Source organism: Nonomuraea sp. NPDC049607, from assembly GCF_040675375.1.
Lineage (GTDB): Bacteria > Actinomycetota > Actinomycetes > Streptosporangiales > Streptosporangiaceae > Nonomuraea.
This window is the reverse complement of sequence record NZ_JBFAOV010000041.1, coordinates 1-55,593: the sequence shown is the minus strand read 5'-3', so window position 1 is coordinate 55,593 and position 55,593 is coordinate 1. Positions and strand designations below refer to the sequence as shown.

Below are 55,593 nucleotides of genomic sequence, written 5' to 3'. Positions count from 1 at the left end.
CGGACGCCGCCGCTGCCACGGGTGCGGGCCCGCCGTCGGCCGGTACTCCACGCCGATCGCGTCGAGCCGCCCGAGGTGCTCCTCCAGCCGCCCGGTGAACCCGTCGCCGGCCGAGCCGGCCCAGGCCACCTCCGCCAGCGCGCACGACCGCGGCCAGAGCCGGTAGTCGACGGTCCTCGGGTCGGGCACCCGCTCGGTCCAGAGCTGGGCCTGCACGCCCATGACCCGCGCCCGCTCCTCGTCCGTCCAGTCGGCGGGGGCCGGGGCGAACGCGGCCACGTCGGCCACCGTGGTGGCGTCGCCGATGGCCATCGGCTCGTCGGCCGAGGCCGCCTCGGCGTAGTCGAAGTAGAGCGGGAACACCGGAGTGGCGACCACGTCGTGACCCGCCGCGGCGGCGCGCCGCCCGACGCCCATGCCGCGCCACGGCATGACCACGGTGTCCTGGCGCAGCCCGCCGCTGACGAACGCCTCGTCCCACACCACCGCGCGCGAGCCGCGCTCGGCCAGGGCGTCGGCCAGCGCGCGCAGGAACCACGACTGAAGGTCGATCACCGTGGACAGGCCCAGCGAGTCGCGGTAGGCCGTGATCTCCGCCGACTGCGCCCAGTGGTCGAGGACGACCTCGTCCCCGCCGATGTGGAAGAAGGGCACCTCGCCCAGCGCGCCGATGATCTCGTCGAAGATCGTGGTCAGGAACTCGACGGTCGGCGGCAGCGGCGACAGGATCGCCGGCGAGATGCCCCACCGGTCGAGCACGTCGTAGCGCTCGCCGGTGGCGCCGAGCGACGGGTAGGCGGCCAGGATCGCCGAGGCGTGCCCCGGCACGTCGATCTCGGGCACCACCGTGACGAACCTGGACCGCGCGTACGCGCCGATCTCGGCCAGGTCGTCCAGCGAGTAGTAGCCGCCGTGCGGGACGTCGTCGTACGCCTCCGGCTCCCGGTAGTAGTTGCTGGCCGTGCGCGGCCGGTGCGAGGAGACCTCGTGCAGCAGCGGGTACGCCCTGCTCTCCACCCGCCAGCCCTGGTCGTCGACCAGGTGGAGGTGCAGCCGGTTCAGCTTGTGCACGGCCATCAGGTCGATCAGCCGGAGCACCTCCCGCTTGGGGGAGAAATGCCGGGCCACGTCGAGGTGCAGCCCCCGCCAGGCGAACCGCGGCGCGTCCTCGACCCGCACCCCGGGCACGGGCCACGACGCGCCCACGGCGAACCGGTAGGAGGCGTCCGGCAGCAACTGGTGCAACGTCTGCGCGGCGTAGAACGCGCCCGCCGCCCCGCCCGCGACGATCTCGACCCCGCGCGACCCGGTGGTCAGCCGGTAGGCCTCCTCGCCGAGCGCGGGATCCTGACGTACCTCGATGTCGCCCGAGTCTCCCGGACGGAGGTCGAGGAGGGGGAGCGCGCGACGTACCGCGTCCGCGAAGGGACCGGCGACGGTCGCGCCCGAGGTCAGTTCGAAGGATCCGGAAAGATCATTGAGCAGCTCTGGGCGAGGAATCATGCTTCGAGATAGTGCTGCATCCCGTTCGCGAGTGCCAAGGCGATCCGCTGCCTGAACTTCGGATCCTGGAACTTGGCCGCGTCGCCCGCGTTGCGCATGTTGCCGCACTCGACGAAGATCTTCGGCACCGTCGAGAGGTTGAGTCCGCCGAGGTCGTTGCGGAAGCTGAGCGCCTTGCTGCCGACGTAGGTGGAGTACGGCAGGCCCGTGCCCCTGGCGAAGGCGTCGCGCACGTCCACCCCCAGCCTGGTGGAGGGCGCCACGACCTTGTCCACCGGCCCGTTGATCTTCTTCGGGATGATCACGTGGAACCCGTGGCCCGCGGCGGCGGCGCCGTCGGCGTGCACCGAGATCGCGGCGTCGGCCTTGGCCTTGTTGCCGATCGCGGCCCGCTGGGTGATGCACGGCCCGACGCCGTCGTTGTCGGACCTGGTCAGCTTGACGGTCGCGCCGCGGCCCCTGAGGATCTTGGCCATGCGGTTGGAGACGTCCCAGGCGAAGGCGGCCTCGGTGTAGTGGTTGTTGGTCTCGGTGCCGGTCGTGTCGCAGGGCTTCCACTGCGTCAGCACATTGACCTTGCGGTTGATGGCCTTCGGGTCGCGGAAGTTGCCGCCGTTGTGCCCCGGGTCGATGACGACGACCTTGCCGTTGAGCGGCTTGGCGTCGGGTGGTGCCTGCTGCGCGGGCGTCCCCTGGATGGGCCCGTCCTGGGCGGGTGGCTGGGCCGGCGCCTCGGCGGAGGAGGCGGCCTGACCTGCCGCGACGCCACCGGGCTCGGTGCCGCCGCACGCGGAGGCGATCAGGCCGCAGACGGCGAGGACGGTGGCTGGTAGAGCACGCATGAGCTCCAACTTACGTGAAGCCCCGCGTTCAGGCCCGTATCAACAGGAATCCTGCGAGTCGGCCTGCCGCCCCACCGAAGCGTCCGATCGGGACCGCTGGGGCGGTCCGCCTGGCGGTTTCGCCGTCCGCTTCACCACACGTGCTCGCCGACCTCCTGCCGTTCGAGCAGGGCGGCCAGCTCCCGCGCGTCCTCGGCGTCGAGGCCGAGGACGACGCGGGGGCGGCCCCACGGATGGTCGAGGGAGTGCGCCACGTAGCTGGCGACGGACTCGGCGCCGACGTCGGCGCCCCGCCCCCTGCCGGCGCGCCAGTGCCCCCAGGCGCGTTCGAGCTCGGCCGCCGCGCGCTGGGCGCAGGACACCAGTTCTGGATCACGCATGACTGTCCCCCGGATCAGATCGTGACCGAACCAGATTCGGCCACAATTAGCATGACCCTGACGAGTAAACCGCCGTGCGGCGACGCTGCCGTACGGCTTGACCCAGGCTTTGGGCGGCCTTGCTGACGAGAGACCTGCGCATGGGCCCGCCGTGCCATTGCGGCGCCCGGCGAAGGCCCGCAACGGCAGCGCAACCGGCAGATATCCCTCAGGCAGGTCCCGTGCTGCGGCGCACGATCAGCTCGGGTTGGATCTCGCGCAGCCGGGCGCCCTTGGCCGGCTCGCCTATCCTGTCGCTCAGCAGCGCGGCCGCCGACCTGCCCATGGCGCGGCGCGGCTGGTCGACCGAGGTGAGCGAGATGTGCCGCGAGGCCGACAGGTGGGTGTTGTCGTAGCCGATGACGGACAGGTCGTCCGGCACCCGCAGCCCCAGCTCGGCCGCGGCGGCCAGCACCCCGAGCGCCACCACGTCGTTGGCCGCGAACACGGCCGTCGGCCGCGGGTCGCGGGTCAGCAGGGCGATCGCCGCCTCCCGGCCGCCCTCCTCGGTCGCGTCCGCCGCCTCGACCATGATGTACGGCGCCAGCGAATGCCTGCGCATCGCCACGAGGTAGCCCTCGCAGCGCGAGGACCGAGGGCCCTCGATGTGCGCGATCCGCTTGTGCCCGAGGTTCACCAGGTGGTCGATGGCCAGACGGGCGCCGAGCTGGTCGTCGTCGACCACGATGTCGACGCCGTCGAGCTCGATGTCACGTTCCCCTACGACGACGGTCGGGGTGTAGGCGGTGGCCTCGATCAGCGTCTCGCTGGTCGGCGCGATGCCTAAGAGCACCAGCCCGTCGACCCGGAGCTCCAGGAAGGCCTCCACGGCCTCGTCCTCGAACGCCGGGTCCCACTGGCTGTTCCCGATCAGCATGCGCAGCCCGTCGCCGTGCAGGCTCTCCTGCAGGCCGTCGAGGAACTCGGCGTAGAACGGGTTGTGCAGGTCGGCGACGAGCGCCCCGACCAGATGGGTACGTCCTTCCACCAGGCTGCGCGCGACCGCGTTCGGCCGGTAGCCGAGCTCGCGCGCCGCCTGGAGCACTGCCTGCCGCCGATGCTCGCTCACGTGCGGGGATCCGCGCAGCACGAGTGAGACCAGCGACTTCGAGACGCCGGCTCGCTCGGCGACGTTGCGGATGGTGGGTCGTGGCCGAGGCAATGGCTCTACCTCGCGGAGCTCGGCGATGGTTGAAGTGTTGACGGGCGGTCCTGACATGTGTCTCCCCCGCGATGCGGATATGGGCACCTGTCTCACCAAACGATCGAGTAAGCCGCAGGGTACGGCTTCGGGTTAGGGAAGCCTGATATTGACCCATTCGCCACACGTCCGCTATTGGGCACGTCGTCGGATACTGTGCAGGTGTGACACCCGGGAAGTCGGCCGAGACGGCACGGCCCGCACGCCGAAGGCTGAGTGTGGACCGCCGTCGCGAAGAGCTCATGGCGGCTGCGCTGGAGCTGTTCAGCACCCGTGACGCGGAGGCCGTCTCGATCGACGACGTCGCCTCGGCGGCAGGCGCCTCACGAGCGCTCGTCTACCACTACTTCGGTGGCAAGCAGGAGCTCTACGTGGCCGCGCTGAGGAGCGCGGCGGAGCAGCTGGAGTCGCGGCTGCGCCCGGCCGAGGGCGGCAGGCCGCTCGACGAGCTGGCCGCGGGCCTCGGGCGTTACTTCGACTTCGTCGAGGAGCACGCCGCCGGCTTCGCCGCGCTGCTGCGCGGTGGGCCCGCCAACCGGGCGGGCGAAGTGGGGGAGATCGTCGACGGCGTGCGCCGGAGGCTGTTCCGCCTCATCCAGAAGCAGATGCGCGTCGAGGAGCCGAGCCCGGTGCTGCGCACCACGCTGCGCTCGTGGATCGCCTCCGTGGAGACGGCCGGTCTCGACTGGCTGGAGCATCGCGACGTCGAGCGGCCGATCCTGGAGAAGATGCTCGTCGATCACATGGTGGCCCTGCTGGGCGTCGCCGCCGCCTACGACGGCGGGGTCGGCGAGCTGCTCGACGTGCTGACCGGCGAGCAACTGGCGTAGCGGGGGAAGAGTGGCGCCGGGCGGGCGACGCCAACTTCCCCGTGCGACGTCACGTCGGTGGACCGGGCATGCGTACCTGGTCCACCCTCAACCCCCCTGAGGTTCGTGACGACCCTTGCGACTACTCGGAACGCTGCTGCGGAATGCCCGCCAGCAGTGCGCGAACCTCGGTCTCCCGGTAACGCCGATGACCACCGAGGGTGCGAATCGACGTCAACTTGCCCGCCTTGGCCCACCGCGTAACGGTCTTGGGGTCGACCCTGAACATGGTCGCGACCTCAGCGGGCGTGAGCAGCGGCTCGGCCTCGGGTGTACGAGCTGACATTTGTGCGGCCTCTCCTCCGTGTGGACCGGCTTAGCGATCCTGTGACTGCCTTTGCGCGTGTCACGGATGTCCCCCTATGGCGCAGAGCGTGCGGCTTTTCTGAGCCATATGCGGCATCACCCGATGTGACCATACCGCCACGCAGAGCGATTGGCGAGCCCTTCTTTGACCCAACTGCCCGCCCCCATGGCGATGTCACGCTCGGTGATTCTAGCGACACGGTTCGTGGTATCGCAGTGAAAACGGCAAACTACTCAGTTCGCAGAAGAGAGCAGCCGCGAGACGTGACCTACTCATGCAGGTCAGACGGTTGTTTTGGGGCTCAGTTGGCTGATTCCAGCTGTTGCATTGACTTCCACCGAAGGATGACGCGCTGGTACATGGCATAGGCAAGTTCTTCTTGACCCGTGTCCAGACCGGTCAAAGCGGCCGAAAGCTCAGCAACCGACTGGTCGGCCTGAAGCGCGTCGTCGTTCATCAGACGGACCAGGCCGCCGTAGTCGAGCTCGACCAGCGAGTGCGGGTGGAACTCCTCCAGCCAGCGCGCGATGTCCTCCACGTCGAGGTTGGACGACGTGTCGCCGAGGTGCCGGCGCATCACGTTGAGGGCGCGGGCGGCCCGCCTCCTGGCCTGTGCCATGGAGGTGACGTAGATGAGGTTACGGCCCGTAGCGGTCGTCACGTCCTGTCCCGGGGTGGAGGAGCCGAGCACCAGCCAGCGCTCGTTCCCATCAAACGGTACGAACCACGATGGCGGCACATGCCACGCCGTGGTGCGAATGTGCGTACGCAAGGCGGACGAACCGGCCCGGCGCTTGAACCGGTCGAAGTCGTCGGCCGTCTGCTCGGCGATGGCCTTGGGCACGAGGCGGTCCATCAGCTTCACAGGAGTGGCGCCACGAAGCCGTGAGAAGGCCAGCCAGGACCGCAACCGGGTCTGCCAGGGACATACGTACAAACGGTCCTCAACGCGCCGCAGATAGGCATTGGGGCTCTCCTGGGCGGGAACGGGCTCAGGGGGCATGCCGAGCAGGCGCATGACCGACTCGCCGTGCTCCGCGTTGAGCGCGTTCGCCCGGCGCGGACGGTCACGTGAGTCGGCGTAGTCGGCCCACAGCTTGCGCTCGGACTCGGCGAACGCGGTCAGTGGCTCATAGACGCGGAGGTAGGCGGCATAGGGCAGCACGGAGGCATCGTGTCACGAAGAGCACCTGCGTGCACCGTTGAGGCTTACTAGTCTGAGAGTGATCCCCGCCGCGAAGGTGCGGCGGGCCGGACAGGGAGTCACTACCGTGACCGACGTCTTCGGCACGTCCCACAAGGACGTCCACGAGCAGGTCGTCTTCTGCGCAGACGAGCAGAGCGGCCTGCGTGCCATCATCGCCGTCCACAACACGGCCCTCGGCCCCGCGCTCGGGGGCACCAGGTTCTATCCGTACGAGAGCGAGCAGGCGGCCCTGGCCGACGTGCTCAACCTGGCCAGGGGCATGTCCTACAAGAACGCCTTGGCCGGTCTCGACCTCGGTGGCGGCAAGGCCGTCATCATCGGCGACCCGGCCAGGCAGAAGAGCGAGGCGCTGCTGCGCGCCTACGGCAGATTCGTCGAGTCGCTCGGCGGGCGCTACATCACCGCCTGCGACGTCGGCACCTTCAGCGAGGACATGGACATCGTCGCCCGGGAGTCCCGCCACGTCACCGGCCGCACCCTGGCCCACGGCGGCGCCGGCGACTCCTCCGTCCTCACCTCGTTCGGCGTCTTCCAGGGCATGCGCGCCTCGGCCGAACGGGTCTTCGGCACGCCGTCGCTGCACGGCAGGCGGGTCGGCGTCGAAGGGGTCGGGAAGGTGGGCCACCGCCTGGTCGAGCTCCTGCGAGAGGACGGGGCCGAGGTCGTGATCTGCGACGTCGACCCGCGGGCCGTCGAGCGGGTGCGCCAGCGGTACCCCGAGGTCGAGGTGGTCGCCGACGCCCAGGCGCTGACGACGTCCGACATCGACGTCTTCGCGCCCTGCGCGCTGGGCGGCGCGCTCGACGACGCCACGGTGGCCGGACTGCGGGCGAAGATCGTCTGCGGCGCGGCCAACAACCAGCTCGCCCACCCCGGGGTCGAGAAGCAGCTGGCCGACCGCGGGATCCTGTACGCGCCCGACTACGTGGTCAACTCCGGCGGCGTCATCCAGGTCGCCGACGAGATCGAGGGCTTCAGCATGGATCGTGCCAGGGCGAAGGCGACCCAGATCTACGACACGACCCTGAAGATCTTCGGGATCGCGGCGGACGAGGGCGTTCCTCCGGCTGTGGCAGCGGATAGGCTAGCCGAGCGCAGAATGTCGGAAGTCGGGCGTATTAGGGCTATTTGGCTGGGCCACTGACGCCCCACGCCCATACGACGTACCGAGCTGGGCACAAAACAGGTACGGTAATAGGCGAACGATAGGCTGACGTCCAAAGTCAGGCGGCGTCAGTGTGTGGTGCGTTAGCGACGAGGGGTCGGGGACGATCCCACACGAGGGGGTCGAGCCAATGGGGCGCGGCCGAGCAAAGGCCAAGCAGGTCAAGGTTGCTCGCCAGCTGAAGTACAACAGCGGTGGCACGGATCTTGACCGACTTCGCGACGAACTCGGGGTCGGCGACTCCAGCAATGACGACGCCGACGACCTCAACGATGAGCTGGCGGATCGCTATGCCGATTACGCCGATGACTACGGCTCCGGGGACGACGGGGACGACCGTCCTTCCGGTCGCCGATAGCCGTTCTTCAGAGTGACGTGGCCGAGGGTCCGGCGTGCTGCCGGATCCTCGTTCATGATCGTCGGGCCTCACGGGCAACCGTGAGGCTTTCATCACGCTTGCGTGTGGTCGAGAGGGCCCGCGATCTTGGCGATCCTCTCTTCCGGCGCTGAGTGGTTTCTGGCGCTGAGTGCCCGGTGTCGAGCGTGTCCGGCGGGTTCCGCGGGTAGGCGTGCGTACCCGGCTCCGGGGAGAAGGCGTCGTCCCGCTTGATCAGCGTGGGTGGCCGGTGGTGGCGCAGTCATGCCCGCCGGTCGGCATGGAGTCTGAGTGTCGGGTTCTCCCATCGCATTTCTAACGCGTCATGGGGCTGGATGTACCATTAGGAACCATGGAGTTCCTGATCGGTGAGCCGCTCGCGCTGGACCTGGTGAACACCCGTGCCCAGGACTTCGACGTTCTCGACACGCCCGAGGGGTTCGCGAACTGGATCGATCGTCAGGCGGGCCGGCTCGCGGCGGTCGAGGGGCCGTTCGCGGCGGAGGAGCTGGGGGCGGTCCGGGAACTACGGGCACACGTGGAGGCGGCGGTCGACGCCGTACGCCGGGGTGAGGGGCCGTCCGGCGAGGCGGTCGGGGCGATCAACGACGCGATGCGCGCCGCGCCCGCGTACGGGCATCTGGACGTGACGGACGCCGGGCCGGCCAAGGGCACGCGCAGGGACGGCGACCGGCTCGCCCGCCTGCTCGCGCAGCTCGCCGAGGCCGCGGCCGACCTGCTCACCGATCCGGCGGCGAGCCGGATCCGGGCCTGCGAGGGCCCCCGGTGCCGCATGATCTTCCTGCCCGCCCACCCCCGGCGCCGCTGGTGCTCACCCGAGCTGTGCGGCAACCGGGTGCGCGTCGCCCGCCACTACCAGCGCCACAAGCCGGCCTGACCGGGAACCGGACTTGGGGACCGAACCAGGTCCGGCCCCCATGGGGTCAGCGGTAGCGGGCCTGGCCCGAGCCCTGGACGATCTCGCCCAGCACCCACGCGTCGAGCCCACGCTCGCCGAGCAGGCGGATCGCCTCGTCGACCGAGCCGGGGGGCACGACGGCCGCCATGCCCACGCCGAGGTTGAACGTGCGGTCCATGTCCTTCTGGGCGATCCGCCCGTGCCCGGCCAGCACGCCGAAGATCGCGGGCGGGGTCCAGGACGAGCGGTCGAGCAGCGCGTCGAGGTGGCCGGGAAGCGACCGCGACAGGTTGGCCTCCAGGCCGCCGCCCGTGATGTGGGAGAAGGCGTGCACCTCGGACCTGCGGGCCAGGTCGAGGCAGTCGAGCGAGTAGACGCGGGTCGGCTCCAGCAGTTCCTCGCCCAGCGGGCGGCCCAGCTCGGGCAGCACCGCGTCGAGCGAGAGCGACGTCTCGCGCAGCACGTGCCGTACCAGCGAGTAGCCGTTGGAGTGGATGCCGGAGGAGGCGAGCCCGAGGACCACGTCGCCCTCGCGGACCCGGTCGGGGCCCAGCATGGCGTCGGCCTCGACCACGCCGGTGCCGGCTCCGGCCAGGTCGTACTCGTCGGGGCCCATGGCGCCGGGGTGTTCGGCGGTCTCGCCGCCGACCAGCGCCGCGCCGGCCAGACGGCAACCCTCGGCCACGCCGCCGACGATCTCGGCGACGCGCTCGGGCACGACCTTGCCGACGGCGATGTAGTCGGTCATGAACAGCGGCTCGGCCCCGCAGACCACCAGGTCGTCGAGGACCATGCCGACCAGGTCGATGCCGATCGTGTCGTGCTTGCCGTAGCGCTGGGCGATCATGACCTTCGTGCCCACGCCGTCGGTGGAGGAGGCCAGCAGCGGACGCCGGTAACGCAGCAGCGCCGAGGCGTCGAAGAGCCCGGCGAAGCCGCTGGCGTCGTCGACCACCTCCGGCCGGCGGGCCCGCGCCACCTTGTCCTTCATCAGGGTGACGGCGCGCTCGCCCGCCTCGATGTCGACGCCGGCGGCCTCGTATGTGCTCACGCTTTGCTCTCCAACACGAACTTGCCCACGTTGTCCTGGTCGATCGGGATCGGGTACGAGCCGTCGAAGCAGGCCCGGCAGAGCCGCTCGGCGGGGATGGTGGTGGCCTTGGTCAGGCCCTCCAGGGAGATGTACCCCAGCGAGTCGGCGCCCAGCGAGGCCCGGATCTCCTCGACCGACAGCGAACCGGCGATCAGCTCCGCCCTGGTCGCGAAGTCGATGCCGTAGAAGCAGGGCCAGCTCACGGGCGGCGAGGAGATGCGGACGTGCACCTCGCGCGCCCCCGCCTCGCGCAGCATCTTCACGATGGCGCGCTGGGTGTTGCCGCGCACGATCGAGTCGTCGACGACCACCAGGCGCTTGCCCTCGACGACCTCGCGCAGCGGGTTGAGCTTGAGCCGGATGCCGAGCTGGCGGATGGTCTGCGAGGGCTGGATGAACGTGCGGCCCACGTAGGAGTTCTTCACCAGGCCCTGGCCGTAGGGGATGCCGCTCTCCTCGGCGTAGCCGACGGCGGCGGGGGTGCCGGACTCGGGCGTGGGGATGACCAGGTCGGCCTCGACAGGGTGCTCGCGGGCCAGCACGCGGCCGACCTCGACCCGGGTGACCTGCACGCCGCGGCCCGCGATCGTGGTGTCGGGGCGGGCGAGGTAGACGTACTCGAACAGGCAGCCCTTGGGGTCGGGCAGGGCGAAGCGGCGCGACCTGACGCCGTCCTCGTCGATGGTGAGCAGCTCGCCCGGCTCGATCTCGCGGACGAACGTGGCGCCCACGATGTCGAGGGCCGCCGTCTCCGAGGCCACCACCCAGCCGCGCTCCAGGCGGCCCAGGACCAGCGGGCGGATGCCCTGCGGGTCGCGGGCCGCGTAGAGGGTCTTCTCGTCCATGAACACGAGCGAGTACGCGCCCTTGACCTGCGGCAGCAGCTCGGCCGCCGAGTCCTCGATGGAACGCGTGCGGTCCTGCGCGAGCAGCGAGGTCAGGACCTCGGTGTCGGTGGTCGCCCTCGTGGAGCCGGGAGCCAGGCGCTCGGCCAGCTCCGGCGTGTTGATCAGGTTGCCGTTGTGCGCGAGCGCGAGCCCGCCGACCTCGGTGGAGCTGAGGGTCGGCTGGGCGTTCTCCCACACGCTGGAACCGGTGGTGGAGTAACGGCAGTGACCGATGGCCAGGTGGCCGCGGAGGGTGCCGAGCACCGACTCGTCGAAGACCTGGGCCACCAGGCCCATGTCCTTGTAGACGAGGATGCGGCTGCCTTCACTGACCGCGATGCCCGCGGACTCCTGGCCGCGGTGCTGCAACGCGTACAGCCCGTAGTAGGTGAGTTTGGAAACTTCCTCGCCTGGTGCCCATACGCCGAAGACGCCACAGGCGTCTTTGGGAGCGCGGTCGTGGGGGTCCAGGTCATGGCCGAGCCGGCCGTCGCCCTTCAGCACATGCCTCAGTTTAGGTTGCGGGCTTCCGTGCTCGCGCACCCGGGTGCTCCATCAGCCGGCGTGGGACGATCTGCCGGCGTTGGAACCGTCGCGGACGAACTCTCCGGTGACGTTGCGGTTGGCCGCCGATCCGAGGAAGTGGATCAGTGCCGCCATGTCGTCGGCGGTCGAGAGCCTGCGGCTCGGCGTACGGGCGGCGATGCGGTCGAGGGCCTCCTGGGTGACCGGGCGTTCGGCCTCGGTGATCGTGAGCCCGGCCACGGCCACGTTGACCAGGATGCCGTCGCCGCCGGCCTCCCAGGCCAGGGCTCGGGCCATGCCGTGCAGGGCCATCTTGGCGGTGCCGTACGGGCCCGGACCCGGCCGGCCCTCCTCGGCGGCGCCCGAGGAGACGAAGACGATCCGGCCGAAGCCGTTCCTTCTCATCCCGGGCAGTACGGCCTGGACCAGCAGGGCGTTGCCGACGACGTTCGCGTGCAGGGCGGCCGTCCATTCGGCGGCGGGGACGTCCTCGAAGTCCATGCTGTTGGGCATGATCGTGCCCCAGCGGACGGCGTTGAGCACGAGGGCGTCCACCGGGCCCGCCTGGGCGGCGGCGGGCGCGATGGTGGCGTGGTCCTCCAGGTCCAGGTGGACGGCCGTCGCCTCGCCGCCCACCTCCTCGATGCGCTTGACGACCTCGGCGGCGCGGCCGGGGCCGGTGTTGTAGGTGATGGTGACCCGCGCGCCGGCCCTGGCGTAGGCGAGCGCGGTGGCGGCGCCGATGCCGGAGGAGCCGCCGGTGATGAACGCGTGCATAGGGATGCCTCTTTCTGATTAGCCGACTAATTAGCCAGCTAAGTCGCATTGATCCCTTCCGGCAAGGGGGTTTCGCTCTTGGTGAAGCGGGCTACTGGGGGATCGCGCGTACGAGGCGGGCCAGGAGGTGGCGTTCGGCGTCGTTCAGGCCCTGCTGGAGTTCCTCGTCGGTCCTGGCCCAGATCTCCTCGACCGGCTCGCGCAGCGCCTTGCCCGCCTCCGTCAGGTGGACGCGGCCCACCCGGGGGCGGTCGGGGTCGGGGGAGCGGTAGACGAGGCCCACGCGTTCGAGGCGCTGGAGGGTCTTGGTGACGGTCGGCGGCTCCACGCCCAGACGGGCGATCAGCTCGCTCTGGGTGAGGCCGTCCTGCCGCCACAGCTGGTTGAGCAGGAGCTCCTGGCCCACGTGCAGGCCCAGTGGCGCCAGGGCGGCGGCCATCCGGTTGCGATGGGTCTTCATGACCATGATCAGGGCGTACGTCAGGGTCTCGTCCAGCATGCACTCATCTTGCCCGCCGCCTGCCGCTTTGGCGCATGGTGACCCAAGGATGGCACCCGTCTTACCGTGTCGTGCGCTTTAGCCGATGCCCTCCGCGAAAGGGTGAAGTATCCGGCATGCAGACCCGTCGGGAGACGCAGACGTGACCACACCTGGGGACCCCAACGAGCCCCGCGAGGGGCAGGACCCGCAGCACCGCGAAGGCCACCCCCAAGAGGGCCGGCCCGAACACGCTCCGCCGCAGCACACACCCGAATGGTGGCGAGAGGGGACGGCCGAGGAGGCGGAGACCGCCGCCGACCCCGACCATGTCCCTGGATACGAGCCGGCGCCTGGACAGGCGGGCGATCCTCGGGGCGGGCCCCCCGGCGAAGGAGCCGGCCACGGAGCCGGCCCCGGAGAGGGGAGCCGGCCCGGCGGCGGGCGGCATGAGGGCGAAGGGGCCGGGGAGCAGGCCGTTGGCGGCCGGTGGGCGGACGAGTGGCCGTTCGAGGACGAACGGCAGGGCGAGCAGCGACAGGGCGAGCAGCGACAGGGTGGGGAACGGCAGGGCGAGGAGCCGCAGGGCGAGGAGCCGATCGCGCCCGCGCCGCCCGTGGTGCCGCCGCCCGACGTGCCGCCGACGCACGAGCCCAGGCCCACGGGACAGCCCCACCATCCCGACCTGCCCACCTCGCCCGAGACGCCGGCGCCGGCCGTCGGCGACACGGGGGAGGCGCGTTGGGGCAGGGGGGACGCGGAGGAGACGCAGGTCTATCCGATGCCCGGCGCGACCCCGGCCTACCCGGGCTGGGGCACGCAGCCCGACGAGGAACCGGGCCGGCCCGCGCCGTCCCGCTACGAGTACGGCGACGTGCCCACCTTCGAACCCCCGCCCGCCGGCACCCACGCGGCCGGAGGTCCCGAGGAGCCGCCCCCCGCCCCGGGCGGCACCCCCTCCGAGACGACCACCCCCTTGCGCGGTCAGCCCGGTAAGGAAGGCGGCCCGCCGGAGGCCCCCGGCACGCCGGGAACGCCGAGCACGCCAGGCGCAGGCGGCGGGGCGGGGCCAGGGGCGCCGTACGGGGGAGAGGGCGCCTACGGGGGGCCCAGCGCCTCGGGGGTCCCGTACGAGGGCCCAGCGGGGTCGTACGAAGGCGGACGGGACACGTCCGTCCCCGGGACCACCCCCTCCAGCCCCTACGGCGGCCCGCCCGGCTACGGCCCGCCCCCGGGAAGCCCTCCGTACGGCCAGTACGGCCCCTACGGCACCCAGCCGCCCTCGCCACCGGGCAGCGGCCTCGCCACCGCCTCGCTGGTGCTGGGCGTGGCGAGCCCGTTCCTGGTGTTCGTCTGCTTCACCGGCGTGCTCACCGCGATCCTGTCGATCGTCTTCGGCTGCGTGGCGCTCGCCAAGCGGGTGGGCAGGGGCCGGGCCATCGCCGGGATCGTGATCAGCGTGCTCTCGCTGGTGCTGTTCGCGATCGTCGCGATCTGGTTCTGGAAGGTGGTCCAGGAATGTGGCGATCTTCCCGGCCAGCTCGCCGACCAGTGCTTCGAGAGCAAGTTCCCCTGGATGGGCAGGGGACGCTAGAGCGGCAGGTGGGCTGACAGGTCGGCGCGGGAACCGCTCGCCGCGACCGAGCCCCTGGCCATGGCCTCGTCCCAGGTCAGTCGGCCGAGCGCCAGCTCCAGCCAGGTACGGGCGTCGGTCTCCACCACGTTCGGCGGCGTGCCGCGGGTGTGGCGGGGGCCCGGGATGGCCTGGACGGCGGCGTAAGGCGGCACGCGCACCTCGACCGTGCGGCCGGGAGCCGCGGCGGCCAGCTTCTCCAGCAGGTGGCGCACCGCCTGCCTGGCCGCGTCGCGCTCGGGGACGAGCCCGCGGTCGTAGGCGGTGAGCACCGCCGCGACCAGGGCGTCGGGCAGGGCCGACGCGGGGCCGTCGTAGGGCGGCTGGTCGAGGGCGACGAGCTGGCCGTCGAGGGCCGCGCGCAGCTTCTCCGGGTCCATCTTGCGTGGTGGCACGGGTCCATTGTCTCGCGGGAAGCGTTCACCGGGACGGAGGTCGTCGTTCACCTCGGGTTTCGTCGGCGACCGTAACGTCCCCGCCGTACAACTGCGCACATATCTGGAGGACCTGTGGCGAACCCTGAGGCGGGGCGGCTGCTGCCGCTGCTTTCCACCCCGCACAAAGGTGGCCGATCCGCTCTGACCTGTCAGTTCCGTTGCGGGAACGCGTGCGCGCACGACGTGGCCAACACGACGGGCAACGCCTACTTCGGCGACGTGGTGAAGGAGGCGCTGTCGCGCCGCGGCATGCTGCGCGCGGGCGCGCTCGGCGCGCTGGTGGCGGGCGCCGGCGTGGCGGGCGCGGTTCCGGCGTTCGCCGACGAGCCGGGGGCGGAGGCCGAGACCGCGGCCGCGCCTGCCGCCGAGAGCCTGCGCGGCCGTGGCGGGATCGCCTTCACCTCCGTGCCGCCGAACAAGGACGACGCGCTGCGCATCCCCGACGGCTACAACTCCTCCGTGGTCGTGCGCTGGGGCGACCCGGTGCTGCCCGGCGCGCCGGCCTTCGACTTCGACAACCAGACGGCCGACGCCCAGAACAAGCAGTTCGGCTACAACTGTGACTACGTGACGTTCTTCCCCATGGGCAACAACCGCGGCCTGCTGTGGGTGAACCACGAGTACACCGACGAGAACCTGATGTTCCGCGGCTACACGGGCGGCGCGGCCGCGACCGAGGAGCAGATCAGGATCGCGCTGGCCGCGCACGGCGGTTCGGTCGTGGAGATCGAGCGGGCGCACGGCACCGGCGAGTGGAAGCTCACCACCAAGGGCCGCCGCCGCTACAACCGGCGCGTCACGGCGCAGACGCCGATGCGCTTCTCCGGCCCCGCCGCCGGTTCCGACCTGCTCAGGACGGCCGCCGACCCCAAGGGCCTGGCGCCGGTCGGCATGCTGAACAACTGCTCGGGCGGTTCCACCCCCTGGGGCACGGTCCTGACCGCCGAGGAGAACTTCGACCAGTACTTCGTCAACGGCGACAAGGTGCCCGAGGCGCAGCGGCCGTACATCTCGCGTTACACGATCACCACGGGCACCCCGGCGAGCAGTCGCCGGTTCGACCGGATCGAGGAGCGCTTCGACCTGGCCAAGCACCCGAACGAGGCCAACAGGTTCGGGTGGATCGTGGAGATCGACCCGTTCGACCCCGACTCCACGCCGATCAAGCGCACCGCGCTCGGCCGGTTCAAGCACGAGGCCGCCAACACCACCCTGGCCAGGGACGGCCGCCTGGTCGTCTACATGGGTGACGACTCGCGCTTCGAGTACATCTACAAGTTCGTCTCGAAGAACCGGTACATCCCCGGCTTCGACCGGCACAACCGCGCCCTGCTGGACGAGGGCACCCTGTACGTCGCCAAGTTCACCGGCGACAGCCCGGCCGCCGAGATCGACGGGTCCGGCAAGCCGCCCTCCGACGGGCTGTTCGACGGCTCGGGCCAGTGGATCCCGCTGGTGTCGGGCGACAGGTCGTACGTGGACGGCATGACCGCCGCCGAGGTGCTGATCTACACGCGTACGGCGGCCGACAAGGTCGGGGCGACCAAGATGGACCGTCCCGAGGACATGGAGCGCAACCCGGTCACCGGCGGCGTCTACGTGGCCCTGACCAACAACTCCAACCGCACCGCCGCCCAGGTGGACGAGGCCAACCCGCGCGCGTCCAACAAGCACGGCCACATCCTGGAGATCGCCGAGCGGCGCGACGACGCCGGCGAGACCACCTTCGCCTGGTCGCTCCCGCTGATCTGCGGCGACCCGAACGACCCCGCGACCTACTTCGCCGGCTTCGACAAGACCAGGGTCTCGCCGATCTCGTGCCCGGACAACGTGACGTTCGACGCCGACGGCAACCTGTGGATCTCCACCGACGGCAACCAGCTCGGCAGCAACGACGGCCTGTTCGTCATGCCGGTACGCGGCTCCGACCGCGGCCACCTGCGCCAGTTCCTCACGGTCCCGCTGGGCGCGGAGACCTGCGGGCCGCTGGTCACCGCGGACCAGAAGAGCGTGTTCGTGGCCGTGCAGCACCCGGGCGAGCTGGACGGCGCGACCCCGGACAACCCGGCCAGCCGCTGGCCCGACGGTGACCAGCCGCGCCCGTCGGTCGCGGTGGTCTGGCACGGCAGGGGCAAGAAGATCGGCAGTTGACCTCAAGTTAACTTGAGGAAATAGTCTCCATGCCATGAGCATGGAAGTGACCGCCTGGCATCAGCTTTACTCGATGAACAACCGTCCGGAGCGTCGCCCGCTGAACAGGGCGACGCTCCGGCGTATCGGCGGGTTCGCCCGCCCTCACCGCCGCAGGATCGTGCTGTTCCTCGTGCTCAGCGTGGTGCTGGCGGGGTTGGCCGTGGTGTCGCCGCTGCTCGCCGGGCGGGTGGTCGATGCGATCTTCAACGCCGAGCCGCTCGACGTGGTCGTGGTGGTCGCGGTGCTGATCGCGGGCCTGGCGCTCGCCGAGGCCGGGCTCGGCCTGCTGAACCGCTGGCAGTCGGCCACCATCGGCGAGGGCCTGATCCTCGACCTGCGCACGGCCGTCTTCGACCACGTGCAGCGGATGCCGGTCGCGTTCTTCATGCGGACCCGTACCGGGGCGCTGGTGAGCCGGTTGAACAACGACGTGATCGGGGCGCAGCGGGCCTTCACCGACACCTTGTCCAGCGTGGCGGGGAATGTGGTGCAGCTCGTGCTGACGCTCAGCGTGATGATCGGCATCTCGTGGCAGATCACCCTGCTCGCGCTGCTGCTCCTGCCGGTGTTCGTGCTGCCCGCGCGGCGGATGGGCGTCAGGATCGCGCGGCTGAGGCGCGAGGCCGCCGACCACAACGCGGCCATGGGCACCCAGATGACCGAGCGGTTCTCCGCGCCAGGCGCGACGCTGGTGAAGCTGTTCGGCCGGCCGGCGCGCGAGTCGGCCGAGTTCGCCGCGCGGGCGCGGCGGGTGCGCGACATCGGCGTGCGCTCGGCCATGAACCAGTCGGTGTTCGTCACGGCCCTGACCCTGGTCTCGGCGCTCGCGCTGGCCCTCGTCTACGGCCTCGGCGGCTTCTACGCCCTGCGCGACCAGCTCGAACCCGGCGCGGTCGTGTCGCTGGCCCTCCTGCTGACCCGCCTGTACGCGCCCCTGACCGCCCTGGCCAGCGCCCGCGTGGACGTGATGAGCGCTCTGGTCAGCTTCGAGCGCGTCTTCGAGGTGCTCGACCTCAAGCCGCTCATTCAGGAACGTCCGGAGGCCCGCGAGGTCCCCGACGGCCCGGTCTCCGTCGAGTTCGACGACGTGCGCTTCGCCTACCCCGCGGCCGACAAGGTGTCGCTGGCCTCGCTGGAGGAGGTCGCCACGCTGGACTCGCGGGGCGGCGAGGAGGTGCTGCACGGGATCTCGTTCACGGCCCTGCCGGGCCAGATGGTGGCGCTGGTGGGCTCGTCGGGGGCCGGCAAGTCCACGATCGCCCAGCTCCTGCCCAGGCTGTACGACGTCGACTCAGGCGCCGTCCGCCTCGGCGGCGTGGACGTACGGGACCTGACCTTCGACGCCGTCCGCGACACCCTCGGCATGGTCACCCAGGACGGCCACCTCTTCCACGAGACGATCAGGGAGAACCTGCTGCTGGCCAGGCCCACGGCGAGCGAGGAGGAGATCTGGGACGCCCTCACCAGGGCCCGCCTGCGGACGCTGATCGAGTCGCTGCCCGACGGGCTCGACACCGTGGTCGGCGAGCGCGGCTACCGCCTGTCCGGCGGCGAGCGCCAGCGGCTCACGATCGCCCGGCTCCTGCTGGCCAGGCCGCGCGTGGTGATCCTGGACGAGGCCACCGCGGCCCTCGACTCCACCTCCGAGGCGGCCGTGCAGGCGGCCCTGGGGGAGGCGCTGGCGGGCCGGACCGCCGTGGTGATCGCCCACCGGCTGTCCACCGTGCGGGCGGCCGACCAGATCCTGGTGATCGAGGACGGCCGCATAGCCGAGCGCGGCACGCACGCCGAGCTGCTGGCCATGGGCGGCCGCTACGAGGAGCTGTACCGCACTCAGTTCGACGAGCCGACGGTGGCGGAGGCGGTGGCCTGAGGACCGTCCGCCTCCGACGGGCGGCGGGACGGGCGCAGGGCGTACAGGCTGAGCGGGATGGCCGCCAGCACGATCACCGCCGCGATGACCAGCGTGAACTGGTAGGCGTCGAGGAAGGCGGCCAGCGGCGGCCGGTCGCTGCCGCTCTGGCTGGAGCTGAGGATCGCGCCCAGCACGGTGATGCCGAGCAGGCCGAACACCTCGCGTGAGACGTTCAGCACGCCCGAGGCCACGCCGGTCCGCTCCTTGGGCAGGCCGCCGAGGATCGCCGAGGTGAGCGGCACCAGCATGCCGCCGCCGAGGCCGTAGAGCAGGAACCAGGGCGCGACGTCGGCGTAGTCGCCGTCGGCGCCGACGCCGGAGATCAGGTAGATCGCCGCGCCCATGAGCGCCATGCCGAGCGCCACCGTCGGGCCGGTGCCGAGCCGCGCGGAGATCCGCTGCGACAGGATGGCGACGACCGCCATGACCAGGGCCATCGGCACGAACGCCAGGCCGGCCTGGGTGGGGGAGAAGCCGAGCACGTTCTGCAGCCACAGGGCGCTGAAGAAGTAGATGCCGAACACGCCGAACGACCAGATGCCCATGGTCAGCGCGCCGCCGCTGAACACGCGGGCGCGGAAGAGCGACAGGTCGATCATCGGGCGCTCGGCCCGCGTCTCGACCAGCGCGAACGCCACGGCCGCCGCCGCCGCGAGACCGAACGCGGCCAGGATCTCGGCCGACGTCCATCCGGCGCGGTCGCCCTCGATGAGCGCGTAGGTGAGGGAGACCAGCGCGAGCGCCGAGGTGGCCAGGCCGGGCAGGTCGAGCCGGTGCCGCAGGCGGGTGAACGCGGGCCGGACCGCCCACAGCCCCAGGCCGAAGGTGGCGACGCCGATCGGCACGTTGATCAGGTAGATCCAGCCCCAGTGCAGGTTCTCGCTGATGAATCCGCCGGCCGCCGGGCCGAGCGCCATGGACAGCGCCCCGGACGCGCTCCAGATGCCCACGGCCCTGCCGCGCTCGCCGGGGTCGGGGAAGATCTGGCTGATCAGGGTGAGCGACGTGGGCGTGAGCAGCGCCGCCCCCACGCCCTGGACGGCCCGTGCCGCGATCAGCATGCCGCCCGAGGTGGCGAGCCCGGCGCCCAGCGAGGCCACGGTGAAGACGGCGAGCCCGGCCAGGAACACCCTGCGGGCGCCGAACAGGTCCGCGAGCCGGCCGCCGACCAGCATGAGCCCGGCGAAGACCAGGATGTACGAGCTCACGATCCACTCCAGCCCGGAGATCGTCAGCCCGAGCTCCCGCTGGATCGTCGGCAACGCGACATTTCCCACGTTGTTGTCGAGATAGGTCATGAAGGTGCCCAACGTCACGGCACCCAGCGCCCACCATCGCATGGAACAACCTCCTATACGCCGTACTTGTACGTCGTACAGTCCAACTTGTACGACGTATAGTTGTCAACCGTGATGGGAAAACTGACCGCGCAGGCCATCGCCGAGCGAGCGCTGGAGATCGGCGACACCGAGGGGCTCGACGCCGTGACGATCCGGCGGCTGGCGACCGACCTGGGCGTGACGCCGATGGCCCTGTACTGGCACTACAAGAACAAGGACCAGCTCCTGTTCGGCATGGCCGACCACCTGATCGGCGGGTTCGTGCCCGCGCCGGCCGACGAGCGGCCCTGGCAGCAGCAGCTCCGCGACCTGACCCAGGGGCTCATCAGCACCCTGCGCGCCCATCCCTGCGCCAAGAACGTCATCGAGCAGATCGACCCGATCTCCGTCCCGAACTTCCTGGTCGTCTGGGACAAGGCCCTGGGCCTGGCCCGTACGGCGGGGTTCGGCGTCGAGGAGAGCTGCCTGATCACCAAGTACCTGCTGCAGAGCGCGCTGTCGATCGCCGACGCGCCCGTGCACTTCAAGGCCGGCCGGACCGGCGAGGAGATCGCGGAGGCCGTCCGGGTCAAGCGGGCCGGCCTCCAGTCGCTGTCGCCGGAGAAGTACCCGTACCTGGTCGAGATGGCCTCACCGCTGGTGGCGGGGGCCGACCCGGACTTCTACGACTCCTTCGGCGTCGATCTCGTGCTGCGCGGCATCGAGGCGCTGGCCGCCGGACGTTAAAGTCGGGATCATGCCCTTCGAGCTGGTCTGCGAGATCGAACCTCCCACCAAGCCCGACCTGAAGCGCGTACGCCACCAGATCGGCACGCTCAGCCAGGTCGCCCATTCCTTCCTCATCCCCGACAACCACATCGGCCGGGCCACCGTGTCGAGCGTGGCCGTGGCCCACGAGGTCGAGGCGATGGGCGGGCGCAGCATCGCCTGCCTGAACTCCCGCGACCGCAACCTGCTCGGCTTCCACCGCGACCTGCTGACGGCCGCGGCGTACGGCGTCGACCAGTTCCTGTTCGTCCACGGCGACAAGCCCGCCGGCGGCAGCCGTACCGGCGACCTGACGGTCCGCTCGATGATCGAGGAGGCCAGGGGCTTCTCGGCGGCCGTCCGCGTCGGCGCGGCGGCCGGGTTGCGCCCGCTGCCCGACTGGAAGCGCGCGGCCGACTTCCTGTTCTCGCAGGTCAGCTTCTCGGTCGAGGCGCAGGTGCGCTGGCGCGAGGCCAACCGGATCGACGTGCCGGTCTACGCGGCCGTCATGGTGCTGGCCAGCGAGCGCCACGCCCGTACGCTGGCCGCCGCCATCCCCGACATCGCCCTGCCCGCCGAGCTGGTCGAACGGGTGGCCGCCGACCGCATGGCGGGCGTCGAGGCGGCCTGCGAGCAGGTGCTCGCGCTGCGCGAGTCCGGCGCGTTCGACGGCGTGCACCTCATCCCGGTCTCCCGCTACCGCGACGTGGAGTCCAGGCTCGCCGGCGCCCTCTGAGACCTGGCGAGCGCGGCCAGCAGCGCGCCGGCCAGCGCCACCGCGAACAGCACCGCGTACGCGCGCTGGAAGCCGTCCATGAGCTGCCCGACGGCCACCGGGGAGAGCGTGGACAGCGTGCCCGCGTACACCTGGGCGCGCAGCGCCGGGCCCACGGAGCTGGTCACGACGCTGAGCGACAGGCCGACGCTGATCACGATGCCGACGTTCATGATCATGACGCGGAAGCCGTTGACCACGCCCAGGCTGCCGGTGGGCAGGGCGGCCATGACCTGGGTGGTGTTGCCGGTCAGGAACGTCCCGCTGCCGCACCCGGCCACGAACAGGGCGAGCCCGGTCACCCAGTACGGCGTCGCCGGGTCGGCCGTGAGCATCAGCGTGCCGAGCCCGAGCGCGCTCATCGCCGCGCCGCCGATCGACAGCCCGTACGGCGAGACCCGGGGCCCGAGCAGGCCCGCGATCGGCGAGGCCAGCCCGATGCCCACCGGCACCGGCAGCACGCTCAGCCCGGCCGAGAACGCGTCGAGCCCGCGCGCCGCCTGGAAGTAGAGCGCGACCACCAGGATCAGCGCCGAACGGGCGAGCGCGTTGCAGAAGGAGGCCAGGTTCGCATAGGCCAGCAGCCGGCCGCCGAACAACCGCAGGTCCAGCACCGGGTTCGCCGAACGCCGCTCGGCCAGCACGATCAGCGGCAGCAGCAGCACGAACAGCGCCGCCCCGGTCAGGACGACGGGGCTGGTCAGGCCACCAGACCCGGCCTCGTTGACCGCCAGCAGCACCGCCGACAGCGCGGCGAACACCAGCACGTTGCCGAGCGCGTCCACCGGCTGCTTCGGCCTCCGGGGCATCTTGCGTAAGATCACCGCGCCCCAGCCGAGCGCGACCAGCCCGGCGGGCACGTTCACCCAGAAGATCCACTGCCAGCCCGCGGTCTCGGCGATCAGGCCGCCGAGCGTCGGACCGGCGAGCTGGGCCACCGACAGCGTGCCGATGTAGACGCCCATGCCCTGGCTGAGCCGTTCGGGCGGGAACGCGTCGGTGATGATCACCGTGCCGTTGGCCAGGATCATCGCCGAGCCGATCGCCTGCACCACGCGCATGCCGACCAGGAACCAGACGTCCGGTGACAGCCCGGCCAGCAGCGAGGCCGCGGTGAACAGGGCGAACCCCGCCAGATACACCTCGCGCCTGCCGAGCAGGTCGGCGACCCGGCCGAAGAACACCAGGCTCGCGGTGTTGACCAGCAGGAACGCCAGCAGGATCCATCCCGACTGCGTCGCGTCGGCGTGGAAGTGCCGCACCACGGTCGGCAGGGCGACGTTGAGCGTGCTGCCCGCGATGCCGATGAGGACGAGGCCCAGGCTGGTGACCGAGCAGACGCGCCACGCGTAACGCATGGAGGTGCCGGTTTCGGGGGTGACCGCGACCATGACTCCCACTATGACGTACGTCGTACGTCCGTTTTGTGGCAGGGGTTATCTGGCTCGCCTGCGTAACCCCTCGACGTCGTGGATGACCACCCGCCGCCTGCCCGTCTCGATGAGCCCGCGGTCGCGCAGGCTCCGCAGCGCCTTGCTGACCGCCTCGCGGGAGGAGCCGGTCCAGCCGGCCAGCTCGTCCTGGCTGAGCGGAAGGGCCACGCGCACGCCGGCGGTGGTCGGCTCGCCGTACCGGTCGGCCAGTTCGAGCAGCCGGGTCGCCACCCGGCCGGTGGTGTCGAACGCGCCGTACTCGACGCGCTTGCGGTCCGCGTCGCGCAGCCGGCCGACGACGAGCTGCAGGAGCAGGACGGCGATGCGGCCGTGCGCGGCCAGGAAGCCGCTGAAGTCCCCGATCACGATGCCCTGGACGGGCTCCAGCGCGGTGACGGTGGCCGAGCGCGGCGAGCCGTCCACGGCCGACATGTCGCCCAGCAGCGCCCCGGGGCCGCGTACCGCCAGGACCACCTCGGTGCCGCTGCTCGTGTGCGAGGACACCTTGACCCGGCCCCGCGTCAGCACGACCACCCAGTCGGCCGAGTCGCCCTCGCCGATCACCGTCGTGCCGCGATCCCACTGCCGCGGGCGCCCGGCGGCTCGCAGGGTGTCGATCTCCTCGGCGGTGAGCATGGAAAGAAATTCGCCGGGCTCTGGAGTCATGCGCCGATTATGTACGGACGGCTATTGCCGTTCTATGGCATTCCAGTCAGAACGTACGCGGCCACGGGTTCTTCCTTGCCCTTCAGGGTGAGCCGTCCCAGGGCGTCCACCGAGACGTCGCGGCCGAGTTGCCGCAGCGTCGTCTCGCCGATCACCACCGTCCCCGGCTCGGCCAGGGCCTGCAGCCTGGCGGCCACGTTGACGCAGTCGCCCATCGCGTTGAAGCCGCGTAACTCGGGGCTGCCGATGTTGCCGACCAGCGCGGGACCGGTGTTGACGCCCACCCGGAAGGTCGGCCACTCCACGTCGTCCGCACGTTTCCAGGCCATCTCCTCGGCCACCTCGGCCGCGGCCCGCTGCATCTCCAGCGCGGCCCGGCAGGCCGCCCTGGCATGCCCCGCCTGCGTGGCCGGCGCGTTGAACAGGGCCAGCATCGCGTCGCCGACGAACTGCACGATCGTGCCGCCGTTGTTCAGCACGCAGGGCACGGCGGCCGTGTGGTAGCGGTTGAGCATCTCGACGATCTCGCCGGGCGTGACCTGCTCGGAGAAGGAGGTGAAGCCCTTGAGGTCGGCGAAGAGCGCGGTCAGCTCCTTCAGCTCGCCGCCGAGCGCGGCCCGGGCGGGGTCGGCGAGCAGGGCGTTGGCCACGTCGGGCGACATGTACTGGCGGAAGAGGGTGTCCAGCTCCTGGTAGAGGCGGGCGTTCTCCAGCGAGATGGACAGCTGGCCGGCCAGGGTGGCGGCCAGCGCCTCGTCCTGGCCGGTGCGGCCCACCGGCACCTCCAGCACGCCGGCCAGGTGGCCCCTGACCGTGAGCGGGTAGGCCAGCCGGTGGTCGCGGCGGATCGGCCCGTCGCCGTCGAACTCGTACGCGCGGGAGCCGATCTGCGTCCGGCCCTCCGAGACCAGCGCGATCTTGACGTCGCCGTACGCCTGCCTGACCCGGTCGAGCGCGGTGGTCAGCAGCTCGCCCTCCGGCAGGCCCACGCGGGTCTGCGTGCTCACCGCCACCAGCGCGGCCAGCCGCTCCGACAGCTCCCGCTCGTGGGCCAGCGCCTCCCCGGCCCGGTCGAGCACGGCGGCCTGGCTCTCGTTCAGCCGGAACTTGCCCGACAGCCGGGTCGCGGCCAGCGGCTCGCCCCTTCGTACGTGCTCGACCAGCTCCTCCAGCGCCTGGTCGTAGTCCTGCTGGAGGCGCGCGACCGTCGCCGCCAGCGTCACCGAGTCGAACAGGCCGGCGCTCGACCCCTCGCGCCTGAACTGCAGGTAGGCGCTGTAGGCCACGAACACGAAGGCGAGGGTGAGCAGCACGTGCCACTCCCACCACGACAGGTGCCAGTTGAGCTGCGACATCCCGGCGACCATCGCCTCGGCCAGCAGCGCGTACGCGGTGATCAGGCTGACCAGCATGGCCGAGGGGCGGCGGCGGTGGAGCAGGAACATCATCACGCCGGCCGCGCCGTACAGCAGGACGCCGGGGACGGACGCCAGGCCCAGCCAGCTCACCGGCGCGACCAGGGGCGGATCGCTGAGCGCGGTCAGCTCGGGCACCAGCGAGACCAGCCCCCACAGCAGCAGGAAGCCGAACAGCATCGCCCGGACGAAGTGCTGCGCGTCAAGGACGGCCCTGGCCGCCCGCTCGCCCAGCGGCAGGGCCGAGGCGAACGCGAACATCGACGCGATCGTGAGCCCCACCTGCTGGCCCAGGTCGAAGCCCAGCGAGCCGGTCGGCAGGATGACGCCGGGCGTGGCCAGGCCGTGCAGCAGGAAGAAGCCCGCGCTGCTGAGGAACACCATGGACACCAGGAACAGCCGGGCGTCCTGACGGCGGCGCGCGGCCTCGGTGATCAGGCCGCCGAGCGCCACGTTGATCCCGGCCACCGCGAGGATCATCCAGAAGTGGCTCGCGTTGTGCTGCCAGACGACGTTGAGGTGCTGCTGCGCGAGCAGCAACCAGAGCCCCAGCAGGGGAAGAACGAGGTGGATGCCCCAGACCACGCCTCGGACGGGCTGCGTGGCCGGCGGCAGGTAGGGGCTGGGCACAGACCCGATTATCCACGCGGGATCGCCGCCGCCAATGCGTCCTTTTACCCACTGGCAGCGCGACAGTCGGTCAATCTGGTCAGTAACCCTCCGTTTCGTGACATACACGTTATGTAGTTCTTGCCAACCTTTGGAACGGTCGAAACGTGAATCTCATGCACAACCTGAGCATCACTTGTCCCTTGGAAGGAAAGCCGTGGCTATCAAGGTTCGCGGTGGGCGTACGCTCACCCTCGCCACTGTCGGAGCGCTCGCCGCCTCGCTCCTCGCCGTCGGTGGCGTGGCCACCGCCTCGTCGGCGGCGAGCGAGGTCTACGCCTGCGTGCACAAGAAGACGCGGTACGTCCGCATCGTCAACCCGACAACGCCGTGCCGGAAGACCGAAGAGCGCGTCGTGATCGGCGGCAGCACGACGGAGCTGAACGGCGCCACGTCCGGCCCCAAGGGCGACACGGGCGCCCCGGGCAAGCCCGGCGCTCAGGGCCCCAAGGGCGACACGGGCCCGGTGGGCCCCCAGGGCAGGCAGGGCCTCCCCGGCAAGAACGGCCAGGACGGCAAGAACGGCCTCCCGGGCAAGGACGGCGAGCGCGGCCCGCAGGGCCCCCAGGGCCCGAAGGGCGAGGACGGCAAGGACGGCCTCCCCGGGAAGAACGGCCAGGACGGCCAGGACGGCAAGCAGGGTCTTCCTGGTAAGGACGGCCAGGACGGCAAGCAGGGTCTTCCCGGTAAGGACGGCCAGGACGGCAAGCAGGGCCTCCCGGGCAAGGACGGCGAGCGCGGCCCGCAGGGCCCGCAGGGTCCTCAGGGCCCCAAGGGTGAGCCCGGCAAGGACGGCGGCGGCGCCGCCTACGGCACCTACACCAACGACGCGACCATCAGCAGCCTCGGCTCGGTGACCGCCACCTGCAACAACGGCGGCACCCCCACCGGCGGCGGCTTCTCCTTCGGCACCCTGAAGAACGCCGTCGTCATGGGCAGCTACCCCGGCGCCTCCGGCTGGACGGTGACCGTCGCCAAGGACGACAACGGCGGCGGCAACAACTACACCAGCGGCGGTGGCAACAACGGCACCAGCGTCTCCGGCAAGGTCTACGTCGTCTGCATCAAGAAGGTCTGACGACACATGAAAGGGCCGGTGCGGGGTCACCCCGCACCGGCCCTTCTCGTTGGGTCTCAGCCGAACAGCGCGGGCAGCGTCGCCGAGTGGGTCTCGCGGATCTCCTCGATCCCCACCTCGAACACGCCCTCGACCACCAGCGACTCCCCGCCGGTGACCCCGAGCCCGTAACACGGCACCTCGTGCCGCCCGCACAGCGCCGCGAACTCGTCGAACGCCTCCGGCCGCACCACGACCAGGGCCCGCGCGGCCGACTCGCTGAACAGGTCGGTGAACGGCTCGCCGCTCAGCGCCACCGTGGCCCCGACGCCGCGCGCCAGGCACGACTCGGCCAGCGCCACGGCCAGGCCGCCGTCGGACAGGTCGTGCGACCCCTCCAGCAGCCCGCGCGCCGCCGCCTCGACCAGCACGGTCGCCAGCGCCTGCTCGGCCTCCAGGTCCGCGTTCGGCGGCAGGCCGCCCAGGTGGCGGTGGGCGACGTGGGCCCACTCCGAGCCGCCGAACTCCTCGCCGGTGTCGCCGAGCAGCACGACCCGCAGCCCCTCGGCGGTGAACCCGGACGGCACCCGCTTGGCCACGTCGTCGATGACGCCGAGCACGCCCACGACCGGCGTGGGGTTGATGGCGGTCGAGCCGGTCTGGTTGTAGAAGGAGACGTTCCCGCCGGTCACCGGCACGCCGAGGGTGCGGCAGGCGTCGGCGAGCCCGCGTACGGCCTCGGCGAACTGCCACATGACCTCGGGGTCCTCGGGCGAGCCGAAGTTGAGGCAGTTGGTGACGGCCAGCGGCTTGGCGCCGGTCACGGCCACGTTCCGGTATGCCTCGGCCAGCGCGAGCTGCGCCCCCGCGTAGGGGTCGAGCTTGGCGTAACGCCCGTTGCCGTCGGTGGACAGCGCGATGCCCCGGGTGGTCGGCTCGGCCCCGGCCATGACCTCGGAGATGCGCAGCATCCCCGCGTCGGCGGGCTGGGCCAGCACGGTGTTGGCGCGGACGTACCGGTCGTACTGGGAGGTCACCCACTCCTTGGAGGCCAGGTTGGGCGAGCCGAGGAGCTGCAGCAGGGTGGCCCGCAGGTCATCGGGACGGGCCAGCCGGTCGGGGGTGTCGGAGTTGAGCGCGCCCTGCCCGGACGGCTCGTGGAAGGGACGCTCGTAGACCGGGCCGTCGTCGGCGGCGGTGCCCGGCGGGATGTCGACGATGACCTCGCCGTCCCACGTCATGATCAGGCGACCGGTGTCGGTGACCTCGCCGATGACGGTGGCCGGGACGTCCCACTTGGCGCAGATCGCCAGGAACGCGGGGATGTCGTCGGGCCGGACCACGGCCATCATCCGCTCCTGGGACTCGCTCATCAGGATCTCCTCGGGCCTGAGCGAGGGGTCGCGGAGCGGGACCAGGTTGAGGTCGACCTTCATGCCGCCGGTGCCCTTGGCGGCCAGCTCGGTGGTGGCGCAGGAGACGCCGGCCGCGCCGAGGTCCTGGATGCCGACGACGACGTCGGCCGCGTAGAGCTCCAGGCAGCACTCGATGAGCAGCTTCTCCATGAACGGGTCGCCCACCTGCACGGCGGGCCGCTTGGCCTGCGACTCGTCCTCGAACGTCGCCGAGGCCAGCACGGACGCGCCGCCGATGCCGTCGGGGCCCGTGGACGCGCCGAACAGCACGACCTGGTTGCCCGGGCCGGGCGCGGTGGCCAGCTTGATCTGGTCCTTGCGCAGCAGGCCGACGCAGAGCGCGTTGACCAGCGGGTTGCCGATGTAGCAGGGGTCGAAGACGACCTCGCCGCCGATGTTGGGCAGGCCCAGGCAGTTGCCGTAGTGGCTGATGCCCTCGACCACGCCGGGCAGCACCCGCCGGGTGTCCACGGCGTCGGCGCCGCCGAAGCGCAGCGCGTCCATGACGGCGATCGGGCGGGCGCCCATCGACATGATGTCGCGCACGATCCCGCCGACGCCGGTGGCCGCGCCCTGGTGCGGCTCGACGTAGGACGGGTGGTTGTGCGACTCGATCTTGAACGTGGCCGCCCAGCCGTCGCCGATGTCGACGACGCCCGCGTTCTCGCCCATGCCCACGAGCAGCGCCTCGGACTTGGGCGCCTTGGTGGCGAACTGCCTCAGATGCACCTTGGACGACTTGTACGAGCAGTGCTCGGACCACATGACGCTGTAGATGGCCAGCTCGGACCCGGTGGGACGGCGGCCCAGGATCTCTTTGACCCGGTCGTACTCGTCCTGCTTCATGCCCAGCTCGGCGAAGGGCATCGGCTCGTCGGGGGTCTCGGCGGCCCGCTTGACGTTGTCGGTGCTCATGCGTTCACCAGATTCTTCAGGATGGACGTGAAGAAGCCGAGCCCGTCGGTGCTCGGCGCCCCGACCAGCTCCTCCACGGCGTGCTCGGGGTGCGGCATGAGGCCGACCACGTTGCCCGCCTCGTTGCGGATGCCGGCGATGTCGTTGAGCGAGCCGTTGGGGTTGCCCCCGGCGTAGCGCACGACGACGTGGCCGCCGGACTCCAGCGCGGCCAGCGTCTCCTCGGAGGCGACGTAGCGGCCCTCGCCGTGCTTGACCGGCAGCACGATCTCCTGGCCCTGCTCGAAGGAGCCGGTCCAGGCGGTGGCGGGCTGCTCGACCGTGAGCCGCTGGTCGCGGCAGACGTAGTGGAGCGAGGCGTTGCGGGTGAGCGCGCCGGGCAGCAGGTGGGCCTCGCAGAGGATCTGGAAGCCGTTGCACGTGCCGATCACCGGCAGGCCGGCCTTGGCGGCCGGGATGAGCTCGTCCATCAGCGGGGCGAACCTGGAGATCGCGCCGCAGCGCAGGTAGTCGCCGTAGGAGAAGCCGCCGGGCAGGAAGACGGCGTCGACTCCCTTCAGGTCGTGGTCGGCGTGCCACAGCGGGACCGCCTGCGCGCCCACGAGGCGCACGGCTCTGGCGGCGTCCTGGTCGTCGAGAGTTCCTGGAAACGTGACTACGCCCACACGGGCAGCGCTCATGACAGTCGTCCCCTCCGAGGAATGCGCACGCGCGTGCCACCGTCTCTTAGGGGCGGACGGCGGTCTACGGCGGTGTACTCAGATTATCGGGTGCGCGGCTGTGTTCCGGGCAGCGGCTCGGACCGCGCCCGGACAGCGCTCAGACAGCGGCCAGCTCGCGGTGACGGGCGCCCTCGGCCTCGTCGTCCCAGGCGAGCATCTTGCGCAGGTGGACCGTCGTGCCGCGGCCCGGGGTGGTGCCGAAGGAGATCTCGTCCACCACGGACCGCATGATCAGCAGGCCGCGGCCGTTCTCGGTGTCGGGCGGAGGAAAGTGCAGCGGCATCGACGGGAGGCCGTCGCCGCTGTCGGCGACACGCACGTCGCAGCGGCCGTAGCCGATCGACGCAGAGACCTCGTAACGATTGGCCGGGCCGCCGTGTCGCACCGCGTTGGAGCACGCCTCGGAGACGGCGAGCAGCATGTCGGCGATGCAGGTCTCGCTCACGTTGAGTGAACGCATCGCATCGCCAAGCACCCGCCTGACCATCGGTATGCCGATCGCATCCCGAGGCAGCGCCAACGAGAACTCAATATCCACCGGACTCCTCCGGGCTCCGGAATGTCACCTGGAGTAGGTTTCCCTGTGAAATCGGGGCTAACCGCAAAATCACGTTGTTGTTATTTAGTGTTGGCACGCCCGTGGCATTGTGGCATGCCCGAACGCGACTTTAACCCACCAGGGGTAAAACCAGGCATCAAATGTGCCTTCTACCCCTCAACTCGGACGCTGTAGTCCTCAATCACGGTGTTGGCCAGCAGTGTCTCGGCCATCTTCCGTACCTCGTCGAGAGCCGCCTCGTCGGCCGGGCCCTCCAGCTCGACCTCGAACCGCTTGCCCTGACGGACGGCCGAGACGCCGGCGAAACCGAGCCTGGGCAGCGCCCTGGCGATGGCCTGGCCCTGCGGGTCGAGGATCTCGGGCTTCAGCATGACGTCTACGATGACGCGCGCCACTGCGTTCCTCCTGGGTGGAGTGGGTGCTTGGGAAAGCAAGCCTACCGGCGTGCATGCCCGTCGACACAACGGGAACGGGGAGGACATGGGGCTTGCGCGGAGGGCTGTGACGTCTGCCACGATGTCCCCAAACGCGTACGAACCACCACCACATGGTTCGCACGCACCCACGGCTGGCCCCAGGTGGCGACCCCATCGACACCGGCCCCGATCGCACAGGAGCGGCACGTGACAGTCGACGCCTCTCGTGGTGCCGAAGCACCCCCTGAGCTCGTGCAGTTGCTCACCCCCGAAGGAGTACGGGTCGAGCACCCCGACTACGACATAGACCTGACGCCCGAAGAGGTCAGGTCGCTCTACCGCGACCTGGTGCTCGTCCGGCGCATCGACCTGGAGGCCGTGGCGCTCCAGCGGCAGGGCGAGCTGGGCATCTGGGCCTCGCTGCTCGGCCAGGAGGCCGCCCAGATCGGCTCGGGCCGCGCGCTCACCGACACCGACATGGCCTTCCCCACCTACCGCGAGCACGGCGTCGCCTGGTGCCGCGACGTCGACCCGGTGAAGCTGCTGGGCCTGTTCAGGGGCGTCAACCACGGGGGCTGGGACCCCGAGGAGCACAACTTCCACCTGTACACGATCGTGATCGGCAGCCAGACCCTGCACGCGGTCGGCTACGCGATGGGCATCCAGCGCGACGACGCCTCCGCCGCCGCGATCGCCTACTTCGGCGACGGCGCCACCAGCCAGGGCGACGTGAACGAGTCGTTCATCTGGGCCGGCGTGTTCAACGCGCCGATCGTCTTCTTCTGCCAGAACAACCAGTGGGCCATCTCCGAGCCGCTGGAGAAGCAGAGCCGCATCCCGCTCTACCGCCGGGCCTCGGGCTTCGGCTTCCCGGGCGTCAGGGTCGACGGCAACGACGTGTTCGCCTGCCTCGCGGTGACCAGGAAGGCGCTCGACGCCGCCCGTACGGGCCAGGGGCCGACGCTGATCGAGGCGTTCACGTACCGGATGGGCGCCCACACCACGACCGACGACCCGACCCGCTACCGGGTGGCCAGCGAGCTGGAGGCGTGGAAGCTGAAGGACCCGATCGAGCGGGTCAAGGCGTACCTGTTCCGCAACGAGCTGGCCGACCAGGCGTTCTTCGACTCCGTCACCGCGGAGGCCGACCAGCTCGGCGCCGACCTGCGCAGGCGGTGCCTGGCGATGCCCGACCCCGAGCCGCTCGATATCTTCGACCACGTCTATCGCGAGCCCCACGCGCTCATCGACGGGGAGCGCGCGCAGTTCGCCGCCTACTTGGAGGGCTTCGAGAAATGACGGTGTTGAGCCTGTCCAAGGCGCTTAACGAGGGCATGCGCCGGGCCATGGAGGACGACCCCAAGGTCCTCATCATGGGCGAGGACGTCGGCAAGCTCGGCGGCGTCTTCCGCGTCACCGACGGCCTGCAGAAGGACTTCGGCGAGGACCGCGTGATCGACACGCCGCTCGCCGAGTCCGGCATCATCGGCACCGCGATCGGCCTGGCGCTGCGCGGCTACCGGCCGGTGTGCGAGATCCAGTTCGACGGGTTCGTCTTCCCGGCGGCCGACCAGATCATCACGCAGCTCGCCAAGATGCCGATGCGCTCGCTCGGCGCGATCAAGCTGCCCGTCGTCGTCCGCATCCCGTGCGGCGGCGGCATCGGCGCGGTCGAGCACCACAGCGAGTCGCCCGAGGCGTACTTCACGCACACGGCCGGCCTGCGCGTGGTGGCCTGCTCCAACCCGGCCGACGCCTACACCATGATCCAGCAGGCCATCCGGAGCGACGACCCGGTCATCTTCTTCGAGCCCAAGCGCCGCTACTGGGAGAAGGCCGACATCGACACGGCCTCGACCGACTGGTGGACGCCGTTCGACAAGGCCAGGGTCGTCCGGCCGGGGTCCGACGTCACGCTGCTGGCCTACGGCCCGATGGTCAAGACGTGCCTGGAGGCCGCCACGGCCGCCGAGGACGACGGCCGCTCGCTGGAGGTGATCGACCTGCGCTCGCTCAACCCGCTGGACGAGCCGCTGGTCATGGAGTCCGTACGCCGGACCGGACGGGCGGTCGTGGTCCACGAGGCCCCCGTCTACAGCGGGTTCGGCGCCGAACTGGCGGCCCGGATCACCGAGCGGTGCTTCTACCACCTGGAGTCGCCCGTCCTGAGGGTCGGCGGCTTCTCCACCCCCTATCCGCCGTCGAAGCTCGAAGAGCACTACCTGCCCGACCTGGACAGGGTGCTCGACGCCGTCGACCGCGCCTTCGGGTTCTGAAAGGGGGACGTGCTTCCATGCGACGCGAGTTCAAGCTCCCCGACGTCGGGGAGGGGCTGACCGAGGCCGAGATCGTCCGCTGGCACGTGCGGCCGGGCGACGAGGTCAAGGTCAACCAGATCGTGGTGGAGATCGAGACCGCCAAGTCCATCGTCGAGCTGCCGATCCCCTGGGACGGCGTGGTCGCGGGGGTGCTGGTCGAGGAGGGCGTCACGGTCGACGTCGGCACGCCGATCGTCTCCGTGGACACCGGCGGCGGCGAGATGGCCGGTGAGGGAGGCGGCGGCGACCAGGGGCTCAAGGCGCTGGCCGACGACATGGTCCCCAAGCCCCCGGAGGAGGGCGCCGTCGAGCCCGGCGCCCACGGCAGCCCCGCGCCCAAGGAGGAGCGGCAGGCGGTCCTGGTGGGCTACGGCGTCAAGACCGGCGCCTCCAAGCGCCGTCCCCGCAAGCAGCCGGCGGAGCCGATCGCGGCCGCGCCCGTGGCCAATCCGGCCCGCGTGGAGGTCCCCGGCCCGGCCCCGACGGCCCGCCCGGTCGAGCCGGCCGGGCACCCGCCCGTCGTCGCGCCCGTCGGTCCGGGCCGCGTGGCCGTGCTGGCCAAGCCGCCGGTCCGCAAGCTGGCCAAGGACCTGGGCGTCGACCTCACCACGCTCACCGGCACCGGCCCCCAGGGGTCCATCACCCGCGACGACGTGCACGCCGCCGCCGAGGGCGGCCCCCAGGCGGCGCCCGAGCCCGTCCGGCAGGCTCAGCCCCAGCAGCGGGAGGAGCGCGTCCCCGTCAAGGGCGTGCGCAAGATGACCGCCCAGGCCATGGTGGCCAGCGCGTTCACGGCCCCCCACGTCACCGAGTTCCTCCAGGTGGACGTGACGGAGACCATGGAGGCGGTCAGGCGCCTGCGTGCCCTGCCCGACTTCGCCGAGGTCAAGGTCTCCCCGCTCCTGCTGGTCTGCCGGGCCCTGCTCACCGGGGTCAGGCGCTACCCGATGATCAACTCGTCGTGGGACGAGGCGGCCCAGGAGATCGTGGTCAAGCACTACGTGAACCTGGGCATCGCCGCCGCCACCCCGCGCGGCCTCGTGGTGCCCAACGTCAAGGACGCCCACGCCCTCTCCCTCCCCGAGCTGGCCAGGCAACTGGGCGCGTTGGCGGAGACGGCCAGGGCGGGCCGCACCCAGCCGGCCGAGATGTCGGGCGGCACGATCACGATCACCAACGTGGGCGTGTTCGGCGTCGACGCCGGCACTCCCATCCTCAACCGGGGCGAGTCGGCCATTCTGGCCTTCGGCCAGGTCAGGGACATGCCGTGGGTGGTCGACGGCGAGCTGGCCGTGCGCAAGGTGACCACGCTCGCGCTCAGCTTCGACCACCGGATCGTCGACGGCGAGCTGGGCTCGATGTTCCTGCGCGACGTCGGCGCCATGCTGGAGGACCCGCTCCGCATGCTCGCCTGGGGCTAGAGCCAGGCGGTGACCGCCGGGAGGACCCCTCTCCCCGGTGGTCACCGCAGGCTCGGCCAGGGCGCCTTCTTGTCACTCGCGCGGGGGCCGTACGACTCCAGCCACACGGGCGCGCCCACGACATGAGAGACCGCCGCGGGCCAGTCTGATACACCCTCCTCGTACACGGGGGCGGCCCGCAGCAGCCGGGACGTGCGGTCCGGCTCGGCGAACGTGACGGGCCGGTCGTAGCGCACGCACATGCGCGAGACGTCCGCGTCCAGGTGGGTGAGGGCGAGGCCGTCCACGCCGCCCGCCGCCTCGGCCGCGTACCGGTGGGCGACCGCGTCGAAGTGCCCGAGCCGGAAGGCTCCCTGCCACGGCCCGGCCGGGTTGTGCGGCTCGGGCAGCGTCAGCGTGGGGTCCTCGGTCACCAGCGGGCCGGGGCCGTGCCGGGTCGTGTACGTCCGCAGCACCCCCAGCCGCGCCGCCCCCGCCCCCTCCAGCAGCTCCAGCGCGTTGGCGAAGGTCGTCGTGCTCCACGTCGTGTACGGGTCGAACCCCCACCGCTCGTCCAGCAGCACCCCCTGCGCCCCCTCGAACACGACCGGCCCCCGCCTGACCAGCCCGGCCGTGTACGACGAGTCCACCAGCCGCACCCGCTCGGCGAACGCCCGGTAGACGGCCACGCAGTCGGCCACCGCAGGCCCCTCGCCGCCCAGCGCCTCCCGCAGCACGGTCAGCTTCCGTGTCAGCTCACGCGGCGAGTCGCCCGCCCGGGGCGCCAGCGCGCCGTGCTCCAGCCGGTACGCCATCACCTCCCCGACGCCCATCCCGCACGACCCGTGCCGCGCGGCCCCCCGCGCCAGCTCCCGCCTCCTCCCGGCCGCCACGTGGTACGGCGTCGCCAGCAGGCAGTCCCGGTCCACCGTGAGCAGCCCGAAGGGGTCGGGCACGCCGAGCCGCGCCAGATGCTCCGCCTCGGCCGACAGGGCCAGCGGATCGACCACCACGAACCTCGACAGATGCGTACGAACCCCTCGGAACGTCCCTGCGCCGAACTGCGCGAACGTGTGATGCCGCCCGTCGTCCAGGACGACGTTGTGCCCCGCCTGCGCGCCCCCGTTGAACCGGACCACGGCCTGGACGGGCAGCGTGGCGCACGCCCAGTCCACGACCGTGCCCTTGCCGGCGTCGCCGTACCCGAGGTCGACGACGACGAGGTGTTCGTTCACGGCCGGAGCCCGTCGAGCGGCTCGGCGGTGACCACCGTGCCGCGGTCGAGCCTGGCCAGGGCCCGCGACACGGACGCGCCGGCCGTCGAGCCCAGCTCGGCCAGGTCCTCAAGGCCCTCGTCCAGGCCGATCGCGTCCTCGCCGAGCCCGACGGTGAGCGCGATCGTCTCGGACACGGCGTCGAGGTCGTCCAGCTCCAGCACGTTCTGGCCGAGCAGGTCGCGCCAGGCGTCCAGCACCTCGGGGTCGCCGGCGTAGCTGGCCCCCTGGGGGAGGATGAAGTAGACGTCGTACTTGCGGGTCAGCTCGCCGACGATGTCGGCCACCCCGAGGGGCGCGGTCAGGCGGTCGCCGACGAGGTCCTTGACCTGGTTCCTGGACACCCGCGGGTAGGGCATCTCGTCGCCGATGACGAACAGGTAGCCGCGCCTGCCGCGCTTCTCGTGGCAGTCGATGGAGGTGTGCCTGGCCATGAAGTACATGGCCAGCTCGTAGGACTCGCGCTTCTGGCCGCCGCCCCCGCCCTCCAGCAGGACCAGGCCGAGCTGGTCGTCCATGCGGTTGTCGGACTCGAACTGGCCGACCTGCAGCGGCGCCCGGTCGCAGGTCGCGTCGCCGATCGCGCCGAACATGATCTGCGGGTCGGTGGCGTACCCCTTGCGCAGCAGCAGCCCGAGCAGGTCGGGCAGCCGGGTCTGCAGCTCGCGGGGGACCGCGCGCATCGAGCCGGTCACGTCGAAGAGCACGGCGATGGCCAGCGAGTCGGGGTGCTCGGCCGAGTCGCGGCTCTCCCGCGTCACGCCGAAGGGGTCGAGGTCGGGGTGGACCTGCCGGGCTCCGCCGTCGCTGTAGGCGAAGGCGCTGGAGCCGGTGGCCGCGCGGTAGCGCGCGGCGGAGTCGTAGACGTTCGTGGACCAGATTCCGCTGCCCATGGCAGCCTCCCTCAAAGGTGGAGCGGACGGTACGTGCGGGGTCCGTACAGGTCGTCGAGCAGGTCGTCGAGCTCGCGCAGCAGCTCCCACGCGTCGGACGGCGGGCGCAGCAGGCAGCCGCGGACGAAGGCGCGCATCCGGTGCGGGCACTCGCCCAGCAGGCGCTCGACGCACCTGGTCAGGGCGGTGATGTCGGCGCGCTCGTCGAGCCGGTCGCCGTGACACCAGTCGACCAGCACGAGCCCGTGGTCAAGGGGATGGACGAGGACGTGGCGGGGGAGCACGGCGCCGTGCGCGACGCCGGCCCGGTGGGCGAACCCGGCGGCCACGAGCAGCCGCCGCCAGATCCAGGCCACGTCGCGGGGGTCGCGGCCGGTGCCGACGCGTTCGAGGGTGACGAACCCGTCGGGCGCCCGGCTGAGCACGTTCGCCTGCCGGACCACCTCGCCGCTCCGGTAGCGGAAGCTCGCGACCAGGCGGGGGACGTACGGCAGGAGGCGCGGGTCGCCGTCCGAGGCGAGCTTCCGCAGCGCGGCGGCCTCGCGGACCAGCAGCCGGCCGGCGGCCGGGTCGCGGGCCACCTTGAGCAGCGAGTCGCGCCCGGCGCCGCGCCCGGCCGGGTAGAGCACGGCGGTGCCGCCCTTGTGCAGCGGCGGCCCGACCAGGAAGTCGCCGACCCGCTGCCCCCGGTGGTAGGTCTCCCAGAGCGTGACCAGCCGCTTGAACGCCTCCTCGCCGCCCGGCGCGAGGTCGGGGTGCAACGCCCTGGCCAGCCGCCGGTAGACGCGGGCCGGAGAGCCGCCCGTGAACAGCTCCTGGGCCGATCGTGCCGCGGCGACGATCGCCGCCGCCTCCGCCGTGTTCATCGCACCTCCTCCTCCCGTGCGGGCCGCAGCAGCGCGGGGTGGAGCAGCCGGGCGTCGCCCGCGCGGTAGAGCTTGGCGCGCGGCCCGCCCCTGGGGCCGCCGGTCTCGGTGGTCTGGCCGGTACTCTCGACGAACCCGGGGACGGACAGGATCTTGCGGTGGAAGTTGCCCGCGTGCAGCGGCGTGCCCCACACGGTCTCGTAGATCAGCCGCAGCTCGGAGACGGTGAACTCGGGGCCGGCGAAGGCCGTGGCCAGCGGCGTGTACTCCAGCTTCGACCGGGCACGCTCGACGCCGTCGGCCAGGATGCGGGCGTGGTCGAAGGCGAGCGGCGGCACGTCGTCGACCGGGTGCCACACGGCGGCGGCCGCGTCCGTGCCGGCCTCGGGGTCGGGCAGGTCGGGGGCGAAGGCGAGGTAGGAGATCGACACCACCCGCATGCGGGGGTCGCGGCCGGGGCCGCCGTAGCTGGCGAGCTGCTCGATGTGCGCCGGCCTGGTGGACACGCCGGTCTCCTCGGCCAGCTCGCGCACCGCCGCCTCGGGCAGGTCCTCGTCCGGCCTGACGAAGCCGCCGGGCAGCGCCCAACGGCCCGCGTACGGCTCCACGCCGCGCTCGACGATCAGGACGTGCAGCCGCCGGTCGCGGATGGTCAGCGCCACCACGTCGACGGTGACCGCGACCGGCGCGTACAGCCGGGGGTTGTAGCCGGCCAGGAACTCGTCCATGCCCACGTCCTTCTCAAGCTGAGTCAATCTCGACATGAGAATAACCCCCGAGAAGGGTGGGTGTCGATAGGGTTGGCGCATGATCCGTCACATTGTGCTGTTCACCTGGGCCGACGACGCCACCGACGAGCAGAAGGCCGCGGTCGCGACCGAGCTGCGCAAGCTGCCGGGCGAGATCCCGCAGCTACGGGCGTACACGGTGGGGCCCGACGCCGGCATCACCGAGGGCAACCACGAGTTCGCCGTGGTCGCCGACCTCGACAGCGTGGACGACTTCGTGATCTACCGCGACCATCCCCGCCACCAGGCCGTGATCGCGCAGTACATCAAGCCGATCCTGGCGACGCGCGCCGCCGTGCAGCTCAGCCTCTAGAGCTCCGGCGGGTGGTTCTCGCGGTGCATCAGCCGGTCGTCGGAGGTGCGCCCGCGCCGGGGCGCGAGCACGATGCTGAGCACGACGCCGACGCCCCCGACGATCATGAAGATGACGCCGATGATGTCCATGTGCACGCTCTGGCCGAACACGTCCGGCTCGATGGCGAACTTCAGGATGGCGCCGAGCGTGAGGAAGAAGATGCTGACCCCGACACCCATGACGACCTCCAGGCAAAGGCGAAGTACGCCCACGGTCATACCCGGGTATCGGTGATCACACCCTCGCCGGGTCAGGCGAGACAGGACAATGGCCGCCCGCCGTTGTAGGCGATCATGTCCTGCACGGCCGCGCCGACGTCGATCGGCGCGCCCGGCGGGCGTCCGTCCAGCTCGGCGTAGGCCCGGTGGAGGTTGCCCACGATGCGCTCGGGGTCGAGCAGCCCGCCCCACTCGCCGAGGTCGGTCTCCCGCGCGGCCTCCAGCGGCGTCAGGCCCGCCTCACGGCCGTGCCGGGCGGCCTCCTGCACGAACCGCAGGTAGCCCTCGACCCGGTCGTAGACCTCCGGCCCGCACACCTCGCCGTGCCCGGGGACGATCGTCTCGGCGTCCAGCCCTCTGAGCGTGTCCAGCCCGGCGATCGTCCCGGCCACCGAGCCCATCAGGACGAACGGCGTGCCGCCGTTGAAGACCAGGTCGCCGGAGAACAGCACCCGCCGCTCCGGGATCCAGACGATCGAGTCGCTGGTCGTGTGCGCGGCCGGCCCGACGTGCCGCACCTCGCACCGCAGGTCGTCGGAGTAGAGGGTGACCCCCTCGGTGTACGTCAGGAACGGCGGCGCGACCTCCATCGCCCCCCACACCACTTCCGCCGACCAGGCCCCCCGGTACGCCGGGACGCCGTCGGCCAGGATCTGGGCCCGTACGCCCTCGTGCCCGACGATCGTGGCCTCGGGGAACAGCCAGTTGCCGAAGGTGTGGTCGCCGTGGTGGTGGGTGTTGACCAGCGTGGTGATCGGCCTGCCGCTGACCTTGCCGACGGCCTCGCGCAGGTCGCGGGTGCGGCGCTCGGTCGAGCAGGCGTCGACGCAGATCACGCCGCGCCGCCCGGCCAGGAATCCGGTGTTGTTGATCCACCAGCTCCCGTCGGGCTGCACGTAGGCGTAGACGCCCTCGGAGACCTCTTCGACGCGCGGCGGGGGCAGGGGGTGGTCATGAGATGACGAGCTCATGCCCGGAACCTAACAGCGATGCCCGCTCCCGGAGGGGAAGCGGGCGTCGCCGTCAGGTTCCGAGGCTCAGAAGGCCTCTTCGGGAAGTTCCATGAGCTCCTGGCCGGTGGCGGCCAGGATGCGCCGCTCGGTCGTCAGCCTGGGCAGCACGGTCCCGGCGAAGAACGACGCCGCGGCCACCTTGCCCTGGTAGAACGGGTCCTCGCCCTCGGCCAGCCGGGCCAGGGCCACCTCGGCCTGGCGCAGCAGCAGCCAGCCGATCACCAGGTCGCCCAGCGAGAGCAGGAACCGGGTGCTGTTCAGGCCGACCTTGTAGACCTCCTCCGGCTTCTCCAGCGAGCCGAGCGCCCAGCCGGCCATGGTGTCGCCCATGGCCTTGACCTCGGCGGCGGCCTCGGCGAGCAGCTTGCGCTCCTCCTTGAGCCGGCCGTTGCCCGCCTCGGAGGCGGCGAACTCGTTGATCTCGGCGAGCAGCGCGCCGACCGCGGCGCCCTGGTTGCGCAGGATCTTCCTGAAGAACAGGTCGAGGCCCTGGATCGCGGTGGTGCCCTCGTACAGGGAGTCGATCTTGGCGTCGCGGATGTACTGCTCGATCGGGTAGTCCTGCAGGTAGCCCGAGCCGCCGAGGGTCTGCAGCGAGCGGGCCAGCAGCTCGTACGAGCGCTCGGAGCCGACGCCCTTGACCAGGGGCAGCAGCAGGTCGTTCATGGCCTCCGCGTGCCGGTCCGCCGGGTCGATGAGGAGGGCGTCCTGGAAGGTGGCCGTGTAGAGGACCAGGGCGCGCATGCCCTCGGCGTACGCCTTCTGCAGCATCAGCTCGCGGCGCACGTCCGGGTGGTGGGTGATGGTCACCCGGGGGGCGGACTTGTCGGCCATCTTGGTCAGGTCCGCGCCCTGGTAGCGGGACTTGGCGTAGTCGAGGGCGTTCAGGTAGCCGGTGGAGAGCGTGGCGATGGCCTTGGTGCCGACCATCATGCGGGCGTGCTCGATCACCATGAACATCTGCTTGATGCCCTCGTGCACGTCGCCGACCAGCCAGCCGATCGCCGGGTGCTTGTCGCCGAAGGTGAGCTCGCAGGTCGTGGAGACCTTCAGGCCCATCTTCTTCTCGACATTGGTGACGTAGGCGCCGTTGCGCTCGCCCAGCTCGCCGGTCTCCAGGTCCACGTGGAACTTGGGCACCAGGAACATCGACAGGCCCTTGGTGCCGGGACCGTGGCCCTCGGGACGGGCCAGGACCAGGTGGAAGATGTTGTCGGCCATGTCGTGCTCGGCGCTGGTGATGAAGCGCTTGACGCCCTCGATGTGCCAGGTGCCGTCGGGCTGCTGGACGGCCTTGGCCCGGCCGGCGCCGACGTCCGAGCCCGCGTCCGGCTCGGTGAGCACCATGGTGGCGCCCCAGTTGTGCTCGATGGCCAGCTCGGCGAAGCGCTTCTGCTCCGGCGTGCCCAGCTTCCACAGGGTGTAGGCGAAGTTGGGGCCGGCGGCGTACATGTACAGGGCCGGGTTGGAGCCGAGCACCATCTCGGCGGTCGCCCAGGCGAGGCTGCGCGGGATGCCGGGGCCGCCCAGCTCGGCGGGCAGGTCGAGGTGCGCCCAGCCGCCCTCCACGAGCGCCTTGAACGACTTCTTGACGCCCGCCGGGACGGTCACCGTGCTCGTCGCGGGGTCGAACACCGGCGGGGTGCGGTCGCCCTCCTCGAAGGAGTCGGCGAGCACGCCGGTCGCCAGCCTGTTGACCTCGTCCAGGATGCTCCGCGCGACGTCCTCGTCCACTTCGCCGAAGGGCCCGGTGCCGAGGATCTCGCGTCGACCGAACACCTCGAAGAGGTTGAATTCCAGGTCACGCACATTGCTCTTGTAGTGGCCCATGGGTGCAGATCTCCTTGAACCGAGGTCTTCATGTACTGGCCAGTAACCTTACCTGCAATGCTACCCGCGAGTAACCCCGGCCATGCATGGCATGCTCGACTCCATGGACGCCGAAGAACTCGCCACCAGGTGGCGGGAGCGACTGGAATCCTGGGCCATCCCCGAGGAGATCCTGGCCAAGGCTCCGGCCGATCCGTGGAGCCATTCACCGGCCCGGTTCGCCACGAGCACCGACCGGGCGCTGGCCGAGCCCGACGACGGCCCGACCATGACCCGCCTCGCCGAGGCGCTGCCCGACAAGGGCACGCTCCTCGACGTCGGCTCGGGCCCCGGCGCCGCGTCGTTGCCGCTGCGCGAGCGCATCGGCCACCTCTACGCGGTGGACACCTCCGCGCCCATGCTGGAGCACCTGAAGGTCAGGGCGATGGACCTGGGCGTGCCGGCCACCACCGTCGAGGGGCGCTGGCCCGACGTGGCCGGCCAGGTGCCGGTGGCCGACGTGTCCGTCGCCGCGCACGTGGTCTACAACGTGCCCGACCTGGCGGAGTTCCTGCGGGCGCTCGACCGCCACACCCGTGGCCGGGTGGTGCTCGAACTGTCGCATCGCCATCCCATGAGCTGGATGACGCCGCTCTGGCAGCACTTCCACGGCGTCGACCGCCCGGTCCGTCCCATCGCCGAGGACTGCGTGGCCCTGGCGGCGGCGCTGGGCTTCGCCGTGCGCGTGGAGGAGCGGGAGGCGCCCCTGGAACGTTTCACGACGGTCGAGGAGCTGGCCGAGAGCGCCTGCCGCCGGGTGTGCCTCGACCCGTCCAGGGTGGAGGAGGTGGCCGAGACGGCGGTCGAGCTGGGGATGTGGCCGGTGCCACGCGACCGCTGGGTCACCGTCTGGTGGGAATGATCCGCTTCTCTGGGCCGTTGGAACACTTGAGCTGACTGCTCCCGGACGAGACGCGCCGTACCCGGAACGCCAAGACGACGCACGTACCTGTACGTCTCGTCCCCAGGAGAACTGATCATGGCGTGGATCCTCATCGTGCTGGCCGGCCTGTTCGAGGTGGCCATGGCACTGTCGCTCAAGCTCAGCAACGGCCTCAGCAACCTGTGGTGGACCGTGTCCTTCCTGGCCACGGCCGCCCTCAGCTTCGGGCTGCTCGCCTACGCGCTCAAGTCCCTGGAGGTCGGCACCGCGTACGCCGTGTGGACCGGCATCGGGGCCGTCGGCACCGCGATCCTCGGCATGGTCGCCATGGGCGACGACGTGTCGCCGCTGCGCCTGACCTCGATCGCGCTCATCCTGGCCGGTGTCGTGGGGCTCAATCTGGCTGGTGGACACTAGTGCGATGATTGAGATCCATGCCATCACCGTCGACGCCGCCGATCCCTATGAGATCGCGAACTGGTGGAGCCAGGCCACCGGGTGGCCGTTGGGCGAGGGTGACAAGCCGGGGGCCGACGAGGTCATGCTGCGTACGCCCCAGGACCCGTTCCTGCTGTTCATCCGCGTGCCCGAGGCCAAGACCGCCAAGAACCGCGTGCACTTCGACGTCAACAACGCAGACGGAAGGACGCGCGACGAGGAGGTCGAGCGGCTGCTCGGCCTCGGCGCGACCCTCTTCCAGGACCAGCGCAGGCCCGACGGTTCGGGCTGGGTGACGATGCTCGACCCCGAGGGGAACGAGTTCTGCGTGTGCAGGAGCGAGGCCGAGAGGGCCTTGCCGGAATGATGTTCTGTCGGTGAAGCTGGCCCCATGAGCGTGAGGGCCGTCGTCTGCACCGAATACGGCAAGCCGGTCGAACTGGTCGAGCTGCCCGATCCGATCCCCGGTCCCGACCAGGTGGTCGTCGAGGTCGAGGCGGCCGGCGTCAACTTCGTGGACGGGCTGATGGTGCGCGGCGGCTACCAGATCAGGCCGCCGTTGCCCTTCACCCCCGGCTACGAGGTGGCCGGCCGGCTGCCGGACGGACGCAGGGTCGTGGCGATCACCGGGCTGGGCGGGTTCGCCACACGGGTGCTGGTGCACCGGACGCAGGCCGTACCGCTGCCCGAGGGTTTCGACGTGCTCGCGGCGGCGGCGTTCCCGCAGAGTCACTGCACCGCCATGTACGCGCTCAGGGAGCGCGGCCGGCTGCTCCCCGGCGAGCGGGTGCTCGTGCTCGGCGCGGGCGGCGGTGTGGGGCTGGCCGTGGTCCGGGTCGCCAAGGCGCTCGGGGCCGTCGTGCTGGCGGCGGCGTCCACCGGTGACAAGAGGGAGCGCGCCCGGCGGGCGGGAGCCGACGACGTGACCGGCTACGACGGTCTGAAGGACGCGGCCAGGGCGTGGGGCGTGGACGTGGCGGTCGACCCGGTCGGCGGCGAGCTGTCCGAACAGGCCCTTCGCGGGCTGCGCGAGGGCGGGCGGCTCCTGGTCGTCGGATTCGCCTCCGGCGGCATCGCGAGGCTGCCCGCCAACCAGGTGCTGCTGCGTGACCGGGCGGTGGTGGGTGTCGACTGGGGTGCGTGGTCGCTGGGCCACCCGGCGGACAACCGGGCCCTGCTCGAAGGTCTGCTGGCGATGCCGGGCATCGTTCCGGAGGCGCCGGAGGTCAGGCCGCTGGCGGAAGCGGGCCGGGCCATGGACGACCTGCTGGAGCGGCGGGTCACCGGGAAGATTGTGCTCGTCCCTTCATCGTGACGGTCAGGATCGCGGCGATCAGGTAGACCAGCGCGCCGTGCCACATCGCCTGCACGGCCGAGCCGAACACGCCCTCGCCGTCGAGCACGAGCTGCACCGGGTAGTCGAGCACCGCCGTGATCGCGGCGGGCAGGAGCGCGAACTTCCACGGGTGCCGCAGCGACCAGAGCCGGGCCTGGCGGGTGACGCGGTCGCCCTCGTTCGGCTTGGCGACCGAGCCGATCGCGGCGATCAGGGCGAAGAGGCTGATGCCGAGCCCCAGGGCCCAGACCAGGTCGCCGGTGCCGGTGAGCGCGCCCATCCCGAAGCTGGCGGCCGAGACCACGACGCCGCCGATGGCGGCGGTCTTCCAAGGGGCGCCCCGCAGGGCCGCCGCGGACAGTGAGACCTCATCGCGTCTACTGATTTCGTTCATGTCCTCATGGTGCCGCCGCGACCCCCCTGGAGGCATCGGGGACCGACCCTGACCTGTCCCTGACATGATTCCCATATGACGGAAATCGCCATTGTGCAGTTGGGGCCGGACGAGGGGGAGCGGCTGAAGGAGGTCCGGCTGCGGGCGCTCCAGGAGTCACCGGACGCGTTCGGCTCCTCGTACGCGCGGGAGGCCGGGTTCTCCGCCGACGAATGGACCGAACGGCTGAAGAACCCGCACTCGCGCTGGTGGGTGGCCGAGGACGACGGCCTGGGTGATGTGGGCCTGGTGTGCATGCTCCTGGAGGAGTCCGGCGCCCACCTGCTGTCCATGTGGGTCGCCCCCGAGGCCAGGGGACGCGGCCTCGCCTCCCGGCTGGTGGACCGGTCCGTCGGGTGGGCGCGTTCGTCCGGGGCCGAGCAGGTGCAGCTGTGGGCCGTCGACGCCAACCACGCCGCCCGCGCGCTCTATGCGGCCAAGGGCTTCACCCGCAGCGGCAAGGTCATGGCCCTGCCCTCCAACCCGTCCCTCATGGAGTCCCACTACGTGTTGTCCCTGCTGTTCCGCCAGGCGCGCAAGGAGGACGTCCCGGCCATCGTGCGGATGCTGGCCGACGACCCGCTCGGCGCCGCCCGCGAGGGGGAGCCCGACGACACCCGCTACCTGATGGCCTTCGACCGCATCGAGGCCAACCCGTACGACGAGCTGATCGTGGCCGAGCAGGAGGGCGAGGTGGTGGGCACGATGCAGCTCACGTACCTGGCCGGGCTGTCGAGGCTGGGCGCGGAGCGGTGCCAGATCGAGGCCGTCCGGGTGGCGGCCACGACGCGCGGCCAGGGGCTGGGCGGGAAGATGATCCAGTGGGCGATCGACCGGGCGCGGGCCAGGGGGTGCACCGTCGTCCAGCTCACCTCCGACAAGTCGCGCGCCGACGCCCACCGCTTCTACGACGCCCTCGGCTTCACCGCCTCCCACGAGGGCTACAAACTCACCCTGAGCTGAGCGGAACGGCCTCCGGCTAAAGGCCGCCGCCGAGCTGGGTCAGCATCCAGCGGCACCACTCGGCCCGGTGCCGCTCGTAGCTCAGCCCGCAGCGCAGCGTGGCGTAGCCGCCGAACCCCGGGTCGCCGAAGGCCGGCTGCCCGCCGAACGACGCCTCCTGCCGCTCGTAGTCGGCCAGCCGCTCCTCATGGGCGGCGAGCTGCTCGGCGAACAGCCGCCGCAGCAGCTCCGGCTCGGCCAGCCACGCCGCGTACGTCTTGAGCACCAGCTCGTCGCGCTCCGGCCGCTCGCGCGGCGGCTCGGTGACCCATGCCCGCAACGCCGCCAGCCCCTCGGCGGTCAGGTGGTAGACCTTCTTGGCCTGCGGCCCCGGCCCGTGCGCGCTCTCGAACCCGACCAGCTCGGCCGCCCGGAGTTTCTGCAGCTCGGCGTGGATCTGGCTGTGCCCGGCCGTCCAGAAGTAGCCGACCGGCCGCCGCATGGCCGCCGCCAGGTCGTATCCGGTGCGGTCGCCGCGCGCCAGCACGGCCAGGATCGCGTATCCGAGCGTTGAGGTCATGGTGGGTCCAAGGATATGGTGCTTGCGGCACTATGTCAGTTCAGACATAGTCAGAAGAAGGGCGCGGCGGCCATGCGGAAGATCATCGGATGGATGGCACTCCTCACACTGGGGTTGACCGGCTGCGGGGGCACGGTCGGCACCGGCGCGACCGCCGTCCGCACCACGGCCGCCGAGGCCCCTTCCCCTGACCCGACCCCCACCCCGAGCCCGCCGCCCACCGGCCCCAACGTCTCGGGCTGCTTCACCGAGCAGGACGGTAAGATCTTCACCCACGTCCGCGGCCTGCCCGGCGTGATCACCGGCGACGGCCCGGTGGGCGTGGTGATCAGCTACGAGCGCCGCGGCACCGTGTGCTCCTGGCGCCCGCTGTCCGACCGCCTGGTCGCCGCCGGCTACCGCGTCCTGCTCTACGCCAGGGACGCCGGCCTCCTGCCCGAGGACGGCGCGGTCGCCATGGGCAGGCGCCTGGCCAAGGAGAAGGGCGTCGAGCGGCTGTTCCTGGTCGGCGGCTCGATCGGCGCCACAGCCTCGGTCCCGGCGGCCGAGAGGCTGGCCGGGAAGGCGGGCGTGAAGGTGGCCGGCGTCGTCGCCCTGTCAGGCGAGATCGACCAGGGCGACGCCGCCGCGCTCACCGTGCCGCTGCTGCAGATCGGCTCCGAGCACGACTCCTACGGCGGCGCCGAGTCGATGCGCGCGGCCGAGGCCGCCGCGACCAAGGCCCCGGACAACCAGGTGATGGTCATCCCCGGCGAGTCGCTGCACGCCTCGGCCCTGGTCGGCAGCCCTCACGCCACCAAGGTACTCGACACGGTCGTGGCGTTCATGGACCGGCACAAGGGCTGACCTCGACCAGGTTGTCGTGGAAGGCGGGCCCCTTGCCCATGTCGGCGTCCCGCTCGGCCACGACCGCGTTCGCGTTCGCGCCGCCCGGGCTGAGCTTCGGCCACCGGCCCTTGGGGGTCGCCACCACGCCGGGCGCGACCCGGTCGCTGATCTCCACGTCGGCCAGGAACTCGCCGCCGTCGTTGTGCACCCGTACGCGCTGCCCGGACGTCAGCCCGCGGGCCGCAGCGTCGGCCGGGTTCACCAGCACCGCCGGCTCCTTGGCCCGCCGCCGCAGCTCCGGGTTGTTGGCGAAGATCGTGTTGAGGAACGTGTGCGAGGCCGGCGTGACCAGCGTCAGCGGGTACGCCGACCGCTCGGCGCCCGCCGTGTGCGGCGGCACGTACGCCTTCCCCGAGGGCGGGAAGCGCAGCCGCCCGGAAGGCGTCGGGAAGCCCTCGGCGAACGGCGCGAACGGCTTGGGGTAGTTCATCCGCACCCACCCCTCCTTGCGCAGCCGGTCCAGCGTCACGCCTTCGAGCGACGGATGCCCGCTCGCCAGCAGCGACTCGGCCAGCTCCAGGTCGGAGTCGTACAGGGACGGCTCGGTCAGCCCCATGTGCGCGGCCAGCCGGCGGAAGGTCTCGGTCGTGGACAGGCACTCGCCGGGCGGCGGCACGGCGGGCTCGTTCCACAGCAGGTACATGTGGCCGTAACCGGCGTGCAGGTCCATGTGCTCGGTCTGCATGGTCGCCGGCAGCACGATGTCGGCGTAGTCCACGGTGTCGGTCGGGAACTGCTCCATGACGACCGTGAACAGGTCCTCGCGGGCGAGCTGCCGCCTGATCGTGTTGGCGTCGGGGGTCGAGCCGAGCGGGTTGGCGGCGTACACCCACAGGCATTTGACGTCGTCGAGCTGGGAGCCCAGCTTGGTCATGACCAGCGTGCGCACGGGCTTGGCCAGCAGGTCGTTCCGGGTGTCGACGTTCACCCGCACGTGACCGGTCGTCGAGTACGCCACGCCGCCGCCCGGATGCCGCCAGTCGCCGGTCACGCCGGGGATCGCGGCGATCGTCCGCATCGCGGCGCCGCCGCCCGCGTGCCGCTGGATGCCCATGGTGGCGCGGATCGCGGTCGGCCGGGTGTGGGCCAGGCGCATCCCCAGGCTGTGGACGTCCTCGGCGGGGATGCCGGTGATCTCCGCCACCCGCTCCACCGGGTGCTCCAGGATCTCCTTGCGGAAGTCCTCCCAGCCCTCGGTGTGCCTGGCCAGGAACTCCTCGTCCTGGGCGTTCTCCGCGAGCACGACGTTGAGCAGCCCGAGCGCGAGCGCGGCGTCCGTGCCCGGCCTGATCGCCAGGTGCTGGTCGGCCTGGTCGGCGGTCCTGGTGCGGATGGGGTCGATGGCGACCACGTACGCGCCGTCAGCCCGGGCGTCCTGGATGAACTTCCACAGGTGGTGGCCGCTGGTCAGCGTGTTGGTGCCCCAGAGCAGGATCAGTCTGGCCTGGGCGAAGTTCTCCGGGTCCATGCCGCCCGCGGTGCCGTTGGCCTTCATCAGCCCGCTGCTCCCGGCCGCCGAGCAGATGTTCAGCCAGTGCTTGGACGCCCCCAGCACGTTCCAGAACCGGCGCCCGGCCACGCCCTCGCACCCCTGGAGGTAGCCCAGCGAGCCGGTGCCCAGATAGGGCCAGATCGCCTCGCCGCCGTGCTCGTCCACGATGGCGCGCAGCCGCGTCGAGATCTCGTCGAGCGCCTCGTCCCAGGTGATCCGCTCGAACTGCCCCGAACCCTTCGGCCCGGTACGCCGCATCGGGTACAGGATGCGGTCGTCCGCCTGCGTGTGCTCCAGGTACCGGTTGACCTTCACGCACAGCGCGCCGCGGGTGTAGGGATGGTCGGGGTTGCCGCGCATCTTGACCGCCTGCCCGTCCCGGACGGTGACGACCCACGAGCAGGTGTCCGGGCAGTCAAGCGGACATGCCCCCAAAACCCTCAAATCACCCGACATGCGGACAGCCTACGTCGAGGGCCGGGCGTGACGGGCGACCGCCCGCGCCGACGCGCCGGTGAACGGCCCGCCCCCGCGACACCGCCGATCCGACCTCGGGAAAGAACGCAAAGGTGAAGGGTTGGAGTTCCACCGTGTACCCTGCCTCGCGCAGCCTGGACACGACGTACTCGGCCGACACGTCACGACCGGGCCGCCCAGGCGTCGGGGGCCACGGGGGCCGACGGCGGCATCGCGAGAGTGAACATGCCATGAACGTCCCAGGGCTTCACGGCCTCCACCCGCGGGCAGGTCAATGCTGGTCGAATCCTCACCCGGTGCGCTCGCCGGGACCAGGAACGAGGACACTGGAGAACAGAGATCGTACGGTCCGGCCGGGAAGGTGCAGAATCACTGTCGGTGGCCGAAATCAGGGAACGAGATGATGACACGGAGGACCTCGCGGAGGGGGATCCAGCCGTGGCCGAGCCACGCGCCGACGGCGGCGTCTACGTAGTCGAGCCGCTCCTTCCCCAGCGGTTGCGGCGGCCGTCCGACCTGCTGCGCTTCTTCGCGACGCTGGCGGTGCTCGCGGCGGTGATCCTGCTCGCCCTCGTCGCCAAGCAGACGCTCAACGGCCTGGAGCAGGACGTCAAGGTGGGCGCCGAGATGGTGCCGCTGCTCAGCCGGGTCGCCGCCTTCATCGGCAGCGCGGCCGTGCTGATCGTGCCCGCCGCGTTCGCCGTGGAGCGGGTCTTCCACCGCGACGGCCTGCGCGTCGCCGAAGGGCTGATCGCGGCCATCATCGGCATGGCCGGGTCGTTCCTGCTCGGGCAGTGGATCGAGGCGAGCAGCCTGACCGACCTGCGCATCCTGCTCACCGGCGACCGCGAGATCGAGCCGCTGAACACGCTGCTCACCTCGGTCATCGCCTACACCACCGCGGTCCGCATCGCCCGCCGCCCCACGTGGCGCATGCTCATGTGGACCTCGATCGCCCTCTACATCCTCACCTACTTCTCCGGCAGGCAGATCACCCTGCCCAGCGCCATCGTGACCGTCCTGGTCGGCATGGCCATCGGCTACGCCACCCTCTACGGCGTCGGCAGCCCCAACACCCGCCCGCCCGGCAGCGCCGTGGTCGCCGCGCTGCGCAAGCTGTCGTTCTCACCCGTCTCCGCCCGCCGCATCGAGGACGACCACCAGGGCAGCCGCCGCTACGCCATCGGCCTGAAGGACGGCACCAGCCTCGACGTCACCGTCCTCGACCGCGACCGCCAGGTGGCCGGGCTGCCGTACCGGCTGTGGCGGCGCATCAGGCTCAACTCCGAGACCAGGCGCAGGGCCATCCGCTCACTGCGGGCCGAACTGGAACGCGAGGCGCTGATGGCGTACGCGGCCCAGGCCGCCGGCGCCAGCACGCCGCGCCTGCTCGGCACCAGCGAGATCGGCACCGAGGCCGCCCTGCTCGCCTACGAGCACATCGAGACCCGCCCGCTCGACGAGGTGCCCGACGCCGAGATCGACGACGCCCTGCTCGCCCAGATCTGGGAGCAGGTCGAGCTGCTGCAGATCCAGCGGCTCGCGCACCGCCGGCTCACCGGCGACAGCATCCACCTCGACCGCGCGGGCCGGGTCGTGCTGACCGACGCCCGCAGCGGCGAGATCGCCGCCGGCGACCTGCTGCTCCGGCTCGACATCGCCCAGCTCCTCACCTATCTGGCGCTGCGCGTCGGCGCCGAGCGCTCGGTCCGGGCCGCCGCCGCCGTGATGGGCCCCGACGCCCTGGCCGCGGCCATGCCGCTGCTCCAGCGCATCGCCCTGACCAGGGAGACCCGCTCGGCCCTGTCCAAGGCCAAGAACGTGCTCACGGGCCTGCGCGACCACATCGTGGCGCTCAAGCCCCAGGGCAAGGTCGAAGAGGTGCGCCTGGAGCGCTTCCGGCCGCGCACGCTGATCACGATCATCGCCAGCACGGTCGCCGCCTACGTCGTGCTGTCCCAGCTCAGCAAGGTCGACCTCTACAAGGTGGCGACCACCGCCAACTGGGCCTGGTCCGGCCTGGCGCTGATCGCCTCGTTCACCAGCTTCGTCGCCGCCGCCCTCATGCTGCGCGGTTTCGTGCCCGAACGCCTGCCGCTCTGGCGTACCGTCCTGGTGCAGTTCGCGTCGTCGTTCGTCAAGCTGGTCGCGCCCGCCGCGGTCGGCGGGGTCGCGATCAACACCCGCTACCTGCAGAAGCGCGGCATCGCGCCGGCGCTCGCGGTGGCCAGCGTGGGCGCCTCGCAGCTCATCATGCTGGTCTTCCACATCGCCCTGCTGCTGCTGTTCGCCTACATCACCGGCTCCGACGCGGCCACCTCGTTCACCCCCTCGCGCGGCCTGGTCGTGGCGATGCTCGCCATCGCGCTGCTGGTCGCGGTGGTGCTCGGCGTGCCGCCGCTGCGCCGGATGGTGACCGTGCGGATGCGCAGGCTGTTCTCGAACGTGCTGCCCCGCCTGCTCGACGTGCTCCAGTCGCCGGCCAAGATGATCGAGGCCGCCTTCGGCACACTCATGATCACGATCGCGTTCGTGGCCTGTCTCGACGCCTGCGTCGCGGCCTTCGGCGGCCAGCTGAGCTTCACCGCCGTCGCCGTCGTCTACCTCACGGCCAACGCCATCGGCTCGGCCGCCCCCACGCCGGGCGGCCTCGGCGCCGTCGAGTACGCGCTCACCCTCGGCCTGGTCGCGGCCGGCCTCGAATGGGACCTGGCCGCCTCGGCCGTGCTGCTGCACCGGCTGCTCACGTTCTGGCTGCCGGTGCTGCCCGGCTGGGCCGCCTTCACCTACCTCCAGCGGCACGAGGCCCTGTGAACCGCCCTCGGGCGGCACAGGGCCCCACGCGCCACGGCTGATCAGCGTCCCGACGCGACCGTTGCGGTGATCTTGTCGATCGCCGCCAGCTCGTCCTCGGTGAACACCGGGCCGTCCACGCACGCCACGTTGTCCTCAAGCTGCCCGACGCTGCTCGCGCCGATCAGCACGCTGGTCACCCGCGGGTCCCGCAGCGTCCACGACAGCGCCATCTGGGCCAGCGTCTGCCCGCGGCCCCTGGCGATCTCGTTGAGGTCGCGCGCCAGGTCCCGGTCGATCTGGTCGGCGCTCAGGAACCGGCTCGTCGCCGCCCGCGACCCCTCGGGCACGCCCTCCAGGTAGCGGTCGGTGAGCAGCCCCTGTGCCAGCGGCGAGTACACGATGCAGCCCATGCCCGCCTCCTCCAGCACGTCGAGCAGCCCGTCGTCCTCGATCCAGCGGTTGATCATCGAGTACGACGGCTGGTGGATGAGCAGCGGCGTGCCCAGCTCGCGCATGATCCGCGCGGCCTGCGCGGTCTGCTCGGCCGAGTAGTTGGAGATGCCCGCATAGAGCGCCTTGCCCGAGCGCACCGCCCGGTCCAGCGCACCCATCGTCTCCTCCAGCGGCGTCTCCGGGTCGGGACGGTGGCTGTAGAACACGTCCACGTACTCCAGGCCCATGCGGGTCAGCGACTGGTCGAGGCTGGCCAGCACGTACTTGCGCGACCCCCACTCCCCGTACGGCCCCGGCCACATGTCGTACCCGGCCTTGGTGGAGATGACCAGCTCGTCCCGGTACGCCGCGAAGTCCTCCCGGAGGATCCGCCCGAAGTTCCGCTCCGCCGACCCGTACGGCACGCCGTAGTTGTTGGCCAGGTCGAAATGCGTCACCCCGAGGTCGAACGCGCGCCGCAGCACCGCCCGCGAGTTCTCGATCGGACGGTTGTCGCCGAAGTTGTGCCACAACCCCAGCGACACCGCCGGCAGCCTCAGCCCGCTGCGCCCGCTGCGGTTGTACGGCTGGCGCTCGTAACGCCGCTCGTCGGCCCGGTAGCTCACGCCGTTCCCCTCTCGATGATCCAGGACAGCGCGAACGCCTCCTCGCGCCAGGCGTCGTACCGCCCGCTGCGCCCGCCGTGCCCCGCGCCCATCTCCGTCTTGAGCAGGAACGGCCCGCCGGACGCGGTCGCGCGCAGCCGCGCGATCCACTTGGCCGGCTCGTGGTACAGCACCCGCGTGTCGTTCAGGCTGGTGATCGCCAGAATCGGCGGGTACGCCCTCCCGTCCACGTTCTCGTACGGCGAATAGCTCTTCATGTACGCGTAGACGTCCGGGTTGTGCAGCGGATCGCCCCACTCGTCCCACTCGATCACCGTCAGCGGCAACGACGGGTCGAGGATCGTGTTGAGCGCGTCCACGAACGGCACCTCGGCCACCACCCCCGCGAACTGCTCGGGAGCCAGGTTCGTCACCGCGCCCATCAGCAGCCCGCCCGCCGAGCCGCCGCGCGCGACGACCCGCCCGCTCCAGCCGCTCTCCTTCAGGTGCCGCGCCACGGCCACGAAGTCGGTGAACGTGTTCCGCTTCCTGGTCAGCTTGCCGTCCTCGTACCAGTGACGGCCCATCTCGCCGCCGCCCCTGACGTGCGCGATGGCGAAGACGAACCCGCGGTCGAGCAGCGACAGCCGGGGAACCGAGAAGCCCGGGTCGATCGAGGTCTCGTAGCTGCCGTAGCCGTAGAGCAGCGTCGGGGCCGGCGTCGTGGTGTCCTTGCGCTTGACGATCGAGATCGGCACGCGGGTGCCGTCCTCGGCCGTCGCCCACTCCCGGAACTGCTCGTAGTCGCCCGCGTCGTAGCCGCCGAGCACCGGACGCTGCTTGAGCAGGATCAGCTCGTGCGAGTCCAGCTCGTAGTCGTAGACGCTCGGCGGCGTCACCATGCTCGTGTACGCCAGCCTGAGCCGCGTCGTCGTGAACTCGGGGTTGCCCGCCGGGCCGACGTCGTACAGGGGCTCGGGGAAGTCGATCTCGTACGCGTTGCGCTCGGCCGCCTCGATCCGCTCGCGCCAGCCGGCGCCGGCGGCGCTGTAGGGCAGCACCCGCAGGCCGGTCAGCCCGTCGCGGCGGAAGTGCACCACGGCGTGGTCGGAGAACGCGTCGATCTCCAGCAGCCGGGTGTCCTCGCGGTGCCCGATCAGCGGGGTCCAGGTGGCGGGCTCGTCGATCGGGGCCGTGGCCAGCTCGAAGTTCTCGGCGTTCTCGTTGTGCAGGACGTAGAAGAAGTCGCCCGCGTGCTCGACGCCGTACTCCACGCCGGTCTTCCTGGGCCTGACGACCTGGAACTCGCCGGTGGGGTCGGAGGCGTCGAGGATGCGCACCTCACTCGTGATCTTGCTGCCCGCGCCCAGCACGAGGTACCGCTCGCTGCGGGTCAGCCCGATGCCCACCCAGTAGCGCTCGTCGGTCTCCTCGTAGACCAGGACGTCCTCTTCCGTGCCGAGGGTGTGGCGGTACACCTGGTAGGGACGCCAGGCGTCGTCCACCCGCGTGTAGAAGAACGCCGAGCCGTCGGCCGACCACGCGCCGCCGTAGAAGATGTCCTCGATCTCGTCCGGCAGCACCTCGCCCGTCTCAAGGTTCCTGAACCGCAGCGTGAAGCGCTCGTCGCCCTTGTAGTCGGTCGAGTAGGCCAGCATCGTCCCGTCGGGCGTGACGGCGCTGGTGCCGACGGAGAAGAACGCGCTGTCGCCCGCCAGCTCGTTGCCGTCGAGCACGACCTGCTCGCGCTCAAGGCGCTCGCCCGGGGTGATCTGCGGCGGCGCGTCACTGTCGGCCGGCACCCGGCAGGACACCGCGTACTGCTTGCCTTCCTCGGTACGCGTGAAGTACCACCACGCCCCCTTGCGGCTCGGCACTGACAGGTCGGTCTCCTGCGTGCGTCCCTTGATCTCCTGGAAGACCTGCTCCTGGAGCTCGGCGAGATGCGCGGTGTGCTCTTTGAGAAAGTCGTTCTCTGCCTCCAAGTACGCCGTTGTGTCCGGGTCGTCCTTGTTGCTTAGCCAGGCGTACTCGTCGATGAACGTGTCGCCGTGATGGTTGCGCTCAGTCGGTACCTTCTTCGCCACTGGCGGCGTGTTGCTGCTCACGGGGGGAGTCTATGTTCGGCCGTGATCGTTCTGTGGCCGGGAGACATGACGAACGCGTCCCGAGCGCTCAGGAGCGCTGCTAATCTTTAGGAGCCGACGAGGTGCGGCGCAACCCACTCCCTTCACTCCGGTGACTTTGGTGCGTTGCGACGTCCCACGACGGCAATCCCTTCTGGCTCGCGGGTTTGAAGATCGGTTCGCTAACCGAGCGACAGGCTGGTAAGTTAGAGGGGTTGTCCCGGAAGCGGGGCGCGACTTAATTACCGCAGGTCGAGCAAGTCCGGTCAATTTGACAGAGACTTGAACGGCTGAAA

At 71.1% G+C, this 55,593-nt stretch carries 52 protein-coding genes and 1 riboswitch (1 of these 53 only partly in view); of the genes, 21 read left to right on the top strand and 31 right to left on the bottom strand.

The genetic code is table 11. From position 1 onward, the window contains the following. The 4 genes from AB0J97_RS44280 to AB0J97_RS44265 all read right to left on the bottom strand — a co-directional run. Positions 1-1,503: the 5' portion of a beta-N-acetylhexosaminidase gene (locus tag AB0J97_RS44280; RefSeq protein WP_364101241.1), read on the bottom strand. 90 nt of this gene lie to the left of the window's left edge; only the first 1,503 of its 1,593 coding nucleotides appear in the window; it begins with the start codon at positions 1,501-1,503; its stop codon lies beyond the left edge, outside the window. Next, positions 1,500-2,345, bottom strand: a complete 846-nt coding sequence (locus AB0J97_RS44275; RefSeq protein ID WP_364101238.1) for an N-acetylmuramoyl-L-alanine amidase — start codon at positions 2,343-2,345, stop codon at positions 1,500-1,502. The genes AB0J97_RS44280 and AB0J97_RS44275 overlap by 4 nt, the downstream gene beginning before the upstream one ends. 131 nt (positions 2,346-2,476) lie before the next feature. Further along, positions 2,477-2,725 (bottom strand): hypothetical protein, encoded by a 249-nt coding sequence (locus tag AB0J97_RS44270; protein WP_357708046.1) that lies wholly within the window; start codon positions 2,723-2,725, stop codon positions 2,477-2,479. Between the two features lie 208 nt (positions 2,726-2,933). After that, complete coding sequence (locus AB0J97_RS44265; RefSeq protein WP_364101235.1) at positions 2,934-3,926, bottom strand: LacI family DNA-binding transcriptional regulator; 993 nt, start codon at positions 3,924-3,926, stop codon at positions 2,934-2,936. A 281-nt stretch (positions 3,927-4,207) separates the two neighbouring features. Between AB0J97_RS44265 and AB0J97_RS44260 the strand changes: the two genes are divergently transcribed. Then, on the top strand, positions 4,208-4,795 hold the full coding sequence (locus AB0J97_RS44260; RefSeq protein WP_357708049.1) for a TetR/AcrR family transcriptional regulator: 588 nt from the start codon (positions 4,208-4,210) through the stop codon (positions 4,793-4,795). Between the two features lie 121 nt (positions 4,796-4,916). Here AB0J97_RS44260 and bldC read toward each other — a convergent pair whose 3' ends face one another. Beyond that, on the bottom strand, positions 4,917-5,120 hold the full coding sequence (gene bldC / locus AB0J97_RS44255) for a developmental transcriptional regulator BldC (RefSeq protein WP_013133571.1): 204 nt from the start codon (positions 5,118-5,120) through the stop codon (positions 4,917-4,919). Between the two features lie 322 nt (positions 5,121-5,442). Further along, positions 5,443-6,306: a hypothetical protein gene (locus AB0J97_RS44250; RefSeq protein ID WP_357708050.1), complete on the bottom strand. Its 864-nt coding sequence runs from the start codon at positions 6,304-6,306 to the stop codon at positions 5,443-5,445. Between the two features lie 106 nt (positions 6,307-6,412). On the opposite strand from AB0J97_RS44250, the gene AB0J97_RS44245 reads away from it, so the two are divergent. The 3 genes from AB0J97_RS44245 to AB0J97_RS44235 all read left to right on the top strand — a co-directional run bounded on the left by AB0J97_RS44245 (position 6,413) and on the right by AB0J97_RS44235 (position 8,787). Beyond that, positions 6,413-7,492 carry a Glu/Leu/Phe/Val dehydrogenase dimerization domain-containing protein gene (locus tag AB0J97_RS44245; protein WP_364101230.1) on the top strand — a complete coding sequence of 360 codons (1,080 nt, stop codon included), beginning with the start codon at positions 6,413-6,415 and terminating at the stop codon, positions 7,490-7,492. A gap of 151 nt (positions 7,493-7,643) precedes the next feature. Further along, entirely contained in the window at positions 7,644-7,871 is a 228-nt protein-coding gene (locus tag AB0J97_RS44240; RefSeq protein ID WP_364101227.1) for a DUF3073 domain-containing protein, read from the top strand. Between the two features lie 370 nt (positions 7,872-8,241). After that, a complete protein-coding gene (locus tag AB0J97_RS44235) occupies positions 8,242-8,787 on the top strand; it encodes a CGNR zinc finger domain-containing protein (RefSeq protein ID WP_364101224.1) in 546 nt (181 codons plus the stop codon). A 46-nt stretch (positions 8,788-8,833) separates the two neighbouring features. Here AB0J97_RS44235 and purM read toward each other — a convergent pair whose 3' ends face one another. From purM to AB0J97_RS44215, 4 genes are all read right to left on the bottom strand, one after another. Beyond that, positions 8,834-9,859: a phosphoribosylformylglycinamidine cyclo-ligase gene (gene purM, locus AB0J97_RS44230; RefSeq protein WP_357708054.1), complete on the bottom strand. Its 1,026-nt coding sequence runs from the start codon at positions 9,857-9,859 to the stop codon at positions 8,834-8,836. Beyond that, the gene (gene purF, locus AB0J97_RS44225) at positions 9,856-11,292 is read right to left on the bottom strand and encodes an amidophosphoribosyltransferase (RefSeq protein WP_357708055.1); all 1,437 of its coding nucleotides are present in this window, start codon (positions 11,290-11,292) and stop codon (positions 9,856-9,858) included. The genes purM and purF overlap by 4 nt, the downstream gene beginning before the upstream one ends. Positions 11,293-11,343: 51 nt before the next feature. Then, positions 11,344-12,090: an SDR family oxidoreductase gene (locus AB0J97_RS44220; protein ID WP_364101219.1), complete on the bottom strand. Its 747-nt coding sequence runs from the start codon at positions 12,088-12,090 to the stop codon at positions 11,344-11,346. A 91-nt stretch (positions 12,091-12,181) separates the two neighbouring features. Continuing rightward, positions 12,182-12,589: a MarR family transcriptional regulator gene (locus tag AB0J97_RS44215; RefSeq protein WP_357708057.1), complete on the bottom strand. Its 408-nt coding sequence runs from the start codon at positions 12,587-12,589 to the stop codon at positions 12,182-12,184. Between the two features lie 142 nt (positions 12,590-12,731). Between AB0J97_RS44215 and AB0J97_RS44210 the strand changes: the two genes are divergently transcribed. Continuing rightward, complete coding sequence (locus AB0J97_RS44210; RefSeq protein WP_364101216.1) at positions 12,732-14,162, top strand: hypothetical protein; 1,431 nt, start codon at positions 12,732-12,734, stop codon at positions 14,160-14,162. On the opposite strand, the gene AB0J97_RS44205 is transcribed toward AB0J97_RS44210, so the two are convergent. Beyond that, positions 14,159-14,581: a sterol carrier family protein gene (locus AB0J97_RS44205; protein WP_364101302.1), complete on the bottom strand. Its 423-nt coding sequence runs from the start codon at positions 14,579-14,581 to the stop codon at positions 14,159-14,161. The two genes, AB0J97_RS44210 and AB0J97_RS44205, sit on opposite strands and share 4 nt — an antisense overlap. A 129-nt stretch (positions 14,582-14,710) precedes the next feature. Here AB0J97_RS44205 and AB0J97_RS44200 point away from each other — a divergent pair, with 129 nt between their 5' ends. Both AB0J97_RS44200 and AB0J97_RS44195 read left to right on the top strand, forming a co-directional pair. After that, on the top strand, positions 14,711-16,789 hold the full coding sequence (locus AB0J97_RS44200) for a PhoX family phosphatase (protein WP_364101213.1): 2,079 nt from the start codon (positions 14,711-14,713) through the stop codon (positions 16,787-16,789). Positions 16,790-16,823: 34 nt separating this feature from the next. Then, positions 16,824-18,704, top strand: a complete 1,881-nt coding sequence (locus AB0J97_RS44195) for an ABC transporter ATP-binding protein (protein ID WP_357708061.1) — start codon at positions 16,824-16,826, stop codon at positions 18,702-18,704. On the opposite strand, the gene AB0J97_RS44190 is transcribed toward AB0J97_RS44195, so the two are convergent. Continuing rightward, on the bottom strand, positions 18,665-20,086 hold the full coding sequence (locus tag AB0J97_RS44190; protein ID WP_364101210.1) for an MFS transporter: 1,422 nt from the start codon (positions 20,084-20,086) through the stop codon (positions 18,665-18,667). The genes AB0J97_RS44195 and AB0J97_RS44190 overlap by 40 nt on opposite strands. A gap of 72 nt (positions 20,087-20,158) precedes the next feature. Between AB0J97_RS44190 and AB0J97_RS44185 the strand changes: the two genes are divergently transcribed. After that, positions 20,159-20,812, top strand: a complete 654-nt coding sequence (locus AB0J97_RS44185; protein ID WP_364101299.1) for a TetR family transcriptional regulator — start codon at positions 20,159-20,161, stop codon at positions 20,810-20,812. Between the two features lie 10 nt (positions 20,813-20,822). Next, entirely contained in the window at positions 20,823-21,569 is a 747-nt protein-coding gene (locus AB0J97_RS44180) for a methylenetetrahydrofolate reductase (RefSeq protein ID WP_364101207.1), read from the top strand. Here AB0J97_RS44180 and AB0J97_RS44175 read toward each other — a convergent pair. The 3 genes from AB0J97_RS44175 to AB0J97_RS44165 are packed head-to-tail and all read right to left on the bottom strand — an operon-like array spanning position 21,530 to position 25,752. Continuing rightward, entirely contained in the window at positions 21,530-22,999 is a 1,470-nt protein-coding gene (locus AB0J97_RS44175; protein WP_357708064.1) for an MFS transporter, read from the bottom strand. The genes AB0J97_RS44180 and AB0J97_RS44175 overlap by 40 nt on opposite strands. Before the next feature lie 45 nt (positions 23,000-23,044). After that, a complete protein-coding gene (locus tag AB0J97_RS44170; RefSeq protein ID WP_357708066.1) occupies positions 23,045-23,707 on the bottom strand; it encodes a Crp/Fnr family transcriptional regulator in 663 nt (220 codons plus the stop codon). Between the two features lie 32 nt (positions 23,708-23,739). After that, positions 23,740-25,752 (bottom strand): adenylate/guanylate cyclase domain-containing protein, encoded by a 2,013-nt coding sequence (locus AB0J97_RS44165; protein WP_364101204.1) that lies wholly within the window; start codon positions 25,750-25,752, stop codon positions 23,740-23,742. Between the two features lie 196 nt (positions 25,753-25,948). Here AB0J97_RS44165 and AB0J97_RS44160 point away from each other — a divergent pair, with 196 nt between their 5' ends. After that, positions 25,949-26,869: a hypothetical protein gene (locus AB0J97_RS44160; RefSeq protein WP_364101201.1), complete on the top strand. Its 921-nt coding sequence runs from the start codon at positions 25,949-25,951 to the stop codon at positions 26,867-26,869. A gap of 56 nt (positions 26,870-26,925) precedes the next feature. Here AB0J97_RS44160 and purL read toward each other — a convergent pair whose 3' ends face one another. The 4 genes from purL to purS all read right to left on the bottom strand — a co-directional run bounded on the left by purL (position 26,926) and on the right by purS (position 30,854). Next, positions 26,926-29,178, bottom strand: a complete 2,253-nt coding sequence (purL, locus tag AB0J97_RS44155; RefSeq protein WP_357708069.1) for a phosphoribosylformylglycinamidine synthase subunit PurL — start codon at positions 29,176-29,178, stop codon at positions 26,926-26,928. After that, positions 29,175-29,858 (bottom strand): phosphoribosylformylglycinamidine synthase subunit PurQ, encoded by a 684-nt coding sequence (purQ, locus tag AB0J97_RS44150; protein ID WP_357708071.1) that lies wholly within the window; start codon positions 29,856-29,858, stop codon positions 29,175-29,177. Before purQ ends, purL begins: the two co-directional genes overlap by 4 nt. A 139-nt stretch (positions 29,859-29,997) precedes the next feature. Then, positions 29,998-30,387, bottom strand: coding sequence for an ATP-binding protein (locus tag AB0J97_RS44145; protein WP_352320494.1), 390 nt, complete (start codon positions 30,385-30,387; stop codon positions 29,998-30,000). A 221-nt stretch (positions 30,388-30,608) separates the two neighbouring features. After that, positions 30,609-30,854: a phosphoribosylformylglycinamidine synthase subunit PurS gene (gene purS / locus AB0J97_RS44140; RefSeq protein ID WP_357708072.1), complete on the bottom strand. Its 246-nt coding sequence runs from the start codon at positions 30,852-30,854 to the stop codon at positions 30,609-30,611. A gap of 228 nt (positions 30,855-31,082) precedes the next feature. Between purS and pdhA the strand changes: the two genes are divergently transcribed. From pdhA to AB0J97_RS44125, 3 genes are read left to right on the top strand one after another with little or no spacing between them, the layout of a single operon-like run. Beyond that, on the top strand, positions 31,083-32,174 hold the full coding sequence (pdhA, locus tag AB0J97_RS44135; protein ID WP_364101196.1) for a pyruvate dehydrogenase (acetyl-transferring) E1 component subunit alpha: 1,092 nt from the start codon (positions 31,083-31,085) through the stop codon (positions 32,172-32,174). Continuing rightward, positions 32,171-33,151, top strand: coding sequence for an alpha-ketoacid dehydrogenase subunit beta (locus AB0J97_RS44130; RefSeq protein ID WP_357708074.1), 981 nt, complete (start codon positions 32,171-32,173; stop codon positions 33,149-33,151). Before pdhA ends, AB0J97_RS44130 begins: the two co-directional genes overlap by 4 nt. A gap of 17 nt (positions 33,152-33,168) precedes the next feature. Further along, positions 33,169-34,614 carry a dihydrolipoamide acetyltransferase family protein gene (locus AB0J97_RS44125; RefSeq protein WP_364101193.1) on the top strand — a complete coding sequence of 482 codons (1,446 nt, stop codon included), beginning with the start codon at positions 33,169-33,171 and terminating at the stop codon, positions 34,612-34,614. A gap of 41 nt (positions 34,615-34,655) precedes the next feature. Here the strand turns inward: AB0J97_RS44125 and AB0J97_RS44120 are convergent, their stop codons facing one another. From AB0J97_RS44120 to AB0J97_RS44105, 4 genes are read right to left on the bottom strand one after another with little or no spacing between them, the layout of a single operon-like run. Further along, positions 34,656-35,828, bottom strand: coding sequence for an adenylosuccinate synthetase (locus AB0J97_RS44120; protein WP_364101190.1), 1,173 nt, complete (start codon positions 35,826-35,828; stop codon positions 34,656-34,658). Then, positions 35,825-36,760, bottom strand: a complete 936-nt coding sequence (locus tag AB0J97_RS44115) for a hypothetical protein (protein WP_364101187.1) — start codon at positions 36,758-36,760, stop codon at positions 35,825-35,827. Before AB0J97_RS44115 ends, AB0J97_RS44120 begins: the two co-directional genes overlap by 4 nt. A gap of 11 nt (positions 36,761-36,771) precedes the next feature. Further along, positions 36,772-37,626 carry a molecular chaperone DnaJ gene (locus AB0J97_RS44110; protein WP_364101184.1) on the bottom strand — a complete coding sequence of 285 codons (855 nt, stop codon included), beginning with the start codon at positions 37,624-37,626 and terminating at the stop codon, positions 36,772-36,774. After that, the gene (locus tag AB0J97_RS44105; RefSeq protein WP_364101181.1) at positions 37,623-38,390 is read right to left on the bottom strand and encodes an NUDIX hydrolase; all 768 of its coding nucleotides are present in this window, start codon (positions 38,388-38,390) and stop codon (positions 37,623-37,625) included. Before AB0J97_RS44105 ends, AB0J97_RS44110 begins: the two co-directional genes overlap by 4 nt. A gap of 43 nt (positions 38,391-38,433) precedes the next feature. On the opposite strand from AB0J97_RS44105, the gene AB0J97_RS44100 reads away from it, so the two are divergent. Continuing rightward, positions 38,434-38,727, top strand: coding sequence for a Dabb family protein (locus AB0J97_RS44100; protein ID WP_357708081.1), 294 nt, complete (start codon positions 38,434-38,436; stop codon positions 38,725-38,727). Here AB0J97_RS44100 and AB0J97_RS44095 read toward each other — a convergent pair. From AB0J97_RS44095 to AB0J97_RS44085, 3 genes are all read right to left on the bottom strand, one after another. Beyond that, the gene (locus AB0J97_RS44095) at positions 38,724-38,948 is read right to left on the bottom strand and encodes a hypothetical protein (RefSeq protein WP_364101178.1); all 225 of its coding nucleotides are present in this window, start codon (positions 38,946-38,948) and stop codon (positions 38,724-38,726) included. The genes AB0J97_RS44100 and AB0J97_RS44095 overlap by 4 nt on opposite strands. A gap of 71 nt (positions 38,949-39,019) precedes the next feature. After that, positions 39,020-39,958, bottom strand: coding sequence for an MBL fold metallo-hydrolase (locus tag AB0J97_RS44090; RefSeq protein WP_364101176.1), 939 nt, complete (start codon positions 39,956-39,958; stop codon positions 39,020-39,022). Positions 39,959-40,024: 66 nt separating this feature from the next. Next, complete coding sequence (locus AB0J97_RS44085; protein WP_364101173.1) at positions 40,025-41,830, bottom strand: acyl-CoA dehydrogenase; 1,806 nt, start codon at positions 41,828-41,830, stop codon at positions 40,025-40,027. A gap of 103 nt (positions 41,831-41,933) precedes the next feature. On the opposite strand from AB0J97_RS44085, the gene AB0J97_RS44080 reads away from it, so the two are divergent. The 4 genes from AB0J97_RS44080 (at position 41,934) to AB0J97_RS44065 (ending at position 44,505) form a co-directional block, all read left to right on the top strand. Further along, positions 41,934-42,731, top strand: coding sequence for a class I SAM-dependent methyltransferase (locus AB0J97_RS44080; RefSeq protein ID WP_364101170.1), 798 nt, complete (start codon positions 41,934-41,936; stop codon positions 42,729-42,731). Between the two features lie 25 nt (positions 42,732-42,756). Beyond that, a riboswitch (guanidine-III (ykkC-III) riboswitch) is annotated at positions 42,757-42,815 on the top strand. Positions 42,816-42,848: 33 nt separating this feature from the next. Next, complete coding sequence (locus AB0J97_RS44075; RefSeq protein ID WP_364101167.1) at positions 42,849-43,169, top strand: multidrug efflux SMR transporter; 321 nt, start codon at positions 42,849-42,851, stop codon at positions 43,167-43,169. A 4-nt stretch (positions 43,170-43,173) separates the two neighbouring features. After that, positions 43,174-43,557: a VOC family protein gene (locus AB0J97_RS44070; protein WP_357708087.1), complete on the top strand. Its 384-nt coding sequence runs from the start codon at positions 43,174-43,176 to the stop codon at positions 43,555-43,557. Between the two features lie 24 nt (positions 43,558-43,581). Next, positions 43,582-44,505, top strand: coding sequence for a zinc-binding dehydrogenase (locus AB0J97_RS44065; protein ID WP_364101163.1), 924 nt, complete (start codon positions 43,582-43,584; stop codon positions 44,503-44,505). Here the strand turns inward: AB0J97_RS44065 and AB0J97_RS44060 are convergent. Continuing rightward, positions 44,471-44,920 carry a hypothetical protein gene (locus AB0J97_RS44060; RefSeq protein ID WP_357708089.1) on the bottom strand — a complete coding sequence of 150 codons (450 nt, stop codon included), beginning with the start codon at positions 44,918-44,920 and terminating at the stop codon, positions 44,471-44,473. The genes AB0J97_RS44065 and AB0J97_RS44060 overlap by 35 nt on opposite strands. A 75-nt stretch (positions 44,921-44,995) precedes the next feature. Between AB0J97_RS44060 and AB0J97_RS44055 the strand changes: the two genes are divergently transcribed. After that, positions 44,996-45,922 carry a GNAT family N-acetyltransferase gene (locus tag AB0J97_RS44055; RefSeq protein WP_364101159.1) on the top strand — a complete coding sequence of 309 codons (927 nt, stop codon included), beginning with the start codon at positions 44,996-44,998 and terminating at the stop codon, positions 45,920-45,922. A 16-nt stretch (positions 45,923-45,938) separates the two neighbouring features. On the opposite strand, the gene AB0J97_RS44050 is transcribed toward AB0J97_RS44055, so the two are convergent. Then, positions 45,939-46,481, bottom strand: a complete 543-nt coding sequence (locus AB0J97_RS44050; RefSeq protein WP_364101156.1) for a PadR family transcriptional regulator — start codon at positions 46,479-46,481, stop codon at positions 45,939-45,941. A 93-nt stretch (positions 46,482-46,574) separates the two neighbouring features. Between AB0J97_RS44050 and AB0J97_RS44045 the strand changes: the two genes are divergently transcribed. Next, positions 46,575-47,327 carry a hypothetical protein gene (locus AB0J97_RS44045; protein WP_364101153.1) on the top strand — a complete coding sequence of 251 codons (753 nt, stop codon included), beginning with the start codon at positions 46,575-46,577 and terminating at the stop codon, positions 47,325-47,327. On the opposite strand, the gene AB0J97_RS44040 is transcribed toward AB0J97_RS44045, so the two are convergent. Then, positions 47,305-49,317, bottom strand: a complete 2,013-nt coding sequence (locus AB0J97_RS44040; RefSeq protein ID WP_364101150.1) for a molybdopterin oxidoreductase family protein — start codon at positions 49,315-49,317, stop codon at positions 47,305-47,307. The two genes, AB0J97_RS44045 and AB0J97_RS44040, sit on opposite strands and share 23 nt — an antisense overlap. A gap of 459 nt (positions 49,318-49,776) precedes the next feature. Here AB0J97_RS44040 and AB0J97_RS44035 point away from each other — a divergent pair, with 459 nt between their 5' ends. After that, the gene (locus AB0J97_RS44035) at positions 49,777-52,152 is read left to right on the top strand and encodes a lysylphosphatidylglycerol synthase transmembrane domain-containing protein (protein ID WP_357708098.1); all 2,376 of its coding nucleotides are present in this window, start codon (positions 49,777-49,779) and stop codon (positions 52,150-52,152) included. Positions 52,153-52,193: 41 nt separating this feature from the next. Here AB0J97_RS44035 and mgrA read toward each other — a convergent pair whose 3' ends face one another. Together mgrA and AB0J97_RS44025 are read right to left on the bottom strand one after the other, a co-directional pair. Next, entirely contained in the window at positions 52,194-53,192 is a 999-nt protein-coding gene (gene mgrA / locus AB0J97_RS44030; protein ID WP_357708100.1) for an L-glyceraldehyde 3-phosphate reductase, read from the bottom strand. After that, positions 53,189-55,279 carry a S9 family peptidase gene (locus AB0J97_RS44025; RefSeq protein WP_357708101.1) on the bottom strand — a complete coding sequence of 697 codons (2,091 nt, stop codon included), beginning with the start codon at positions 55,277-55,279 and terminating at the stop codon, positions 53,189-53,191. The genes mgrA and AB0J97_RS44025 overlap by 4 nt, the downstream gene beginning before the upstream one ends. Between the last annotated feature and the right edge of the window lie 314 nt (positions 55,280-55,593).

Excerpts from the sequence above, each read along its gene's own strand:
- AB0J97_RS44050 (WP_364101156.1), bottom strand. The coding sequence starts at position 46,481 with ATGACCTCAACGCTCGGATACGCGATCCTGGCCGTGCTGGCGCGCGGC.
- AB0J97_RS44040 (WP_364101150.1), bottom strand. The coding sequence starts at position 49,317 with ATGTCGGGTGATTTGAGGGTTTTGGGGGCATGTCCGCTTGACTGCCCG.
- AB0J97_RS44175 (WP_357708064.1), bottom strand. The coding sequence starts at position 22,999 with ATGGTCGCGGTCACCCCCGAAACCGGCACCTCCATGCGTTACGCGTGG.
- AB0J97_RS44105 (WP_364101181.1), bottom strand. The coding sequence starts at position 38,390 with ATGTCGAGATTGACTCAGCTTGAGAAGGACGTGGGCATGGACGAGTTC.
- AB0J97_RS44065 (WP_364101163.1), top strand. The coding sequence starts at position 43,582 with ATGAGCGTGAGGGCCGTCGTCTGCACCGAATACGGCAAGCCGGTCGAA.
- bldC (WP_013133571.1), bottom strand. The coding sequence starts at position 5,120 with ATGTCAGCTCGTACACCCGAGGCCGAGCCGCTGCTCACGCCCGCTGAG.
- AB0J97_RS44130 (WP_357708074.1), top strand. The coding sequence starts at position 32,171 with ATGACGGTGTTGAGCCTGTCCAAGGCGCTTAACGAGGGCATGCGCCGG.
- AB0J97_RS44170 (WP_357708066.1), bottom strand. The coding sequence starts at position 23,707 with ATGACTCCAGAGCCCGGCGAATTTCTTTCCATGCTCACCGCCGAGGAG.
- AB0J97_RS44195 (WP_357708061.1), top strand. The coding sequence starts at position 16,824 with ATGAGCATGGAAGTGACCGCCTGGCATCAGCTTTACTCGATGAACAAC.
- AB0J97_RS44115 (WP_364101187.1), bottom strand. The coding sequence starts at position 36,760 with ATGGGCAGCGGAATCTGGTCCACGAACGTCTACGACTCCGCCGCGCGC.
- AB0J97_RS44055 (WP_364101159.1), top strand. The coding sequence starts at position 44,996 with ATGACGGAAATCGCCATTGTGCAGTTGGGGCCGGACGAGGGGGAGCGG.
- AB0J97_RS44075 (WP_364101167.1), top strand. The coding sequence starts at position 42,849 with ATGGCGTGGATCCTCATCGTGCTGGCCGGCCTGTTCGAGGTGGCCATG.
- purQ (WP_357708071.1), bottom strand. The coding sequence starts at position 29,858 with ATGAGCGCTGCCCGTGTGGGCGTAGTCACGTTTCCAGGAACTCTCGAC.
- AB0J97_RS44270 (WP_357708046.1), bottom strand. The coding sequence starts at position 2,725 with ATGCGTGATCCAGAACTGGTGTCCTGCGCCCAGCGCGCGGCGGCCGAG.
- AB0J97_RS44085 (WP_364101173.1), bottom strand. The coding sequence starts at position 41,830 with ATGGGCCACTACAAGAGCAATGTGCGTGACCTGGAATTCAACCTCTTC.
- AB0J97_RS44185 (WP_364101299.1), top strand. The coding sequence starts at position 20,159 with ATGGGAAAACTGACCGCGCAGGCCATCGCCGAGCGAGCGCTGGAGATC.
- AB0J97_RS44215 (WP_357708057.1), bottom strand. The coding sequence starts at position 12,589 with ATGCTGGACGAGACCCTGACGTACGCCCTGATCATGGTCATGAAGACC.
- AB0J97_RS44190 (WP_364101210.1), bottom strand. The coding sequence starts at position 20,086 with ATGCGATGGTGGGCGCTGGGTGCCGTGACGTTGGGCACCTTCATGACC.
- AB0J97_RS44070 (WP_357708087.1), top strand. The coding sequence starts at position 43,174 with ATGATTGAGATCCATGCCATCACCGTCGACGCCGCCGATCCCTATGAG.
- AB0J97_RS44090 (WP_364101176.1), bottom strand. The coding sequence starts at position 39,958 with ATGAGCTCGTCATCTCATGACCACCCCCTGCCCCCGCCGCGCGTCGAA.
- AB0J97_RS44110 (WP_364101184.1), bottom strand. The coding sequence starts at position 37,626 with ATGAACACGGCGGAGGCGGCGGCGATCGTCGCCGCGGCACGATCGGCC.
- AB0J97_RS44080 (WP_364101170.1), top strand. The coding sequence starts at position 41,934 with ATGGACGCCGAAGAACTCGCCACCAGGTGGCGGGAGCGACTGGAATCC.
- AB0J97_RS44235 (WP_364101224.1), top strand. The coding sequence starts at position 8,242 with ATGGAGTTCCTGATCGGTGAGCCGCTCGCGCTGGACCTGGTGAACACC.
- AB0J97_RS44275 (WP_364101238.1), bottom strand. The coding sequence starts at position 2,345 with ATGCGTGCTCTACCAGCCACCGTCCTCGCCGTCTGCGGCCTGATCGCC.
- AB0J97_RS44145 (WP_352320494.1), bottom strand. The coding sequence starts at position 30,387 with ATGGTCAGGCGGGTGCTTGGCGATGCGATGCGTTCACTCAACGTGAGC.
- AB0J97_RS44045 (WP_364101153.1), top strand. The coding sequence starts at position 46,575 with ATGGCACTCCTCACACTGGGGTTGACCGGCTGCGGGGGCACGGTCGGC.
- AB0J97_RS44095 (WP_364101178.1), bottom strand. The coding sequence starts at position 38,948 with ATGGGTGTCGGGGTCAGCATCTTCTTCCTCACGCTCGGCGCCATCCTG.
- AB0J97_RS44240 (WP_364101227.1), top strand. The coding sequence starts at position 7,644 with ATGGGGCGCGGCCGAGCAAAGGCCAAGCAGGTCAAGGTTGCTCGCCAG.
- AB0J97_RS44260 (WP_357708049.1), top strand. The coding sequence starts at position 4,208 with ATGGCGGCTGCGCTGGAGCTGTTCAGCACCCGTGACGCGGAGGCCGTC.
- AB0J97_RS44060 (WP_357708089.1), bottom strand. The coding sequence starts at position 44,920 with ATGAACGAAATCAGTAGACGCGATGAGGTCTCACTGTCCGCGGCGGCC.
- AB0J97_RS44220 (WP_364101219.1), bottom strand. The coding sequence starts at position 12,090 with ATGCACGCGTTCATCACCGGCGGCTCCTCCGGCATCGGCGCCGCCACC.
- purL (WP_357708069.1), bottom strand. The coding sequence starts at position 29,178 with ATGAGCACCGACAACGTCAAGCGGGCCGCCGAGACCCCCGACGAGCCG.
- AB0J97_RS44180 (WP_364101207.1), top strand. The coding sequence starts at position 20,823 with ATGCCCTTCGAGCTGGTCTGCGAGATCGAACCTCCCACCAAGCCCGAC.
- AB0J97_RS44100 (WP_357708081.1), top strand. The coding sequence starts at position 38,434 with ATGATCCGTCACATTGTGCTGTTCACCTGGGCCGACGACGCCACCGAC.
- AB0J97_RS44205 (WP_364101302.1), bottom strand. The coding sequence starts at position 14,581 with ATGGACCCGGAGAAGCTGCGCGCGGCCCTCGACGGCCAGCTCGTCGCC.
- AB0J97_RS44125 (WP_364101193.1), top strand. The coding sequence starts at position 33,169 with ATGCGACGCGAGTTCAAGCTCCCCGACGTCGGGGAGGGGCTGACCGAG.